The following is a 56,051-nucleotide window of genomic DNA, read 5'->3' as shown; positions in this document are numbered from 1 at the left end:
CGTGCCCTTGTTGAAGCGGCGCACCTCGTCGCGGTAGGCGTCGAACAGGTGGCCGGAGAAGTAGTAGCCAAGCGCCTGCTTCTCTTCCTGCAGCGTGCGCTTGGGGCTCCAGCGCGGCTCGTCGAGCAGCTCGGGGCGGTGCGCTTCGCCGGCATCGCCCATCAGGTCGAACAGCGACACCTGGTTGGCGGACTCCGCCTTCTGCTCGGCGGCCTCCATCGCGATCGGCACCGATGCCAGCAACTGGGCGCGGTTGTCGTTCAGGCTGTCGAACGCGCCGGCGCGGATCAATGCCTCAATAGTGCGGCGGTTGACCTGGCGGCGGTCGACGCGTTCGCAGAAGTCGAACAGATCGGTGAACGGGCGCTCTTCGCGCGCGCGCAGGATGTCTTCAATGGCGCCCTGGCCGCTGCCCTTGATGCCGCCCAGCCCATAGCGGATGGTCTTGGAGTCGGTCGGCGCGAAGCGGTATTCGCTGGCGTTGACGTCGGGCGGAAGCACCGCGAGCTTGTTGAGCTTGCAGTCCTCGTAGAGGATCTTGACCTTGTCGGTGTCATCCATGGCCAGCGACATGTTGGCTGCCATGAATTCGGCCGGATGGTGGGCCTTGAGCCAGGCGGTGTAGTACGCCAGCAGTGCGTACGCGGCCGCGTGCGACTTGTTGAAGCCGTAGCCCGCGAACTTCTCCATCAGGTCGAAGATGTCGTCGGCCTGCTGCGCGGAGAGGCCGTTCTTGTCGGCGCCCTCGCGGAACATCACGCGATGCTGCGCCATCTCCTCGGGCTTCTTCTTGCCCATGGCCCGACGCAGCAGGTCGGCGCCGCCGAGCGAGTAGCCGCCGATGATCTGCGCCATCTGCATCACCTGTTCCTGGTAGACCATGATGCCGTAGGTCTCTTTCAGGACGGGTTCGACGCGCGGATCGGGATACTCCACCTTCTCGCGGCCGTGCTTGCGCGCGCAGAAGCTGGGGATCAGGTCCATCGGGCCCGGGCGGTACAGTGCCACCAGCGCGATGATGTCCTCGAAGCGGTCAGGCTTGGCGTCCTTGAGCATGCCCTGCATGCCGCGGCTTTCCAGCTGGAACACGGCGACCGTGTTGGCCGTCTTGAGGATGTCGAAGGCGGGGCCGTCGGCGAGCGGGATATGGCTGCAGTTCCAGTCGGCCTTGCTCGGGTCGAGGCGGCGGATATAGCGCTCGGCCCAGTCCAGGATGGTCAGCGTGGTCAGGCCCAAGAAGTCGAACTTGACCAGGCCGGCGGCCTCGACGTCGTCCTTGTCATACTGGCTGACGACACCGCTCATGCCGTCGTTCTGCGCGCCCTGCGTGTACAGCGGGCAGAAGTCGGTCAGCCTGCCGGGCGCGATCAGCACGCCGCCGGCGTGCATGCCGACGTTGCGGGTCATGCCTTCGACGCGCTGTGCCAGCTCCAGCAGCTGGCGCACTTCTTCCTCGTTGTTCTCGCGCTCGGTCAGCAGCGGCTCTTCCTTCTTGGCCTCCTCGATGGTGACCAGCTTGCCGGGCTTGAACGGGATCAGCTTGGCGATGCCGTCGACAAAGCCGTAGCCGAGGTCAAGCACGCGGCCCACGTCGCGCACCGCGGCCTTGGCCGCCATGGTGCCGAAGGTGGCGATCTGCGATACCGCGTCCTTGCCGTACTTCTCCTTCACGTAGGTGATCACGCGATCGCGGCCGTGCTGGCAGAAGTCGATGTCGAAGTCGGGCATAGAGACCCGTTCCGGGTTCAGGAAACGCTCGAACAGCAGGGCGTACTTGAGCGGATCCAGGTCGGTAATGCCGAGCGCATAGGCCACCAGCGAACCGGCGCCCGAACCGCGGCCCGGGCCCACCGGCACGCCGTTGTTCTTGGCCCAGTTGATAAAGTCCGCCACGATCAGGAAGTAGCCGGGGAAGCCCATCTTGATGATGGTGCCGGTCTCGAACTCCAGCCGTGCGTAGTATTCCGGGCGCTTCGATTCGCGCACAGCCTCGTCGGGGAACAGCACCGCCAGGCGCTTCTCCAGCCCGTCCTTGGCCATGAAGACCAGGTAGTCGTCCAGCGACATGCCGTCGGGCGTCGGGAACAGCGGCAGGCGCGGCTTGCCCAGCTCCAGCGTCAGGTTGCAGCGGCGCGCGATCTCGACCGCGTTCTCCAGCGCCGAGGGGATGTCCGCGAACAGCGCGCACATCTCGTCCTGGGTCTTGAAGTACTGGTCGGTGGTAAAGCGCCGGGTGCGGCGCGGATTGGCCAGCAGCTCGCCCTCGGCGATGCACACGCGCGCCTCGTGCGCGGTGTAGTCGTCCGGCGTCATGAACTGCACCGGATGCGTGGCCACCACCGGCAGTTGCAGTTCCGCAGCCAGCTGCACGGCCTGCTGCACGTAGGCATCGGTGCCGGCATTGCCGGCACGCTGCAGTTCGATGTAGAAGCGCTGCGCGAATACCGTGGACCAATGCTGTGCCGCGCGGCGCGCACCGTCGGCATTGCCGTTGGCCAGCGCCATGCCGATATCGCCACCCATTGCGCCCGACAGGGCGATCAGGCCGGTGGCCAGCGGCAGGTCGTCCTCGCCGGGTTCCAGGAACCAGGCCGGATCGATCTCGGCGCGGCCGCGGTGCTGGTTGCCCAGCCACGCGCGCGACAGCAGCATGCACAGGTTCAGGTAGCCGCGGCGGTCCTGCACCAGCAGCAGCAGTCGCGACGGCTTGTCGCGGTCCTCGGCGTTGGTGAGCCAGACGTCGGCACCGACCACCGGCTTCACGCCGCCGCCGCGCGCCTCCTTGTAGTAACGGATCAGCCCGAAGGCGTTGGCAAGGTCCGTCAGGGCGAGCGCGCCCATGCCATCGGCGGCGGCGGCCTTGACGGCGTCTTCCAGGCGGACGATGCCGTCCACGATGGAATATTCGGAATGCAGGCGGAGGTGTACGAAGCGGGGTGCGGACATGGGCGACATTGTACCGGCTCAGTCCGCTGGCATGCCTCCGATATTGCGTGCAGGCGGCCTGGCGCGAGGGCCCGGCATAGCTGATCGGAGTGCTTGGGAATGCGCGGCGCCGGCACCCGCACGCGTTATAATTTCGCCTTTCCAATCAGGCAGTTATCGCAAGCCGTCGGCGCCCCTTCCGGACGCGGCCGTGCAGGCGCAGTCTCTCATGCAGATCGTCAATATTTCCGCTTACAAATTCGTCTCGCTGGACGACATCGAGGCCCTGCGCCCGGCCATGCGCGAGCGCTGCGAAGCGGCCGGCCTGAAAGGCACGATCCTGCTCGCGCCCGAGGGCATCAACATGTTCCTGGCGGGCCCGCGCGCAGCCATCGACGGCTTCATGGCCTGGCTGCATGCCGATGCGCGCTTTGCCGATATCGCGCCCAAGGAAAGCCTGTCGGAGCACCAGCCCTTCAAGCGCATGCTGGTGCGTGCCAAGAAGGAAATCATCACCATGAAGATGCCACTGATCCGCCCCGAGGCGGGCCGTGCACCTTCGGTGCGACCGGCCGACCTGAAGCGCTGGCTGGACCAGGGGCACGACGACGAGGGCCGTCCGGTGGTGATGCTTGATACGCGCAATGATTTCGAGGTCGCGGTCGGCACTTTCGAGGCGGCGGTCGAGTACGACATCGCCAAGTTCAGCGAATTTCCCGAGGCGGTGGGGGCGCACAAGGCGGAGCTGGAGGGCAAGACCGTGGTGTCGTTCTGCACCGGCGGCATCCGCTGCGAGAAGGCGGCGATCCATATGCAGGAAGTCGGCGTGGAGCGCGTGTACCAGCTCGAGGGCGGGATCCTGAAGTACTTCGAGGAAGTGGGTGGCAGCCACTATCGCGGCGACTGCTTTGTCTTCGACTACCGCACAGCGCTGAATCCCAATCTGGAGCCGGCCGGGCCCAAGCAGTGCTTTGCCTGCCGCGCTGTGGTCACGCCCGAGCAGCAGCAGAGCCCGCACTATGTGGTGGGCACGAGCTGCCCGCACTGCATCGGCAGCAAGGACCAGGCGGCGGCCTGATCCAGGTCGCGCAACGGCGGCTCAGGCCGCCAGCAGGTGGTAGAGATTGCGCAGCATGCCCGCGGTCGCGCCCCAGATAAAGCGGTGGCCGCCGTCCTCGCGCGGATAGGGCATGGCGTAGAAGATCCGTTCGCCGTCGACCCAGCGGAACAGGCGCCGCTCATGGTGCGAGGGATTCATCAGGAAGGCCAGCGGCACTTCAAAGACATCGGCCACTTCCGACGCGTCCGGGCGCAGCGTAAAGCCGTCGCGCACCAGGCCCACCACCGGGCTCACGTGAAAGCCGGTGCCGGTGATGTAGTCCGGCAACGCACCCAGCACTTCCACGTAATCGCGCGCCAGTCCCACCTCTTCTTCCGTCTCGCGCAGTGCCGTATCGATGCGGTTGGCATCCCACTCCTCCTGGCGTCCGCCCGGGAAGCTGATCTGCCCGGCATGCGCGCTCAGGTTGGCATTGCGCTGCGTCAGCAGCACCGTCAGGCCTTCATGGCGCTCCACCAGCGGCACCAGCACGGCGGCGTCGCGCAGCCCGCGGCTGCGGTCATAGACACGCGATTCATCGGTCAGCTCCGGCGCCCAGGCCGGCGGCACCTGGAAGCGGTGCCGGATAAAGTCCACCTCCAGCCGCGGCGCGCTCAGGGCGCTGTTGCGCAGGTCGGTGTCGATGACGGGAAGGGATTCGGGATCGAAAGCAGGACGCATAACATCGCAAGTATGACAGAAGCGCGCATTCTGGCGCCGCAGCAAAAATGCCCGCCGCTTCCAGCATTTGCGCCGCGCCAATGCAAAAAGGGCACCCTGGGGTGCCCTTCCTGAGGAAACGCTGGCCGGGCTGCCCCGGCCGGCATGCCCAGCTTACTGCGCAGCCTTGGCAGCGACAGCAGCCTTCGACACCAGCTTTTCCTTGATACGTGCGGACTTGCCCGAACGCTGGCGCAGGTAGTACAGCTTCGCGCGACGCACGTCGCCGCGACGCTTCACTTCGATGCCGGCGATCAGCGGCGAGTACAGCTGGAACGTACGTTCCACGCCTTCACCCGACGAGATCTTGCGCACGATGAAGGACGAATTCAGGCCGCGGTTGCGCTTGGCAATCACGACGCCTTCGTAGGCCTGCACGCGCTTGCGCGTACCTTCCACCACGTTCACGTTGACGATCACGGTGTCGCCAGGTGCGAATGCGGGGATGGTCTTGTTCGCGGTCAGACGCGCGATCTCTTCCTTCTCGATCTGCTCGATGATGTTCATCGTTTTTTCTCCGTAACCATCGTGCCGGCGTTGTATGCCCCAGGCATTGCCCGGGCCCCGGCAGAGGATGGGGTTTTACCTGGCGGGAGTTTCCCCCCGCCCTTCCTTCGCCGCCCATTCCGACAAGAATTTCTCGTCGGCGCGGGTCAGCAAACCTTGTTCGCGAGCGGCCTCGATCAGGTCGGGGCGCTTGCTCGCGGTATTGGCCAGCGCCTGCTGGCGCCGCCATTTCTCGATCTCGGCATGATGGCCCCCGAGCAGGATGTCGGGGACCCGCACGCCTTCATATTCTTCCGGCCGCGTGTAGTGCGGACAATCCAGCAGGCCGTTGACGAAGCTGTCCTGCACGGCCGACTGCGCATCGCCCAGCACGCCGGGCAGATGGCGCACCACGGCGTCGATCAGCGCCATCGCCGGCAGCTCGCCGCCCGACAGCACAAAGTCGCCGAGGCTGATTTCCTCGTCCACGCGGCGGTCGATCAGCCGCTGGTCGATGGCCTCATACCTGCCGCACAGCAGGACCAGGCCCGGCCGTTCGGCCAGCTCCATCACCTTGGCATGCGACAGCGTCTTGCCCTGCGGCGACATCAGCACCACATGCGGCTTCGGCACGCCGGCCTGCGCCTGCGCCGCCACCGCGGCATCGATCGCGTCATCCAGCGGCTTGGCCAGCATCACCATGCCGGGACCGCCGCCGTAAGGACGATCATCGATGGTGCGGTAGTTGTCGACCGTGAAATCACGCGGATTCCAGGTGCGCAAGCCATAGCGCTGCTGCTTGGCCGCCCGGCTGGTGATACCCCAGTCGGTCAGCGCGCGAAACATGTCGGGAAACAGCGTGATCACATCGAACTGCATCCGCTCTCTCCCAATCCCAATCCTGCGCCAATCCCGCACCATCGCGGGCACAGGCTCAGTAGTCGAGCCCCCAGTCCACCACGATGCGCCTGCCCGCGGTATCCACCGAGCGTAGGAACGCATCGACAAACGGGATCAGCCGTTCACCGGCCTTGCCGTCAGGCTGCACAAAGGCGACCTGCAGGATCTGGTGGGCACCGTTATCGATCAGCCCGGACACCTCGCCCAGCAACTCGCCTTGCTCGTTGCTGACGGTGCAGCCGATCAGGTCGACCCAGTAGAACTCATCTTCTTCCGGCGCGGGAAAATCCGCACGCCGGATCCACACGCGACGGCCCTTGAGCGCTTCCGCAAGATTGCGGTCGGCCACGCCGGACGCTTGCGCCACGACGGTGCCGCTGTGCTCGCGCGACTGCGCGATCTTTACGCAGACGGGCTGGGCACGCGACGCATCGGCCGCCACCAGCCCCGCCTGCGGCGGTGCCAGCAGCCACCAGCGTCGGGCATGCAGCAGGGCCGAAGCATCATCGGCATGCGGCAAGACCTTGATCCAGCCACGGATGCCGTAGGCAGCGCCAATATAGCCGACCTCTACCAGGTCTTCCGGCAGGGGGTCGGCATACAGGAGCGCCGCGGGCAGCTTGCAAGCCTTTTGCGGCTCGCCCTGGGGCTGAACCAGCGGTCGGTTCAGCGGCCGGGCGGCGCCCTGCTTTCGTTCAGTCACGTGTGCAATAAGAACGCGCCCCGCCGGCCGTAAAAACGGTTCGACGGGGCGCGCTGCAGGCGACTATCAGGCAGCAGCCTTGGCGGCGCCTTGCTTGACCAGGCGGGCAACGGTCGGCGACAGCTGGGCGCCAACGCCTTGCCAGTAGGCCAGGCGGTCTTGCGCCAGGCGCAGGCCTTCTTCACCTTCCGTAGCCAGCGGGTTGTAGAAACCAACGCGCTCGATGAAACGACCATCGCGACGGTTGCGCGAGTCGGTGGCGACGATGTTGAAGAACGGGCGCTTCTTGCTGCCGCCGCGAGCCAGACGGATAACGACCATGGAATGATTCCTCAGAAAACGGGGTGTTCGAAACGGGGTGTTCGAGGACGTTCGAACACGAAACGTAAGAGTATAGCCCAGTTACCGAGGCCAAACAAACACTTAGGTGAACTTAGGTGATTGACGCGCGCCTGCCGTGCAGGCATCGTGGCAAAAACCGCGACAGGAGGCCCGACATGCGCCCGGCTCTGCACTTCATGGCACGCACCGTGCGGCCTGCGGCCCTGCTCGCCATTGTACTGCTGGCAGGCACCGGGTCAGCGCCGGCCGCCCTGCCGCTGGACCAGGTCCGTCTGCCGCCTGGTTTCCGCATCGAGGTGCTGACGCAGGACGTGCCAGGCGCGCGCGCCATGGCGATGTCGCCGTCGGGCACGCTCTTCGTCGGCTCGCGCGGCGAAGGCAAGGTCTACGCGGTGACCGACGCGCTGGGGGCCCGGCCGCGCGTGCGCACGGTCGCCACCGGGCTGCGCATGCCGGCCGGCGTGGCCTTGCACGACGGCAGCCTGTACGCGTCCTCGGTGTCGAAGATCGTGCGGATCGACCATATCGAGGCCAGCCTCGACAAGCCGCCGGCACCAACGGTGGTGAGCGACCGCTTCCCGACGGACGGGCACCACGGCTGGAAATTCATCGCCTTCGGTCCCGACGGCTATCTCTACGTGCCGGTCGGCGCGCCATGCAACATCTGCGCGCCCGACGAGAACCGCTACGCCAACATCATGAAGATGAAGCCCGACGGCAGCGACCTGCAGGTGGTGGCACGCGGCGTGCGCAACACCGTCGGCTTCGACTGGCACCCGGCCACGCGCGAACTGTGGTTCACCGACAACGGCCGCGACCGCATGGGCGACGACCTGCCCGACGATGAACTCAACCGCGCCACCGCTGCCGGCCAGCATTTCGGCTACCCGTACTGCCATGCCGGCAAGGTTGCCGACCCCGAATATGGCAGCCAGCGCCCCTGCGCCGAGTTCGTGCCGCCGGTGGCCCTGCTGGGCGCGCACGTGGCGGCCCTGGGCATGCGCTTCTATACCGGCACGCAATTCCCGGCGGCCTACCGCAACAATGTCTTCATTGCCGAGCACGGCAGCTGGGACCGCAGCGAGCCGTCCGGCTACCGCGTGGTCCGGGTGGTGCTCGACGATGCCGGCAAGGCGGTGCACCAGGAGGTGTTCGCGCAGGGCTGGCTGCGCGGTGGCAGGCCGTGGGGCCGCCCGGTCGACGTCCTGGTTGCACCGGACGGTTCGCTGCTGGTCAGCGACGACCTTGCCGGGGCCATTTACCGCATCCGCTACCGGCCCTGAACCCCGCTGAAAACCCCACGGAAAGGGGGCCCGGGTGGCCGAAACAATCCGTTACACCGGTAACGGGATTGGCATAGGCGCCCCGATGGCCCATGCGTACCATGAACCCATCTTCCAACAGCAACACAGCGCGTCAGGAACCTGGGAATCCGCATGCTCACCCGCTCTCTCCTGCGCGACCTGGTGGCTGGCATCCTGGTGGCCTCGGGCCTGGTCGGCGCGGTTGCCGCCAGCCATGCCCAGGTCGCGTTCTGGCAACAAGTACGGCCTGATGGCCGCTCCGCACGGATGCAGCCGCAGCCCCGCGACGGCTGGCAGATGGCCACCGTGCGCGCCGAGAGCCGCGAGCACGTGCAAGCCCAGATCGACCGCATGGAAGCACGTGCCCGTGCCGACGACCGCCTGAGCGGGCGCCGCGCCGCGCTGGCTGGTGCCCGCGACGATAACCGCGGCCGGGGCCAGGAACGCGACAACCCCAATGAAGCCCGCAACGACTCCCGGCCAGGCAACGTCGGCCCCGGCTGGCAGGCACGTGGCCGCGACAATGGCCGATAACGGTCGCTGCTGACGGCTGTCGGCGCAACCCCGCCCATTGCCGCACGGCCCAACGGTCTTTCGGCTGTTCGCGGAACTCCTCCCCCGCTCCCCCTGTCTCTATTTAAGTGTGTGCCCCGCTTTCCGGGTGCCACGCACAGGCTGCCGCCCGGCGCTGTCCGGGGCTCACAGCGTGCCGTCCAGTGCAGACGGCAATCGAACTGACCTGCCTCTGCCCGACACCTCCTGCCGGACCCGATCAAGACGGCACGGGCGCAGCCTCCAGAAAGACAATAACAATAATTCTGTGAGGTTTATCATGTCATCCCTTCTTAGCGACCTGGCCGAACATGCCGGCCAGTTATCGCTGTCAATTCTGTTCATGGGCATCCTGACCCTGGTCCTCTACGGCGAAACCCATATCAGCGAGCACGCGGTGGCCTTCCTGGACGGCCTGCAGTCAGGCTGGCATTAGCGCCGTCCTGCGCGTCTTCTGACGCACTTCCCTTTCTTGCGCTGACTGCCGGCGTACAATGTGGGCCAGCCGGTACCCGTGTGCCGCCGCTCCTGTGCCGGTGCATTGCCGGCCCGCAACCGCCGGATATCCGACCATGCCTGCAGCCACGCCAGCCCGCCATGCCTCCACGCTCGCCTCGCCGCCCGCGCGCGGCAAATCGAAGCTGCTGACCGTGGCGCTGGCGTTCCTGTTCGGCAGCCTGGGCGCGCATCGCTTCTACCTGGGCGGCCTGCGCGACCCGTATGGCTGGACGCACCTGCTGGCGCTGCTGGCGGGCGCGATCGGCGTGGCCTCGATGGCGGCCGGCGCGGGCACCCCGGCGCTGAACTGGACCTTCGCCGTCGCCGGCGGAGCCTCCGTCATCAGCGCCTTCCTGGCGGCCATCGTCTACGGGCTGCGCCCGGACGACAAATGGGACGCACGCTTCAACCAGCTCGGCAAACCTACGCGCTCCGGCTGGCCGGTGGTGATCCTGGTGATCCTGTCGCTGCTGATCGGCACCGGCCTGCTGATGGCCGGGCTGGCGATCAGCTTCCAGACCTTCTTCGAATCGCAGGTCGAGGCCGCCCGCGCGTTGTCGCAATAGCGGCCGCGGCGGCATTGGCGCCGTGCATTTCGACCTGCTCGACATTGCCGTCTTCGTCCGCGCCGCGGCACTGGGCAACCTGTCGGCCGCCGCGCGCGACCTGGGCTTGTCCACCTCTACCGCCAGCGCCCGCCTGGGCCGGCTGGAACAGTCCCTGGGCAGCCGCCTGCTGCATCGCACCACACGCCGGCTGGCACTCACCGCCGACGGCGAACGCTTCCTGCCGCATGCGGAGCAGTTGCTTGCCACCGCGGATCTGGCCAGCGAATCGGTCGGCACCAGCACCGAGCACCCGCGCGGGCAGTTGCGCGTGACCGCGCCGGCGTCCTTCGGGCGCCAGCATGTCTCGCCGGCGCTGCCGGAATTCCTTGCCGCCTATCCCGACATCACGCTTGACCTGCGCCTGACCGACCAGGTGATCGGACTGGTCGATGCCAGCATCGACGTGGCGCTGCGCATGGGCGTGCTGCCCGATTCCACGCTGGTGGCACGCGCGCTCGCACCCAGCCACCGCGTGATCTGTGCCTCACCCGCCTACCTGCAGCGCCATGGCGTGCCGCGCCACCCGGACGACCTGCGCCAGCACAACTGCCTGGTCCTGGCCGACCAGTCGGCGTGGCGCTTCAATACGCCGCTGGGCGAGGCCGTGGTGAACGTGCGCGGCAACCTGCGCGTGGATAACGGCGAAGTGCTGCGCGACGCGGTGGTGGCCGGCGTCGGCATCTCGCTCAAGTCGACCTGGGATGTGGGCCCGCTGTTGCGCAGCGGTGCGCTGGTGACAGTGCTGGACGAATACCCGGTGGTGCCGGCAGTGTCGATCTGGGCAGTGTTTCCCAGCCGGCACCTGGTACCGCCCAAGACACGCGCCTTCGTGGATTTCTTCGCCGAGCGCTTCGGCAACCCGCCCTATTGGGACCGGCCCGATACCTAGAGCGCACTGCGCGCTTGCGCACGATCAAGGCCGGCGCAAACGGCGGCTCTCCTTTCCGCCAATTCGCCCATACTGGTAGAGCCGTCCGATCCCGGCGGTGTCACGCGCGGCGGGGCCACACCCTGGCGCAAAGGAGCAAGCATCGACATGCCAACCTATGAGGAAGGACGCCTGGCGGCGATCGCTGTCAGGCTGGCGCTGTCCTCGGGACTGCCGCCATCGAGCGCGAAGGCCGCGCTGGAACTCGCCAGCAGCATGATCGGCGACCAGTTGGCCACCGAGCGCGCTCAGAAGACTCAGAACAGCGAACCCTGCGGATCGTCCTTGCCGCGGGGCCCCCTGACTGGCGGGCGGAAACGCGACGTATCCAGCTCGAACCGGTTGTAACGGAACCCTAGCCGTTCGGCGGCCTTGTAGAACCGCTGGCGCAGCAAGTCGGCCCACACGCCCGTACCGCGCATGCGCGAGGCAAAGCTGGCATCGTAGGCTTTGCCCTCGCGCATGTCGCGCACGCGGTTCATCACCCGTTCCGCGCGGTCGGGAAAATGCGCCAGCAGCCATTCCTCGAACAGCGGCCGCACTTCCCAGGGCAGCCGCAGCACGATGTAGTTTGCATAGACGGCGCCCGCTTCGTGCGCCGCTTCCAATACACGCTCCAGGTCGGGTTCGGTGATGAACGGGATCACCGGGGCGATGCTCACACCCACCGGGATGCCCGCGTCGGTCAGCGTGCGGATGGTGCGCAGCCGGCGTGACGGCGTGGCCGCGCGCGGTTCCAGCGTGCGCGCGATGCCGGCGTCCAGCGTGGTGATGGTGACCGCGGCCACCGCCAGCCGCTTCGCCGCCATCGGCGCGAGCAGGTCGATATCGCGCTCGATCAGCGACGACTTGGTAATCAGCGCCACCGGGTGGTCGCACTCGCTCAGAACCTCAAGCAGGCCGCGCGTGATGCGCTGTTCGCGCTCGATCGGCTGGTAGGCGTCGGTGTTGACGCCCAGCGCAATGGTCTCGCAGCGGTACGACGGCCGTGCCAGCGCCTCGCGCAGCCGCTCGGCGGCGTTGGTTTTGGCATAAAGCTGCGTTTCAAAGTCCAGCCCCGGCGACAGGTCCAGGTAGGCGTGCGTCGGCCGGGCGAAGCAGTAGATGCAGCCGTGCTCGCAACCGCGGTAGGGGTTGAGCGAGACATCGAACGGGATGTCGGGCGATGCATTGCGTGTCAGGACCGAACGGGCGCGCTCGATATGGACTTCCGTGCGCAGCGGCGGCAGCGGGGTTCGCTCCGGCGACGGTGCGGCCTCGATGGTATGCGGCGCCTCTTCCGGTGCACTGCCCCAGCCATCGTCGAACGCTTCGCGCAGGTCGCGCTCGAAACGCCCCTGCAGGTTGCTCACGGCGCCCCGGCCCTTGCGCGCCACGGGCGGCCGCGGGCCTGCCTGCGGCGCGAGTGCATCCGGGTCGGCATCGGGCCGCGTCGGTCGGCTGCTGGCGGACTTGGGTTTCTGCGGGGGGCGTTCCATGCTGGCCTTGGTCACACTGCCTGACTCTTCTCCTCGACGGAAATCGCCAGTGTCTCCTTGATCTCTTCCATCACCACATAGCTCTTCGACTGCGCTGCGCCGGGCAGCTGCAGCAGGATATCGCCCAGCAGCCGGCGGTATTCGCCGATTTCGCGGATGCGCGCCTTGATCAGGTAATCGAAATCGCCCGAGACCAGGTGGCATTCCAGCACTTCCGGGATGCGCAGCACCTCGCGCCGGAACTGCTCGAACATATTGCCCGACTTGTTGCCCAGCGAGATCTCGACGAACACCAGCAGCGCGCTGCCCAGCAGTGCCGGGTTCAGCCGTGCGTAGTAGCCCATGATGACACCATCGCGCTCCAGGCGCTTGACGCGCTCGATGCAGGGCGTGATGGTCAGCCCGACCGCTTCGGCGAGGTCCTTCATCGACATCCTGCCGTCGCTTTGCAGCGCCATCAGGATCTTGCGGTCGAGCCGGTCGAGGGTGCGCATGGGCTGGCGACTCGTTCTCATGAGTTTTTCCTGTTTTCCTGAGAAATTCGATAACAATGACTGGATTGGATTCAATAGTATAGAGATAAATCCTTTATCAACTTGTCATTGCAGTTGGAGCTCCCGGACATGCGCGTTCTCGTACTCGGCAGTGGTGTTATTGGCGTCACCAGTGCGTGGTACCTGGCCAAGGCCGGTCACGAAGTGACCGTCGTCGACCGCGAGGCGGGTCCTGCGCTCGGCACCAGCTTTGCCAACGCGGGGCAGATCTCGCCCGGCTATGCGTCGCCATGGGCCGCGCCCGGCGTGCCGCTCAAGGCGATCAAGTGGATGTTCCAGGAACACGCGCCACTCAGCATCCGTCCGGACGGCACCCTGTTCCAGCTGCAATGGATGTGGCAGATGCTGCTGAACTGCAGCGCCGGGCGCTACGCCGTCAACAAGGAACGCATGGTGCGGCTGGCCGAGTACAGCCGCGACTGCATCCGCGCGCTGCGCGCGGAAACCGGCATCGCTTACGAAGGCCGCCAGCAAGGCACGCTGCAGGTGTTCCGCACCGAAGAGCAGCTGCAAGGCGCGGCCAAGGACATCGCCGTGCTGGAAGAAGCCGGGGTGCCCTACCAGTTGCTTTCGCGCGAGGAACTCGCCGCGAGCGAACCGGCGCTGGCCGCCGTCCGCCACAAGCTGGCCGGCGGCCTGCGCCTCCCCAACGATGAAACCGGCGACTGCGCGCTGTTTACGCAACGGCTCGCAGGCATGGCCGAGATGCTGGGCGTGAAATTCCTGTACAACCGCTCGATCGACAGCCTGATGACCCAGGGTGACGCCGTCACCGGCGCCGTGGTCAACGGCGAGCCGATGGCCGCCGACCTGGTGGTGGTGGCGCTGGGCAGCTGGACGACGCAACTGGTCAAGCCGTTCCTGCGTGGCATGTCCAACCTGCCGGTGTACCCGCTCAAGGGCTTCTCGATCACGGTGCCGCTGAACGATCCGTCGCGCAGCCCGGTGTCCACCGTGCTGGACGAAACCTACAAGGTCGCCATCACCCGCTTCGAAGACCGCATCCGCGTGGGCGGCATGGCCCAGATCGTCGGCTATGACCGCAGCCTTGATCCGGCCAAGCGCCGCACGCTCGAACACGTGGTGACCGACCTGTTCCCGGGCGCCGGTGATGTCAGCCGCGCCACCTTCTGGACCGGCCTGCGCCCGATGACCCCGGACGGCACGCCCATCGTCGGCCCGACCCGGGTGCGCGGCCTGTGGCTGAACACCGGCCACGGCACGCTGGGCTGGACCATGGCCTGCGGCTCGGGCAAGCTGCTGTCGGACCTGGTCTCGGGCAAGTCGCCCGCGATCCGCGCCGACGACCTGTCGGTGGGCCGCTACCTGAAGCCCGCGCGCCAGCACCTGGCGCCGCGCCCGGCTGCCGCCTGATCCAGGTACCGTCCCGACCAGCAAAAAGGGCGACCCTTCGGGGTCGCCCTTTTCACGTCTGCGCGCAGCGCTTGCCGGTCAGAACTGCTCGGCGGTCAGCGCATTGACCGGCGCCCCGCCGCTGACGACGGCATCACGCAATGCCGACGCCTGCGACAGGATGTGCTCGGCGAAGAAATGCGCGGTCGCGATCTTGGCATCGTGGAAGGCAGGATCCTCGGCGCGCCTGGCATCGGCAGCCAGCATCGCGCGGCCGAACTGCCAGCCGGAGAACACGATGCCGCACAGCTTCAGGTAAGGCACGCTGCCGGCAAAGACGGCGTTCGGGTCCGACTTGGCATTGGCCACGACAAACGCCACTACATCTTCCAGCGCCGCGCGGCCCTTGGCCAGTTGCGCCTGCATCGCGGTGAACGCAGTGCAGCCATGCTTGCCCAGCGCGGCCTCGGTCTCGGCGATCTGCGCGCAGATCGCGCGTGCCACGGCGCCGCCGTCGCGCACGGTCTTGCGGCCGATCAGGTCGTTGGCCTGGATTGCGGTAGTGCCTTCGTAGATCGGCAGGATGCGCGCATCGCGGTAGTGCTGCGCCGCGCCGGTTTCCTCGATAAAGCCCATGCCGCCGTGCACCTGCACGCCCAGGCTGGTGACATCGATCGACAGCTCGGTGCTCCAGCCCTTCACCACCGGCACCAGGAACTCGTAGAAGGCCTGGTTCTGCTGGCGCACGGCCTCGTCGGGATGCTGGTGCGCCGCGTCGCTGGCGGCCGCAGCCACGTAGGCCACGGCGCGTGCGCCTTCGGTCAGCGCGCGCATGGTCATCAGCATGCGCTTGACGTCCGGGTGGTGGATGATGGTCACCGCCTCACGCGCCGAACCATCGACCGGGCGGCTCTGCACGCGCTCGCGCGCAAAGGCCACCGCCTGCTGGTAGGCGCGTTCGGACACGGCGATGCCCTGCATGCCGACCGAGAAGCGTGCCGAGTTCATCATGATGAACATGTACTCGAGGCCGCGGTTCTCTTCGCCGACCAGCGTGCCGATGGCGCCGCCATGGTCGCCGAACTGCAGCACGGCCGTGGGGCTGGCCTTGATGCCCAGCTTGTGCTCGATCGACACGCAATGCACGTCGTTGCGCTCACCGGTGCTGCCGTCGGCGTTGACCATGAATTTCGGCACGATGAACAGCGAGATGCCCTTGACGCCCTCGGGCGCGGTGGGCGTGCGGGCCAGCACGAGATGGACGATGTTCTTCGCCATGTCGTGCTCGCCGTAGGTGATGAAGATCTTGGTGCCGAACACCTTATAGGTGCCGTCGCCCTGCGGCTCGGCACGGGTGCGCACCGCGGCCAGGTCCGAGCCGGCCTGCGGCTCGGTCAGGTTCATGGTGCCGGTCCACTCGCCCGAGATCAGCTTCGGCAGGAAGGTCGCCTTCTGGTCATCCGTGCCGGCCGTCAGCAGCGCCTCGATGGCACCATCGGTCAGCAGCGGGCACAGCGCAAACGACAGGTTCGCGCTGTTCAGCATCTCGTTGCAGGCGGTGGCGATCAGCTTGGGCAGGCCCTGGCCGCCAAACTCCTGCGGATGCAGCACGCCCTGCCAGCCGCCCTCGCCGAATTGGCGGAACGCTTCCTTGAAGCCGGGCGTGGTGGAGACCACGCCGTCCTTCCAGCTGCTCGGGTCCAGGTCGCCGGCGCGGTTCAGCGGCGCGACCACCTGCTCGTTGAACTTGGCGGCCTCGTCCAGCACGGCCTCGGCCGTTTCCGGCGTGGCTTCTTCGAAGCCCGGCAGTTTGCTGACGGCCTCAAGCCCGGCCAGCTCGTTCATGACGAACAGCATGTCCTTGATCGGCGCACGGTAAGTCATCGATGTCTCCCAACATGTATGAAAAAGCCGTTCGCGGGTCACCCCCGGAACGGCTCGTTACTTGCTACCTGCGGCTACCCGTGCCGGCCGCCGGGCGGCCGGCGAAGCATCAGCCCAGTGCTGCCACCAGCTCCGGCACCACGGTGTTCAGGTCGCCCACCAGGCCGTAGTCAGCCACGGAGAAGATCGGCGCTTCGGCATCCTTGTTGATCGCGACGATCACCTTGGAGTCCTTCATGCCGGCCAGGTGCTGGATCGCGCCGGAGATACCGACGGCGATGTACAGCTGCGGCGCGACGATCTTGCCGGTCTGGCCGACCTGGTAGTCGTTCGGCACGAAGCCGGCGTCCACGGCGGCGCGCGAGGCACCCAGTGCGGCGCCCAGCTTGTCGGCCAGCGGCGTCAGCACCTTGGTGTAGTTCTCACCCGAACCCACGCCACGGCCACCCGAGACGATGATCTTGGCGGCGGTCAATTCCGGACGGTCGCTCTTGGCCACTTCGCGCGAAACAAACTGCGAAACGCCTGCGTCGGCCACGGCCGGCAGGGTTTCAACGGCGGCCGAGCCACCTTCGGCGGCAGCGGCGTCAAAGGCGGTGCCGCGCACGGTGATGACCTTGATCTTGTCTTCCGACTTGACCGTGGCAATGGCGTTGCCGGCGTAGATCGGGCGCTCGAACGTGTCCGGGGCGTCGACCTTGGAGATTTCCGAGATCTGGGCCACGTCCAGCTTGGCAGCCACGCGCGGCAGGATGTTCTTGCCGTATGGGGTGGCCGGAGCCAGGATGTGCGAGTAGTCGTTGGCGATGGCCAGCGCCTGCTCGGCCACGTTCTCGGCCAGGCCGTCACCGAAGTACGGTGCGTCGGCCAGCAGGACCTTGGTCACGCCGGCGATCTTGGCGGCGGCGTCAGCCGCGGCCTTGGCGTTGGAACCAGCCACCAGCACGTGCACGTCGCCGCCGCACTGGGCAGCGGCGGTCACGGTGTTCAGCGTGGCGGCCTTGATGGATTGATTGTCGTGTTCAGCAATGACGAGTGCAGTCATGTTATTTCTCCCCCGCGCTCAGATAACCTTGGCTTCGTTCTTCAGCTTCTGCACCAGCGTCGCGACGTCCGGCACCATCACACCCGCGCTGCGCTTGGCAGGCTCGACCACCTTCAGGGTCGACAGGCGCGGCTTGACGTCGACGCCGAGGTCTTCCGGCTTGACGATATCGAGCTGCTTCTTCTTGGCCTTCATGATGTTCGGCAGCGTGACGTAGCGCGGCTCGTTCAGGCGCAGGTCGGTCGTCACCACGGCCGGCAGCTTGAGCGACAGCGTTTCCAGGCCGCCATCGACTTCACGCGTCACCGAGGCCTTGCCGTCGGCAACCACCACCTTGGAGGCGAACGTGGCTTGCGGCAGGCCAGCCAGCGCGGCCACCATCTGGCCGGTCTGGTTGGAGTCGTCGTCGATGGCCTGCTTGCCCAGGATCACCAGTTGCGGCTGTTCCTTGTCGATCAGCGCCTTCAGCAGCTTGGCCACGGCCAGCGGTTGCAGGTCTTCGTTCGTTTCCACCAGGATGCCGCGGTCGGCACCGATGGCCATCGCGGTGCGCAGGGTTTCCTGGCACTGCGTGACACCGCACGAGACGGCGATCACTTCGGTGACAACGCCGGCTTCCTTCAGGCGCACGGCCTCTTCCACGGCGATTTCGTCGAAGGGGTTCATGCTCATCTTCACGTTGGCCAGATCGACGCCGCTGCCGTCCGCCTTGACGCGGACCTTGACGTTGTAATCCACCACCCGCTTGACTGCGACGAGTACTTTCATGCGCTCACTCCACTGATAGCTGATAGTCAGAAATTTTGTTCGCTCGTCATTATAACCACCGGGTTGGCGGCTCTCCTGTTTTTCGAACGATCGTACTATTTTATCGGCAAAATGATGCCGGGCATAGCCCGGCAGATCCCAGCCGTCCAGCGATTGTGCCGCAAACCGGGGCTTGCGGGCATCGTCTGATTGGATGAAACCCTCAAAGTGACGTCGGCTTACCAGGCGGTAATGACCGAGTCCTTGAAGGTCGATGTGACGTATTGCTTGATTTCCGGCGAGTGATAAGCCTTCACCAGCTTGGCCACCCAGGGCTTGCTCTTGTCAGCCTCGCGGATCGCGATCAGGTTGGCGTACGGACCCTTCGGGCCTTCGATGGCGATGGCGTCCTTGACGGGCGACAGGCCGGCCGATTCCGCGTAGTTGCCGTTGATGGCGGCGGCATCCAGGTCATCCAGCGAGCGCGGCAGCTGCGCGGCGTCCAGCTCGACGATGCGGATCTTCTTCGGGTTCTCGACGATGTCCAGCGGCGTGGCCTTCAGGCCGGCGTTGGGCTTGAGCTTGATCACGCCCTTGCTCTGCAGCAGCAACAGGCCGCGCCCGCCGTTGGTGGGATCGTTGGGCACGCCCACGCGCGCACCCTGCTTGAGCTGGTCGAGCGACTTGATCTTCTTGGAGTACACGCCCATCGGGAACGTCACCGTATAGGCGATATGCGTGAACTTGTAGCCGCGGTCCTTGATCTGGGCCTCCAGGTACGGCAGGTGCTGGTAGCTGTTGGCGTCCAGGTCGCCGGCGGCCAGCGCGGCGTTGGGCTGGATGTAGTCGCTGAACTCGACCACCTGGATGTTCAGGCCGTCCTTGGCGGCGACCTTCTTCACCTGTTCCATGATCTGGGCGTGCGGGCCGCCGGTCACGCCGATCTTGATCGGCTTTTCCTGGGCGACGGCGCCCGTTGCCAGCGTTGCGCCGATCGCGGCGCCGAGAATCCATTGCAGCAGGTTGCGACGTTGCATGATATGCGTTCCTGTTTCAGAAAATAATTGACTTGGCGTTGACGGATTAGCGGTGGCTGATACGGCGGACAAGCCAGTCGCCGAAGCTCTGCACGGCCTGCACGAACACGATCAGGATCACCACCACCGCCACCATGACCTCGGTGATATAGCGCTGGTAGCCGTAGCGGATGCCCAGGTCGCCCAGGCCGCCGCCGCCGATCGCGCCGGCCATGGCCGAATAGCCGACCAGGCTGACAAAGGTGATGGTCAGGCCGGCGACGATGCCGGGCATGGCCTCGGGCAGCAGCACCTTCCACACGATCTGGCGGGTGGTGGCGCCCATCGACTGGGCGGCCTCGACCAGGCCCTTGTCGACCTCGCGCAGCGCGCTTTCCACCAGGCGCGCGATAAACGGGATCGCCGCGATGGTCAGCGGCACGATCGCCGCGGTGGTGCCGATCGACGACCCGACGATAAAGCGCGTGAACGGGATCACCACCACCAGAAGGATGATGAACGGGATCGAGCGCACGGCGTTGACCACCACGCCGATGCTGCGATTGAACAGCGGGTGCGACAGCACGCCGCCGCGGTTGGTCAGGTGCAGCAGCACGCCCAGCGGCACGCCCAGCAGCGAGCCGACCACGCCCGAGATCGCCACCATCAGCAGGGTCTCGTTGAACGAGGTCAGGAACAGGTCAAACATTTCAGACCACATGCTCGAACTCCTCCACCACGACGCCTTGCGCCTGCAGGTATTCCATCGCCGCCTTCACGTCGGCCAGTTCGCCCGTGGCCATGATCGCCAGCGAGCCGAAGGCCTGGCCCTGGATCTCGTCGATATGGCCGTGCAGGATATTGAAGTCCAGCCCGTAGCGGCGGATTGCCTGGGCCAGCACCGGCTGGTCCACGCCCTCGCCGGTGAAGGCCAGGCGGTAGACGTGGTCGCGCCCGTTGCCCAGCCGGCTTTCCACGCGCTTGAGCACGCTGGCCGGCAGCTCCTGCGAGATGACGTCGCCGATCATGGCGCGCGTGACGTCGTGCTGCGGGCGCAGGAATACGTCGATCACGCGCCCGGTTTCCACCACCTGGCCGGCTTCAAGCACGGCCACGCGGTCGCAGACCTGCTTGATGACTTCCATCTGGTGCGTGATCATCACGATGGTCAGGCCCAGGTCGCGGTTGATCTGCTTGAGCAGTTCCAGGATGGAGCGGGTGGTTTCCGGGTCCAGCGCGGAAGTGGCCTCGTCCGACAGCAGCACCTTGGGCTTGCTGGCCAGCGCGCGCGCAATGCCCACGCGCTGCTTCTGCCCGCCGCTGATCTGCGCCGGATAGCGGTCCTTCAGCGCAGACAGGCCCACCAGGTCCAGCAGCGGCAGCACCGTCGCGGCGATCTCGGCCTTGGGCTTGCCGGCCAGTTCCAGCGGCAGCGCCACGTTCTCATACACCGTGCGCGACGACAGCAGGTTGAAGTGCTGGAAGATCATGCCGATCTCGCGGCGTGCCAGGCGCAGCGCGCCCGTGTCCAGCGCTGTCAGTTCCTGGCCCGCGACGATCACGCGGCCGCTCGAGGGCCGGTTCAGCAGGTTGATGGCGCGTACCAGGGTGCTCTTGCCGGCGCCGCTGCGGCCGATAATGCCGAAGACTTCGCCCGCCGCTATCGACAGGCTGACGTCCCGCAATGCATGCACGTCGCCAGACGCGCCCGGGAAGCGCTGCGACAGTCCTTGCAGTTCGATCATGGAAAGGTGACCAAAAGAAAACGGCAACAGGCGAGGGATCTCCAGCGCTGTTGCCGCTCGTTATTTTTCTGAAACGCGTATTTTATGCGATTCGCTTCATACCATAAACGACTTTTTGCCGATGTCTTTATACGTTCCCGGCATATAAGAAGCGAGAAAGTCGATTATGAGCCACGCCAGGACGGCGAACGCTTGTCAATGAAGGCCTGCACCCCCTCCAGCGCCGACTCGTCCATCATGTTGCAGGCCATGGTCTGGCCGGCCAGCTGGTAGGCGGCCTCGATGCCCATTTCCAGCTGGCGGTAGAACAGGCCCTTGCCGGCGGCCACCGCGGCGGCCGGCTTGGCGCAGATGCTGGCGGCCAGGCGCGCCACCTCTTGGTCCAGCTGCCCAGCGGGCACTACCCGGTTCACCAGCCCGCGCTCACGGGCGGTTTCGGCGTCGATCATGTCGCCGGTCAGCAGCATCTCCATTGCCTGCTTGCGGTGCAGGTTGCGCGACAACGCCACCCCGGGCGTCGAGCAGAACAGGCCCAGGTTGACGCCGGATACCGCAAAGCGCGCATCGTCGGCGGCCACCGCCAGGTCGCACATGGCCACCAGCTGGCAGCCCGCCGCCGTGGCGATGCCCTGCACGCGCGCAAGCACCGGCTGCGGCATCTTCTGGATCGCCATCATCATGCGCGTGCAGCGGTCGAACAGGCGCCGGTAGTAGTCGTGCGACGGCGAGGCCCGCATCTCGCGCAGGTCGTGCCCGGCGCAGAAGGCCTTGCCGGCGCCGGCCAGCACCACCACGCGCACGGTGTGGTCCGACGCCAGCCGGCCGAGGGCTTCGGTCAGCGCGTCGAGCAGCCCTTCTGACAGTGCATTGAACGCCTGCGGCCGATTCATGGTCAGTCGCACCACGCCCGCGGCGTCGCGCGCTTCGGTCAGCAGCGGCGCGTCCACGCGCGCATCGTTCTCGGCCATGGCCATGCTCTCCTATCGTTCCAGCAGCACCTTCAGGTGCGCCAGCACGCTGCGGCCCAGCGCGCTCAGGTTGTAGCCCCCCTCCAGGCAGCTGACGATGCGGCCCTGCGCATGGACGCGCGCAAGGTCCACCAGCTGGCCGGTAATCCAGGCGTAGTCCTGCTCCACCAGGCCCATCTGGCCCAGGTCGTCCTCGCGGTGCGCATCAAAGCCGGCGGAGATAAACAGCATCTGCGGGCGGAATTCATTGAGCCGCGGCAGCCAGATGGTCTCGACCACTTCACGCACGGCCATGCCGTTGGTATAGGCCGGCAGCGGGATGTTGACCATATTGGGCGCGAGATGCTCGGTGCCGCTGTACGGATAGAACGGGTGCTGGAAGATGCTGCACATCATCACCTGCTCGTCGCCGCGGAACGCCGCTTCGGTGCCGTTGCCGTGGTGCACGTCGAAATCGATGATGGCCACGCGCTCCAGGCCGTGCGCCCGCAGCGCGTGGCGCGCGGCAATGGCGACGTTGTTGTAGAAGCAGAAGCCCATGGCGCGGTCGGGCTCGGCGTGGTGGCCGGGCGGGCGCACGCAGCAGAACGCGTTCTCGAACTCGCCCGCGATCACCGCATCGGTGGCCGCCACCGCCGCGCCCGCGGCCAGCGTGGCGGCGGCAAGCGTGTGCGAGTTCATCGAGGTATCCGGATCGATCGCGTGATAGCCGCTGGCCGGGCTGGCGCGTTCGAGCGAATCGACATAGTCGGGACGGTGCACGCGCTCAAGCTGCTCGCGCGTGGCGGGCGGGGCTTCGCGGCGCTCCAGCAGCCCGTCCAGGCCGTGCGAAATCAGGTGATCCTCGATCGCCTGCAGGCGTTCCGGGCACTCAGGATGGAAATGCCCCATCTCGTGCCGCTGGAACTCGGGGTGCGTGTAATAGCCTGTCGGCATCTCTTATCGTCGCAATGTTGTCTCCAATCGCTACGTTAGCACACGCCAGCCCATGCCACCCAGCGGCGCCGGCGCGCCATGCCGTGACGGCTTGCCCGTAGTTGCCGCAGTGGCATCCGCTATACTCGGTGCGACTTGCAAAGGACATCATGACCGACACCCAGCGCTCACTGCGACGCCCCCTGCTGGGCGCCGCGCTTTCCGCTGCCGCACTCGGACTCTGCGGCCTCTCCCCCAGCCTGCTCGCCGCGGGCAAGCGCCGCGTCAGCATGCGCGAGGAAGAGATCGAACCCGGCCGCTACCGCGACAATCCGCAGACCCGCGCGTTTATCGACGAGATGGTGGCCCGCCACCGCCTTGACCGCGGGATGCTGCAGGAGTGGTTTAGCCAGGCGGTCTATTCGGCCACCGTGGTGCGCCTGATCATGCCGCCCGCCACCACCGGCCGCAAAAGCTGGCGCACCTACCGCTCGCGCTTTATCGAGCCGATCCGCATCAATGCGGGCGTGCGCTTCTGGCAGGACAACCGCGACACGCTGCGCCGCGCCGAAGCCGAGTTCGGCGTGCCGGCCTCGGTCATCGTCGGCATCATCGGCGTGGAAACCATCTACGGCCGCGACATGGGCACCTTCCGCGTGCTCGATTCGCTGTCCACGCTCGCCTTCGACTACCCGGACACGCCCAACCGCGAAGCCCGCAGCACGCTGTTCCGCAACCAGCTGGCCGACTACCTGCTGTGGTGCCGCGACACCCGCACCGACGTGTACTCGGTGCTGGGCTCCTTCGCGGGCGCGATCGGCATCCCGCAGTTCATGCCGACCAGCCTGCGCGAATACGCCATCGACTACGACAACAACGGCCGCATCGACCTGCGCAACAGCCCCACCGATGCCATCGGCAGTGTCGCGCGCTTCCTGCAGCTGCACGGCTGGGAGCCGGGCCGCCCGGTGGTGTGGCGCATTGCCGGCGACGCCGGCAGCCTGGGTGTCGCCACGGCGGCGGCCGACGGCGAGCCGTGGCCGACGCGCACGCTCAACCAGCTGACCCGCGCCGGCCTGCGCGTGGACGAGCCGATCGACCCCGTGCGCGAAGGCGAGACCGGCGTGCTGGTGGTGGACCTGCCCACCCCCGACCAGCCGACCGAGTACCTGCTCGGCCTGCGCAACTTCTACGTGCTGACGCGCTACAACCGCAGCTTCTTCTATGCGCTGGCGGTGTACCAGCTGGGCGAGGCGGTAAAGGCGGCGATGGGCTGACGCCAGCTGCCCGCAAAAAGCAAAAAGGCCTCGCAATTTGCGAGGCCTTTCTTGTTGGCACCGGTTCAGGTCACGCCGGGAACACGCCGGTCGACAGGTAGCGGTCGCCGCGGTCGCACACCACGAAGACGATGGTGGCATTCTCCACTTCCTCGGCAATGCGCAGCGCAACACAGAGCGCGCCCGCCGCCGAAATGCCGCAGAAGATGCCCTCTTCGGACGCCATGCGCCGCGCCATGTGCTCGGCGTCGCCCTGGCTCACCGGCTCGGTGCGGTCGATGTAGCTGGCATCGTAGATCTTGGGCAGATACGCCTCGGGCCACTTGCGGATGCCCGGGATGCGCGAGCCTTCGGCCGGCTGCGCGCCGATGACCTGGATCTGCGGGTTCTGTTCCTTCAGGTAGCGCGACACGCCGGTAATGGTGCCGGTGGTGCCCATCGCCGAAACGAAGTGGGTGATGCGGCCGTCGGTATCGCGCCAGATCTCCGGCCCGGTGCCCTCGTAGTGCGCCTGCGGGTTGTCCGGGTTGGCGAACTGGTCGAGGATCACGCCCTTGCCGTCGCGCTCCATCGAATCCGCCAGGTCGCGGGCGTACTCCATGCCGCCCTTGACCGGGGTCAGGATGATCTCGGCACCGTAGGCCGCCATGCTCTGGCGGCGCTCCAGGCTCAGGTCCTCGGGCATGATCAGCACCATCTTGTAGCCGCGGATGGCGGCTGCCATGGCCAGCGCGATGCCGGTATTGCCGGAAGTCGCCTCGATCAGGGTGTCGCCCGGCTTGATGCGCCCGCGCGCCTCGGCCCGGGCGATCATCGACACCGCGGGGCGGTCCTTGACCGAACCGGCCGGGTTGTTGCCTTCGAGCTTGCCGAGGATCACATTGCCGCGCGCGTCGTTGGCGGCACCGGGGATGCGCTGCAGTCTGACCAGCGGCGTATTGCCGATGGTGTCTTCAATTGTCTTGTAGGCCATGGGGCGAGGGGTCGCGAAAGGGGTCGCAAACGGGGGATTCCAATTCGCCGGCCATTGTAATCCAGACACCTATCCCTCGCCGGCAGGCGGGATTTACGCTGCCACCCGCCCGCCTGCGCCCATCCTGCCCTGGCTCAGCCTTCTTCGTGGTTGCCTTCGCCCAGCAGGTGGTACAGCAGGATGCAGCCGAAGGTGGCAGTACCGATGCCACCCAGCGTCATGCCGCCCAGCTTCAGCGTCAGGTCGCCGGCGGCCACCGTCAGGGTGGCGCCAACCGTGATCAGGTTGCGCGAGCTGGAGAAGTCCACCTTGTTCTGCACCCAGATCCGGCCCGCCGTCGCCGCGATCAGGCCGAACACGACGATGGTCAGCCCGCCGATCACCGGGCCCGGGATGGTCAGGATCAGCGCACCGAACTTGGGCGAGAAGCCCAGCAGGATGGCCACCGCTGCCGCCACCACGAAGATCAGCGTCGAGTAGATCTTGGTGACCGCCATCACGCCCATGTTCTCGGCATAAGTGGTCACGCCGGTGCCGCCGCCGCTGGCCGACAGCATGGTCGCGATGCCGTCGCCGATAAAGGCACGGCCGATATACGGGTCCAGGTTGCGCCCGGTCATCACGCCGATGGCCTTGATATGGCCCAGGTTCTCCGCCACCAGCACAATCGCCACCGGCGCGATCAGCAGCATGGCGCTGAACTCGAAGGTCGGTGCGGTGAACGCCGGCAGCCCGAACCAGCTGGCCGCCGCCACGCCCGAGAAGTCGATCGGCTTGCCCAGCCCCATCACGTTGGTGCCCAGGTAGTAGGCGAGGTACCCAGCCAGGCCGCCGATCAGCACCGGCAGGCGCCCGATCATGCCGGGCGCGCGCACCGCCACCAGCCCCACGGCCACCACCGTCAGCAGGCCCACCCAGGTATCGAGGACCGCGCCGCTGACCGCCTTGACCGCCACCGGGGCCAGGTTCAGCCCGATCGCCGCGACGATCGCCCCGGTCACCACCGGCGGCATCAGCTTTTCGACCCAGGCGTAGCCCACCGCCTGCACGATCAGGCCGATCACCGTGTACAGCGCGCCGGCGGCGATGATGCCGCCCAGCGCCACCGGGATATTGAGGTTGGGGCCGCTGCCCGCGTAGCCGGTGGCAGCGATCACCACGGCGATGAAGGCGAAGCTGGAGCCAAGGTAGCTCGGCACCCGCCCGCGCACGCACAGAAAGAAGATCAGCGTGCCGATGCCGGAAAACAGGATGGCGATATTCGGGTTGAAACCCATCAGGATCGGTGCAATGGCGGTCGAGCCGAACATCGCCACCACGTGCTGGATGCCGGCCAGCAGCGTCTGCCCGGCGGGCAGCCGCTCATCCGGCCCGATCACGCCTTCGGTCTTGAGCCGCCATTGCGGCAGGAATCCCGCGTCCTCGCCATTCGCCATATTGTTCTGCTCCCTGTGGTCCGGGCTGGCTGCCTGGTCGGCAACCGCCGCGTTTGTGCCTGGTTGTCTGGTAGATGCGTGCCTGTCGGCAGCCGCGCGCGGCAGATCCTGCCGGCGAGGCGTCCGCATGATACTCCGCCGCCACGGGGCGTGCGAAGCGGCAAGGGTCTAGCACAACCCATACCAGCAAGGAGAGCGTCCGGCCGCGCCGCGGCCGGACGCCGGACCGTGACCTGGTCAGCGCGCTGGCTTGGCGGCGCCAGCGGGCGCTGCCTTGGTCGTCTTGGCCGGGGTGGCGGCCGCTGCCGGCGCCGCTGCCGCGGTTCCCTTCGTGCCAATGGCAAGGCCAGCGTCCTGCAGCTTCGCCACGGACTTCGGCCCGATGCCGCGGACGCGCTCGGCCAGGTCCGCGGCGTCCTTGTAGGGCCCACGCTTGTTGCGTTCGTCAATGATGTTGCGGGCGGTGGCGGGCCCCACGCCCTTGACCGAGGTCAGCGCCGCCTCGTCCGCCGTATTGACATCGATGGCGGCATGCGCGGCACCGCCCGCGAACAGGCAGATGGTTGCAGCGAGGGAAACCAGGGAAAAACGCCGGGCAAGTTGCCGGACCCAATGCTTGAACATGAAGGCTCTCCTTTCCTGTGGATGGTCTGAGGTACCACCCCCGCCGGGGCGGCGAGGTCAGGTCAGGATAGGGGCGGGCCGCAGCGGCGGCCCATGCGGCAACAAAAGTTGACACCGGCCGCACGAAAGCGTGTCGGCCGGTTGCGCGCCGGTATCAGCCGGCGCGTTCGATCAGCCAGCGGCAGTAGCGTGCCACGCCTTCCTCGACGGACAGGAAGGGCTCGCTGTAGCCGGCGCTGCGCAGCTTCGACACATCCGACTGCGTAAAGCACTGGTACTTGCCGCGCAGCGCATCGGGGAACTTGACGTACTCGAGCAGGCCTTCCTGCACCAGTTCTTCCAGCGACAGGCGCGGCTTGCCTTCAGCCTCGCGCAGGGTGTTGACCACGGTGGCGGCGATGTCGTTGAACGGCTGCGCGCGGCCGGTGCCGAGGTTGAAGATGCCGGACTTGTCCGGATGGTCAAAGAAGTGCAGGTTGACCTTGACCACGTCCTCGACCGAGATGAAGTCGCGGCTCTGCATGCCGGGAGCATAGCCGCCGTACTCGCCGAACAGCTTCACCGTGCCGTCGGCGCGGAACTGGTTGAAGTTGTGGAAGGCGACCGAGGCCATGCGGCCCTTGTGCGTTTCACGCGGGCCGTACACATTGAAGTAGCGGAAGCCCACAATCTGCGACAGCGCCGACGGCAGCCGGCGCCGCACGATCTGGTCGAACAGGAATTTGGAGTAGCCGTACACGTTCAGCGGGCGCTCGAACTCGCGGTCTTCGCGGAACACCTGCGAGGCGCCGTAGGTGGCCGCCGATGACGCGTACAGGAACTGCGTGCCCTGTTCCAGGCAGCTCTCCATCAGCGACAGCGTGTAACGGTAGTTGTTTTCCATCATGTAGCGGCCGTCGGTCTCCATGGTGTCGGAGCACGCGCCTTCATGGAATACCGCCCGCACCTTGCCGAACTCGCCGCGGGCAAAGCGCGCGAGGAAGTCCTGCTTGTCCAGGTAGTCGGAGATCTCGCAGTCGACCAGGTTGTGGAACTTGTCGGCACGGGTCAGGTTATCGACGGCGATGACGTTGGTCTCGCCGCGGTCGTTCAGGCCCTTGACGAGGTTGCTGCCGATAAAGCCAGCGGCGCCGGTGACGATGATGGTCATGGTCGGATCAGGATGGGGGCGCCACGCCTCACGGGGCGGCGCCGAACAATTCAGAATAGGAGACGACGGCGGTACCAAGCTTGCCCACCACGATGGCGCCGGCACGATTGGCATGCTGCACGGCTTCCTTGAGCGGCACGCCGGCACCCAGCATGGTGGCGAGCGTGGCGATCACGGTATCGCCCGCACCCGATACATCATAGACCTCGCGCGCCTGGGCGGAGACGTGCAGCACTTCGGCCTCGGTGTAGAGCGTCATGCCCTCTTCCGAGCGCGTCAGCAGCAGTGCCTCCAACTGCAGCCCGCGGCGCAGGTTCTGCGCGCGGATGGTCAGGTCGGCCTCGGTCTTCCAGGCGCCGACCACGGCACGCATCTCGGCCCGGTTGGGGGTGATCAGGGTGGCGCCGCGGTAGCGCGAGTAGTCGTCTCCCTTGGGGTCGATCAGCACCTTGCGCCCGGCCGCGCGGCTGGCGTCGATCATGCGCGTGACGTGGGTCAGGCCGCCTTTGCCGTAATCGGAAAGCACCAGCACCTGGTAGTCGTTGATCAGGGCCAGGAAGCGGTCCTGTACCGCGGCAAGCACTTCATGCGCCGGCGCGCTCTCGAAATCCACGCGCAGCAACTGCTGCTGGTGCGCCACCACGCGCAGCTTGATGGTGGTGTTGAGCTTGGGATCGCGGTGCAGGTAGGGCTGCACGTGGCTCTCGCCCAGCAGCGTTTCGAGCGTGCGGGCCGGCTCGTCGTCGCCGACCACGCCCAGCATGCCCACGCGTGCGCCCAGCGCCGCGGCATTGCGGGCCACGTTGGCGGCGCCGCCCAGGCGCTCGTCGCTGCGCTTGACCTGCACCACCGGCACCGGCGCCTCCGGCGAGATCCGTTCCACATCGCCGAACCAGTAGCGGTCCAGCATCATGTCGCCGACCACCAGGATATGGGACTGCCGGATCTGCTCCTGCGGAATGACGGTCTTGTTCATGAAGATCCTTGGCAATATCGCGACGGTCGCAGCCGTCGCGCTAGCTTATCGGTTGATGAGTCCGTTGACCCGCCTGCGCCTCATTCGTTCACGGCTGGCCGGGTCGCGCGGCCGATGGCGTGGTACTCGACGCCGTTCTCGACCATGGCCTCGGGCTCATACAGGTTGCGCCCGTCGAAGATCACCGGGGTCTTCAGGCGCCGCTTGATCTGGCCGAAGTCGGGGCTGCGGAACACCTTCCATTCCGTCACGATCACCAGCGCGTCGGCGCCGTCCAGCGCATCCATCTGGTTCTCGTGGAAACTCACGCGCGCGGCGCCGCCCGGCAGGTCGGCCAGGTCGGCATCCAGCACGCGCCGGGCTTCGGCCATCGACACCGGGTCGTGCATGCGCAGCGACGCGCCGCGCGACACCAGTTCGCGCGCCAGCACCCGCGACGGCGCCTCGCGCATGTCGTCGGTGTTGGGCTTGAAGGCCAGGCCCCACACGGCAAAGGTGCGGCCGGTCAGGTCATCGCCGAAGCGGCGCACGACCTTGTCGCCCAGCACGCGCTTCTGCGCGCCGTTGACCGATTCCACCGCCTCCAGCACGCGCATTGGCTTGCCATGGTCGGCGGCAGTGCGCATCAGCGCCTGCACGTCCTTGGGAAAGCATGAACCGCCATAGCCGGCGCCGGCATACAGGAAGCTGTAGCCGATGCGCGGATCCGAGCCGATGCCCATGCGCACCAGCTCGATGTCGGCGCCGACCTCGTCGGCCAGGTTGGCCAGCTCGTTCATGAACGAGATGCGCGTGGCCAGCATCGAATTGGCCGCGTACTTGGTGAACTCGGCCGAGCGCACGTCCATGTAGAAGGTGCGCTCGTGGTGCCGGTTGAACGGCGCGTAAAGCTGGCGCATGGTGGCCTGCGCGTGGCGGCCGGCGACATCGGCGTTGCACCCCAGCACGATGCGGTCCGGGCGCATGAAGTCCTCGACCGCGGCGCCCTCTTTCAGGAACTCGGGGTTCGACACCACCGAGAACTGCAGGTCTTCCAGGCTGCGCGCGAGCAGCTCCTCACGGATCGTGGCGGCCACGCGGTCGCCGGTGCCCACCGGTACGGTGGACTTGTCGACCACGACCTTGAAGCCGGTCATATGGCGGCCGATATTGCGCGCCGCCGCCAACACGTACTTCAGGTCGGCAGATCCGTCTTCGTCCGGGGGCGTACCCACGGCGATGAACTGCACGTCGGCGTGCTCGACACTGGCCGCCACGTCGGTGGAAAAGGTCAGCCGCCCGGCGGCACGGTTGCGCTGGATCAGCTCCTGCAGGCCCGGCTCATAGATCGGCACGCCGCCTGCGTTAAGCAGCGCGATCTTCTGCTCGTCCAGGTCCAGGCAGAACACGTCATTGCCAAGTTCCGCCAGGCAGGCGCCGGTGACAAGGCCGACATAGCCGCTGCCGATGATGGTGACTTTCATAGCGTTAATTCAATTCTGTTGCACAGGACCGCCCGGGATCAGCCGAGCGTCTCGGAACGCCGCGGGGCGTAGGTTTCCCAACGGTTGCATCCCGGGCATTGCCAATAGAAAAGCCGGGCGCGGAAGCCGCACTCGCGGCAGGTGTAGCGCGCGAGGTTGCGCGTGCGCAGCTGCAGCAGGTCACGGATGGCCGTGGTTTCCTGCGCTTGCTCGTCGTTGCCGTCGGCGCCCTCGGCACCCTCTGCCGGGGCATCGGCACCCGCCGGCTGCGCGGACGGGGCGCCGGCCGCGGCCACCGCCGCCTGCGCCTCGAAATACTTGGTCAGCGCCAGCAGCGTAGGCTGGCGGCGCAGCTGCTCGCGCATCAGGCGCGCGGCGGCTTCCGGGCCGTTCACGTCCAGTTCTGCCTGGTAGGCGGTATCGAGCACCTCAGGCGCCAGCTTGCCCTTGAGCAGGCCGCGCAGCCATTCCAGCGCGGCGCCCTCCTCCTGCAGGCTGGCGTAGGCCTTGACCACGCGGTCCGCCACCAGCGGCAGGAAGGATGCATCCTGCCGTTCGATGCCAAGCCAGTGGCCAAGCGCCGCGCGGGCGTCGCCCGCGGCCGCGGCCACGTCGCCCAGCAGGATCGGGGCGCGCACGTTGGCAGGATTCTCGGCAACGGCCTGGTTCAGCCACTTCACCGCATCTTCGGGGCGCTTGCGCTGCAGCGCGTCCTGCGCCAGCTCACAGCAGAACTGGGCAATCTGCAGGCTGTAGCTCGTCTGCTCCAGCGTCTGCAGCTCGCGCGCGGCCTCGATCGCCTTCTGCCACTCCTTTTCCACTTCATAGAGCTCAAGCAGCACGCGCTTGGCCGACGCCGCGTACGGGCCCGACATCAGCCGGCGCAGCGATTCCTCGGCACGGTCCAGCAGGCCGGCGCGCAGGAAGTCCTCGCCCAGTTCAAACAAGGCATGCTCGCGCTCGGGCTCGGGCAGGTCGGGGCGGGTCGCCAGGTTCTGATGCACGCGGATGGCGCGCTCGGTTTCGCCGCGGCGGCGGAACAGCGCGCCCAGCGCAAAATGCAGCTCGGTGGTTTCCGGGTCCAGCCGGGCCACCTCGATAAAGGCATCGATGGCCTGGTCGGGTTGCTCGTTGAGCAGGAAATTGAGGCCCTTGAAGTACGAGCGCGGCAAGGCGCCCTGTTCGCTGATGAGCTGGCGCACGTCGAAACGCGCCGCCATCCAGCCAAGGCCAAAGACAAGTGGCAGCGCCAGCAGCCACCAGGTTTCAAACATCATGGATCAGACTTTCGGGCCGACTACGTTATAGGGAACAGGCTTGCCGTCACGCGGCGCGGATGCGGCCGCCGACGACGCCGCGGCTGCGGCGGACGCCGGTGCCTGCGCCTCCGCGGCCGCGCGGCGCAGTTTCGCCACCTCCATGCGCTGGCGCATCAGCCCGGGCGCGACCGATGCCAGTGCGGCCACCGCGCCCAGCACGAAGGCGGCGAACAGGATCAGGATCAGCGGCGCATGCCAGACGGCATTGAAGAACAGCTGCAGCGAGGCTTCGGCGGTATTGCGCAGCGCCAGCACGAACAGCAGCACGAATACGACGATACGGACGATCCAGGCGAACAGTTTCATGCAGGTAGGCAGCGAGTCAGCGTGACATTGGGACGGGGCAAGCGACAGGCGACGCGTACTGGCGCAAGGCCCGGCAAGGACCCCGGCATTGTAACGGAATCACTTCCCGGATTCGGTAACGTGGCGGTAACGGGGTGCGAACCCGCTGCGGCGATCGACTCCTGGCATCGACTTGCGCACGATGCAGCACCTGGCATGGCGTCATCTCAGAAGCATCAAACGAAAAAAAGCGCCCCAACGGGGCGCTTTCTTATCAACAACACAGCAGCAGGCAAAGCCCGGGCAATCAGGAGCGGACAAAATTCAGCCCGCTCTCATGCAATCCCGCCGGTGCGGCGGGAGCCGCACCCTGGCCAGCCTTGCCCGGCGCGGCTTGCACCGCGCCGCCGGAATGGCCGTTGCCATTGACGCCCGCAGGCACCGGCTGGCTACGGTCAACCCGTTCGCGCAATTCCTTGCCCGCCTTGAAGTGCGGCACCCGTTTCTCGGGCACCAGCACACGCTCGCCGGACTTGGGATTGCGCCCCACGCGAGGCGGACGCTTGTTCAGACCAAAACTGCCGAATCCGCGGATCTCGATGCGATGGCCGTCGGCCAGCGCCTCGGACATCGCGTCGAGTATCGTTTTGACCGAGATGTCCGCGTCCCGCAGCAACAGCTGGGGGAAGCGGGCAGCCAGTTTTTCGACGAGCTCCGACTTGGTCATGGGCATACGCGCAAGCGCGGGGGCCTGCGATTACTGGTTGTCCTGGCCGAGCTTGGCCTTCAGCAGCGCGCCGAGGTTGGTCGTGCCAGCCGTGCCGGTGTCAGCCTGGAACTTTTGCATCGCTTCTTGCTGCTCTGCGCTGTCCTTGGCCTTGATCGACAGGTTGATGTTGCGCGACTTGCGGTCGACGTTCACCACCAGGGCGGTGATCTGCTCGCCTTCCTTCAGCACGTTGCGGGCGTCTTCCACGCGGTCAGCGGAGATTTCCGATGCACGCAGGTAGCCTTCCACATCGTCAGCCAGCTGGACCACGGCGCCCTTGGCGTCAACGGCCTTGATGGTGCCCTGAACCAGCGAGCCCTTGTCGTTGGCCGAGATGAAGTTGTTGAACGGATCGCCCGACAGCTGCTTGATGCCCAGCGAGATGCGTTCCTTGTCGACGTCGATGCCCAGGACCACGGCTTCGACTTCGTCGCCCTTCTTGTACTTGCGCACGGCTTCTTCGCCAGTCTCTTGCCACGACAGGTCGGACAGGTGCACCAGGCCGTCGATGCCGCCCGGCAGGCCGATGAACACGCCGAAGTCGGTGATCGACTTGATCTGGCCGGCCAGCTTGTCGCCCTTCTTGTGGTTACGCGAGAAATCGTCCCACGGATTGGCCTTGCACTGCTTCATGCCCAGGCTGATACGACGCTTGTCTTCGTCGATATCCAGCACCATGACTTCGACTTCGTCGCCCAGCTGGACAACCTTGGACGGCGCAACGTTCTTGTTGGTCCAGTCCATTTCCGACACGTGCACCAGGCCTTCGATGCCGGCTTCGATCTCGACGAACGCGCCGTAGTCGGTCAGGTTGGTCACCTTGCCGAACAGGCGGGTGCCTTGCGGGTAGCGGCGCGAGATGCCGACCCACGGATCTTCGCCCAACTGCTTCACGCCGAGCGAGACGCGGTTCTTTTCCTGGTCGAACTTGAGGATCTTGGCGGTGATTTCCTGGCCAACCGACAGCACTTCGCTCGGGTGGCGGACACGGCGCCAGGCCAGGTCGGTGATGTGCAGCAGGCCGTCAATGCCACCCAGGTCCACGAACGCGCCGTAGTCGGTGATGTTCTTGACGATACCGTTGACGATGGCGCCTTCCTTCAGGGTTTCCATCAGCTTCTGGCGCTCTTCGCCCAGGGTCGCTTCGACCACGGCGCGGCGCGACAGCACCACGTTGTTGCGCTTGCGATCCAGCTTGATGACCTTGAATTCCAGGGTCTTGCCTTCGTACGGGGTGGTGTCCTTGATCGGGCGCACGTCAACCAGCGAACCCGGCAGGAACGCACGGATGCCGTTGACCATCACCGTCAGGCCGCCCTTGACCTTGCCGGTCACGGTACCCGAGATGATTTCGCCGTCTTCCAGCGCCTTCTCGAGGTTCAGCCACGATGCCAGGCGCTTGGCCTTGTCGCGGGAGAGGATGGTGTCGCCATAGCCGTTCTCGAGCGCATCGATGGCCACGGAGACGTAGTCGCCGGCCTGCACTTCGAGTTCGCCCTGGTCGTTCAGGAACTCCTCCACCGGCACGAATGCCTCGGACTTGAGGCCGGCATTGACGACCACGAAATTGTGGTCGATGCGCACGACTTCAGCGGAGATCACTTCGCCAGCCTTCATATTGGAGCGGGCGACGGATTCCTCGAACAGTGCGGCAAAGGATTCGTTAGTTTGCAGGTCGGACATAAACGTAAGGTGAAATCCGCAATACGCTGGCCGGCGCGACTATCGCGCTCAGTCTGCCAGGGCAGCGGGGTCAGGTTTGACACAAGCCAGCCACAAGTCTTGCCCGGGCTGGCGCCATCTGGTGCCGTCGGGGTACGCCGCTTCTACTGATGCGCCCGCATGCATCTCATGCACCGGGCCGCACAGCGGCAAACCACTCCAGCACCTGCGCCACTGCCTGGTCCACCGTCATATCGGAGGTATCCAGCAGCTTTGCATCCTCGGCGGGACGAAGCGGCGCGGCGGTGCGGGTGCGATCCCGTACATCGCGCGCTTCAAGGTCACGCAAAAGGTCTTCAATATTAGCAGAAATTCCCTTATCAATCAATTGTTTATAGCGCCTGCGAGCGCGCGCCTCAACACTTGCGGTCAGGAACACCTTGAGCGGCGCATCCGGGAAGATCACGGTGCCCATGTCGCGGCCGTCCGCCACCAGCCCCGGCAGCTTGCGGAAGCTGCGCTGCAGCTGGGTCAGCGCGTCGCGCACCGGCTGGTGCACGGCAATGGCCGAGGCCCGGTTGCCGATCGCCTCGGCGCGGATTGCCAAGCTGACTTCCTCGCCTTGCAGCCAGACGCGGTCAGGGCCGAACTTCACATCGAGGCGGGAAGCGATCTTTGCAAGGGCGTCCACGTCCGCCAGGTCAATCCCGGCGCGGTCGCTGGCCAGCGCCACGAGCCGGTACAGGGCGCCGCTGTCGAGCAGGTGAAAGCCCACGGCATCCGCGACCTTGTGCGCGACAGTACCCTTGCCCGAGGCAGTCGGCCCGTCAATGGCGATGACGTTGACGATAGTCATTATTTATAAAACCAAGAGAAACGATTGATTGTGAATTCAATTGAGAATCATTATCATTTGATTCATGGCACTTCGCCGCAGCCGCGGCATGGTGCCCTTTCCGTCCAGTCGCGAGGCAATCTACCATGGCAAAAACCCTGACGTTCGGCATCATGCACCTTGGCATCGCGTTCAGCGTGACGTATGCGCTGACCGGCAGCCTCGCCATCAGCGGCGCCATCACCTTCATCGAACCGGCCGTCAATACCGTGGCCCACTACTTCTTCGACCGCTACTGGGAGAAGCGCGAGCGCCGCCAGGCCGGGGCTGCCCGCGACCACGCCAACCTGGCCAGCGCTTAGCCGGTCACGCCCGCAAACACGCTGAAGTAATCCGGGAACGTCTTCGCCACACAGCCCGGATCATTGATCCGCACCGGCAGCGGCCCGAAGGCCGCCAGCGAGAAGCACATCGCCATGCGATGGTCATCATAGGTGCCAATGCCTTCGGCCGGAGTCTGCCAGGGCTGCGGCGGCGTCACACGCAGGTAGTCCGCCCCTTCTTCCACGACTGCGCCGAGCTTGCGCAGTTCCGTCGCCATCGCCGCGATACGGTCCGTCTCCTTGACGCGCCAGCTGGCGATATTGGTCAGCGTGGTCGTGCCTTCGGCAAACAGCGCCGCCACCGCCAGCGTCATCGCCGCATCGGGGATATGGTTGCAGTCCAGTTCGATGCCGTGCAGGCGCCCGTCGTCGCGTTCCGTGCCGCGCACTTCGATCCAGTTGTCGCCGGCCATCACATTGGCGCCCATGCGGTTGAGCGCCTCGGCGAAGCGCACATCACCCTGGATGCTGGCCATGCCCACGCCTTCCACCCGGACCGGGCCGCCGCCGATGGCACCGGCCGCCAGGAAATAGGAAGCGGACGACGCATCGCCCTCGACAAAGATTTCGCCCGGCGAGCGGTAAGCCGCGCCCGCCGGCAGCACGAAGCGTTCCCAGCCCTGGCGCTCGACCCCGATGCCGAAGCGCGCCAGCAGATTCAGCGTGATCTCGATATACGGCTTGGAGATCAGCTCGCCCACCACCTCGATCTCGATGCGGCCGCTGTCGGATTGCGCCATCGGCAGGCTCATCAGCAGCGCGGTCAGGAACTGGCTCGACACATCGCCGCGCACGCGGATCGGCGCATCGATGCGAATGCCGGCCGGCTGGATATGCAGCGGAGGAAAGCCTTCATTGCCCAGGTAGCCGATCACAGCGCCCACCTGGCGCAGGCCGTCGACCAGGTCGCCGATCGGCCGCTCATGCATGCGCGGCACGCCCGACAGCTTGTAGCTTCCGCCCTGCAGCGCCAGCGCGGCGGTCAGCGGGCGGATCGCGGTGCCGGCATTGCCCATGAAGAGCTCGGCCGACTTGTTCGGGAAATTGCCGCCGGCGCCGGTGACAATGTAGTCGTCGCCTTCCTGCCGCCACGCCACGCCGAGCGTGCGCAACGCCTGCAGCATCACGCGGGTGTCGTCGGAATCGAGCAGATCGCGCACGCGGGTCTCGCCCGTGGCCAGTGCGGCCAGCAGCAGCACGCGGTTGGAGATGCTCTTCGAGCCCGGCAGCCGGACGGTGCCGTTGGCGCGGGTCAGGGGGCCTAGCGTCAGGTGTTCCATGGTTCTCGTGGGCGCCGGGGCGCCGCGGTCAGGCGATTGGTTCAGGGTTCGGTATGGTTGCCCGCGGCACGCTCTGCGCCCCAGGCCAGCCGGGTCTTGCTGGCGCGCGCGAAGATGCGTTCGAGCGCGTCGCCGTCGCCCTTCTCGATCTGCGCCTTCAGGTGCGCCAGCACCGACTGGTAGGTATTCAGCTCACGCAGCAGCGCGTCGCGGTTGGCCACGCAGATATCGCGCCACATCTCCGGCGACGAGGCCGCGATGCGCGTGAAATCGCGGAAGCCGCCGCCGGCGAAGCCCAGCTTCAGCGCCGCATCTTCCGCATTGGCGACCTGCTCCACCAGCGCGTAGGACAGCACGTGCGGCAGGTGGCTGACCGCGGCAAACACCGCGTCGTGCTGCACCGCCGACATCACATGGCATTCTGCCCCGGCGCTTTCCCACATGGCGCGCACCGCGGCAACATCGGCGCGCGAATTTTCCTGCAGCGGGCACAGCACGGTCTTCTTGCCAACGTACAGGTCCGGCAGCGCCGCCTCCACGCCGTTGAGCTCGCGCCCGGCGATCGGGTGTGCCGGCACGAACTGCGCGACCTTGTCGCCCAGCGCCGTCTTGGCCGCCATGATCACGTCAGACTTGGTGCTGCCGGCATCGGTGACGATGGTGCCCGGCTGCAGGTGCGGCTCCAGCGCGTGCAGCAGCGCAAAGTTCTGCGCCACCGGGGCACACAGCACGATCACGCTGGCGCCGCGCGCGGCATCCGCCAGCGTCGCGGCCTCGTCGATCACCCCAAGATCCAGCGCCTTCTGCAGCGACGCCGGCGAGCGCCCCACCCCGACCACCGTGCCCACCACGCCAGCGCGCTTGAGCGCCAGCGCGAGCGAGCCGCCGATTAGGCCGACACCGACAATGACAACACGGGAAAAATGCAATGCACTCACAATCTCAGGCCGCTAGGGGCAGTGGCTCGGACCAGGCCGAGGTAAATCGATGATTGGCAAAGCGGCGGGCTGCTTGCCTGCCGCTACACGCTGCAAAACGCCGCGATTGTAGCCGGGCTCACGCCAGCGCCCGCTCCAGCGCCGCGATGAAGGCCGCGTTCTCCTCGGCCAGGCCGATGGTGACGCGCAGCCAGCGCGGCAGGTTGTAGTTGCCCACCGGCCGCACGATCACGCCCTGCTTCAGCAACGCCAGGTTGACGCGCGCGCCGGCGTCGTCGTCATCGCCCACGCGCACCATCACGAAGTTGCCGGACGACGGCACGTAGTCCAGCCCAAGCCGGTTGAAGGCATCGGTCAGCTGGCGCTTGCCGGCACGGTTCAGCTCGGCGCTGCGGCGCAGGAAATCGGCATCGCCCAGCGCGGCGATGGCCGCCGCCTGCGCCACGCTGTTGACGTTGAACGGCTGGCGGATGCGGTTCAGCAGGTCCGAAAGCTCCGGTTGCGCCACCGCGTAGCCGATGCGCAGGCCCGCCAGGCCATAGGCCTTGGAGAACGTGCGCGACACCATCAGGTTCGGGTAGCGGCGCACCCAGGCGAGCGAATCGTATTGCTGGTCGGCATCCAGGTATTCGTTGTACGCCTCATCCAGCACCACCACCACGCTGGCCGGTACCCGCTGCAGGAAGGCTTCGATCTGCGCGGCCGGCACGAAGGTGCCGGTCGGGTTGTTCGGGTTGGCGATAAAGACCAGGCGCGTATCCGGCGCGATCGCCGCGGCCATCGCCTCCAGGTCATGGCCGTAGTCGCGCGCGGGCACTTCGATGGCGCGTGCGCCGATCTCCTGCGTGGCCAGCGCGTAGACCGCGAACGAGTACTCGGCATAGACGATCGACTGGCCCGGCTCCACCAGCGCATGCGCGGCCAGCTCCAGGATGTCGTTGCTGCCGTTGCCCAGCGTCAGCCAGTCGGCGGGCACGCCGAAGCGCGCCGACAGCGCGCCCTTCAGTGCAAAGCCGTTGGAATCCGGATAGCGGCCGAGTTCAGCCACCGCATCGGCCACCGCGCGGCGGGCCGACTCGGGCATGCCGAGCGGATTCTCATTGGAGGCGAGCTTGACGATGCCGGCCTCGTCCAGGCCGAACTCGCGCGCGACCTCCGAAATCGGCTTGCCGGCCACGTACGGCGAAATCGCCCGCACATAGCCGGGTCCGAACACGGTGCCGCCTTGCTTACCCTGCTCTGCCATCTCGTCTCCTTGTTCTTGCCTGGCTGCCTTACTTGCTCGACGGATACGAGCCCAGCACCTTCAGGTAGGCCGCATTGCGGCGCAGCTCTTCGATGGCGCGCGCCACTGCCGGCTCATGCTGGTGCCCTTCCACGTCGACGTAGAAGTAGTACTCCCACGCGCCGCTGCGCGCCGGGCGCGACTCGAAGCGGCACATCGACACGCCGTTCTCCGCCAGCGGCGCCAGCAACTGGTACACCGCGCCCGCCTTGTTGGGCACCGACAGGATCATCGAGGTCTGGTCGCTGCCCGACGGCTCGGTCTCATAGCGGCCGATCACGGCAAAGCGCGTGCGGTTGTGCGGATCGTCCTGGATGTGCGTGCGCACGATATGCAGGTGATAGCGGTTGGCGGCGGACTCGCCGGCAATCGCGGCCACGGTCGGGTCTTCGCTGGCCATGCGCGCGGCCTCGGCATTGCTGGACACTGCCTGGCGCTCCAGGTGCGGGTAGTTGGCGGTCAGCCAGTGCTGGCACTGCGCCAGTGCCTGCGCATGCGCGCGCACCACCGTGACGCCCTGCATGTCGGGCGTGGATGCCATCAGGTTGTGGTGCACCTTGAGCGCAATCTCGCCGCTGATCTTCAGCGAAGTCTGCAGGAACAGGTCGAGCGTGCGCGACACCGCGCCTTCGGTGGAATTCTCGACCGGCACCACGCCGTACTCGACCGTGCCAGCCTCGACGGCACGGAACACCTCGTCGATGCTCGGGCAGGGCACGCCCGACACCTCATGGCCGAAGTGCGCATACAGCGCCTGCTCGGAGAACGTGCCGGCGGGGCCGAGGAAAGCCACTTCCAGCGGCTTTTCCAGCCCGCGGCAGGCGGACATCACCTCGCGCCAGATCGCCGCCACGCTTTCACCCAGCAGCGGGCCGGGGTTGGCGCCCTGCACCTTGCGGATCACCTGCAGCTCGCGCTCCGGGCGGAACACCGGCGCGCCGTACTTCTTCTTGACCTCGCCGACCTCGAGCGCCAGTTTGGCGCGGCGGTTCAGCATCGCCAGCAGTTCGCGGTCAACGGTGTCGATCTGCTCGCGCAGCGGGCTCAGCTCGACCGACAGCTTGCGCTCGGCTTCGCTCAGGTGGCTGTCGTTCTGCTGCTCGTTGGGCGGCGTCTCCTCGCGCGCGGGGGTGCGGTCTTGGCTTGTCATTTTGTATGAATCCGGTGGGCCGCCGGGGCGCGGCGGCCGGAGAAAAACTGACCGCTGCCTGCCGGCGCACTGTGCCTGACGTGCGCGGGCAGCCAGCGGGAATGCGCGTCAGGCGGACGTACGCTCGAACTCGCGCATGAAATCGACCAGCGCCATCACGCCTTCCAGCGACATCGCGTTATAGATGCTGGCGCGCATGCCGCCCACGGTCTTGTGTCCCTTGAGCTGCACCAGGCCGTTGGCCCGCGCCTGCTGCAGGAACGCCTCATTGCGCGATTCGTCGCCCAGGAAGAACGGCACGTTCATGCGCGAGCGGCAGCTCGGATGGATCTCGTTGCGATAGAAATCGCTCTGGTCCAGGTAGTTGTACAGCGCCGACGCCTTGGCGATATTGCGCTGCTCGATCGCGGGCACGCCGCCCTGGCGCTTGAGCCATTTGAAGACCAGGCCGGCGATATAGATCGCATAGGTCGGCGGCGTGTTGTACATCGAGTTGTGCTCGGCCACCAGGCGCCAGTTGAATGCCGACGGGCACAGCGGGTGGGCATGGCCGATCAGGTCGTCGCGCACGATCACGATGGTGACGCCGGCCGGGCCGATATTCTTCTGCGCGCCGCCGTAGACCACCTGCACGCGCGACCAATCGATCGGGCGCGACAGGATATGGCTGGATGCGTCCGCCACCACGATGCGGTCGCCCTTGACCTGGCCGATATCGGGAATGTCCTGGAACTCCACGCCGACGATGGTCTCGTTGGTGCACAGGTGCACGTAGCCGGCATCGTCCGACAGCTTCCAGTCCGCGACGTCGGGGATGCGGTGGAATTTCTGCGCCTCGCTGGTGGCCGCGATATTGACCGCGCCATAGCGGCGGGCTTCCTGCTCGGTCTTGACCGACCAGGTGCCGGTAACGACGAAATCGGCCTTGGGCTGCTCGGCGCTGCGCAGCCGCATCAGATTCAGCGGCACGATGGCGTTTTCGCCGATGGCGCCGCCTTGCAGGAACAGCACCTTGAAATTGGCGGGAATGTGCAGCAGCTCGCGCAGGTCAGCGATCGCTTCGTTATGGATGCTTTCGAATTCGCGGCTGCGGTGGCTCATCTCCATCACCGAAACCCCGGTCCCGTGCCATGACAGCATCTCCTCGGCAGCCTGTTGCAGCACTTCGGCGGGTAGCGCCGCCGGGCCTGGGGAGAAGTTGTAGACACGTTCGGCCAATGCACGCTGCATCATGCCGGCAAGAGCGGGATTCTGGGGATCGTTCATGAGACGGAGAATGGAAAAATGGCTGCCGGTGTTACCCAAGCAGCCATTATCCCTCAAAACCCGCGCCCCGTTGGGCACCCGGGGCCTGGCCCCGGTGCCGCACCGGCCTGCAAGGCTGCAGGCGGGCGGCGGTCTGATTCAGTCGCGAATCACGCCAGCATCACTTCGAGGCGGCGGTGATTTCCTTCTCGGCGGCGTCGCGCATCGACTTGCCGACCTGCGGGCCGTACTTCTGCATCATCGAGCCCCAGATCTCCTGGGTCGCCTTGCCCTGGTTGGCCATGAACTTCTGGCCGGTCGGCGACTTCAGGAAGGTGGTCAGGTCCTTGAGTTCCGCCGTCGAGTAGTACTTGCCAAAGGCATCGTAGTGCGCCTGGATCGCGTCCTTGCGGAAGCCATCGGTGCTGAACGCCGAACCGGCGCCATCAACCATGCGCTGGACCGCGCCGTTCTTCTTCAGCTTTTCGACAGCGGCCTGCTTCTGCTTGTCGTTCAGGGTCTTGTTCTCGACCAGCACTTGTTCCAGCACCAACGGAGCTTCCTGCTTGGCGCCTTGCTGCCAGTTTTCGGCCTGGCCCTTGACGGCCTGGTCTGCCTGCATGACGGAAAGCAGTTCCTTGATGGCTGCTGTCTTTTCCGCATCCTGCGCATGGGCATGCTGCGCCATCATGAAGGTCGGAACGAAAGCAGCCAGAATTGCGATACGTCGATAGGTTTTGAGCATTGTGACTCCCTGGTAAATACGTCCGTTTTAGTCCGGACAGCCGCGAGGCGAGTTCCGGCTGGCGTCCTATTGTTGCAACAATTTACGATTTGTCTTACGGATTGGCGTCCGCGTCGGCCCCGGCAGCACCTTCTGCGCCGTCGGCATCTTCAGCCTCTTCGCCACCGGCGCCGTTGTCGGCATCACTTTCGACGATGCGCTGCAGCCCGGACAACTTGGTGCCTTCGTCAACGTTGATCAGCGTGACACCCTGCGTGGCGCGGCCCATTTCGCGGATTTCGGCCACGCGGGTACGGATCAGTACGCCACCGGTGGTGATCAGCATGATCTCGTCCTCGGGCGAAACCAGTGCTGCCGCCACCACACGGCCATTGCGCTCGCTCGTCTGGATCGCAATCATGCCCTTGGTGCCGCGGCCGTGTCGAGTGTACTCAGCAATGGGGGTACGCTTGCCGTAGCCGTTCTCGGTCGCGGTCAGCACGCTGCCGCGCACGCCCGCCTCAGCCTCTTCGGCGGTCTCGGCCGGCGCCACCAGCATGGCGATCACGGTCTGGCCGTCTTCAAGGTTCATGCCACGCACGCCGCGCGCCTGGCGGCCCATCGGACGCACGTCGTTCTCGTCGAAGCGCACCGCCTTGCCGGCGTCGGAGAACAGCATCACATCGTGCTGGCCATCGGTCACGGCCGCGCCGATCAGGTAGTCGCCCTCGTCCAGGTCGACCGCGATGATGCCGGCCTTGCGCGGGTTGGAGAACTCCGTCAGCGCGGTCTTCTTGACCGTGCCGCGGGCGGTGGCCATGAAGATAAAGTGCTCGGCGTCAAACTGCTTGACCGGCAGGATCACATTGATCTTCTCGCCCTCGGACAGCGGGAACATGTTGACGATCGGGCGCCCGCGCGAGTTGCGCGAACCCTGCGGCACCTCGTACACCTTCAGCCAGTAGAGCCGGCCGCGGTTGGAGAAGCACAGGATGTAGTCGTGGGTATTGGCCACGAACAGCGTGTCGATCCAGTCGTCTTCCTTGGTCGCTGCCGCCTGCTTGCCGCGTCCGCCACGCTTTTGCGCGCGGTACTCGGAGATCGGCTGGCTCTTCATATAGCCGCTGTGCGACAGCGTGACCACCATATCCTGCGGGGTGATCAGGTCTTCGGTGTCCAGTTCGGTCGCGTTCAACTCGATCTGCGAACGGCGCTCATCGCCAAATTCGGCGCGGATCGCGGTGAGTTCGTCGACGATGATGGTAGTAATACGCTCCGGACGCGCCAGGATATCCAGCAGGTCGGCAATTACCGCCATGATGTCGCGATATTCCTGGACGATCTTGTCCTGTTCCAGCCCGGTGAGGCGTTGCAGGCGCATTTGCAGGATTTCCTGCGCCTGGCCATCGGAAAGCCGGTACAGACCGTCCGCCTGCATGCCGAACACGGGCGGCAGCCCGTCCGGACGATAGGAGGCGCGCCCGCCCGGCGTCTCGCCTTCGGCGCGTGCAAGCATGTCGCGGACCAGGGCCGAATCCCATGCCTTCGCCATCAGTTCCTGCTTGGCGATCGGCGGAGTCGGTGCGGCCTTGATGATGGCAATGAATTCGTCGATGTTCGCCAGCGCCACGGCCAGGCCTTCCAGCACATGGCCGCGCTCGCGCGCCTTGCGCAGCTCGAACACGGTGCGGCGGGTGACGACTTCGCGGCGGTGCGCCAGAAAGTACTCCAGCATCTGGCGCAGGTTCAGCAGGCGCGGCTGGCGATCGACCAGCGCCACCATGTTCATGCCGAAGGTGTCCTGCAGCTGGGTGTTCTTATATAGGTTGTTGAGGACAACCTCAGGCACCTCGTTGCGCTTGAGTTCGATCACCACGCGCATGCCGGACTTGTCCGACTCGTCGCGGATGTCAGAGATGCCCTCGACCTTCTTTTCAGTGACCAGTTCGGCGATGCGCTCAAGCAAGGTGCGCTTGTTGACCTGGTAGGGCAGCTCGTCGACGATGATGGCCTGGCGCTGGCCACGGTCGATGTCCTCGAAGTGCGTCTTGGCCCGCATCACCACGCGGCCGCGGCCGGTGCGGTAGCCTTCGCGAACGCCCTGGATGCCATAGATAATCCCGGCGGTCGGAAAATCCGGCGCCGGAATCAATTCAATCAGTTCATCCACCGTGGCCTGCGGGTTGCGCAACAGGTGCAGGCAGCCGTCAACGATTTCATTCAGGTTATGCGGCGGGATATTGGTGGCCATGCCCACCGCAATACCGGACGAACCGTTGATTAGCAGATTGGGAATACGCGCCGGCAGAATCGAAGGCTCTTTTTCAGAGCCGTCGTAGTTGCTGTCGAAATCGACGGTTTCCTTGTCGATGTCGAACAGCATCTCGTGGGCGATTTTCGCCAGGCGGATTTCGGTATATCGCATGGCCGCGGCGTTATCGCCGTCGACCGAACCGAAATTGCCCTGGCCGTCGACCAGCATGTAGCGCAGCGAGAAATTCTGCGCCATGCGGACGATGGTGTCGTAGACTGCGGTATCGCCGTGCGGGTGATACTTACCGATCACATCACCGACGATACGGGCCGACTTCTTGTAGGCCCGGTTCCAGTCGTTGTTGAGCTCGTGCATCGCAAACAGCACGCGCCGGTGCACCGGTTTCAGGCCGTCCCGCACATCAGGAAGCGCCCGGCCCACGATCACGCTCATGGCGTAATCAAGATAGGAGCGGCGCATTTCCTCTTCGAGGGAGACCGGAAGGGTTTCTTTTGCGAATGGATCCATTGCGGCGTGGTTTATGCGGCAGGTTTAAGCGAATGACAGGCCCTTTAGCGCGCGGCACAGTGGGCGCCTGACGGCTGGGCAACGTGCCATTCTAACATGCCGCCACCCCCCGCCTCCCGCTCTCCGGACAGCCCTTGCGCACACCTCCCGAGGCCCTGACTGAAACCCGGAATCCCTGATGCCACAAGGCTTTGCGGGCGACACAAGACCCGTGTTGCACAAACACCACAGGCCCAAAACCCATGCGGCGAATCGAATATATTTACTTCTTAGGAAACGACCCTTGTGGCACAATTCCCCAGCGAAGAGCCAGACATTGTTCGAAGTGGAGCATCCACCACATCGAGAATGTTATACTCCGAAGAATGTATGACTTGTTTTCGTCCATTTGCTCGCAGTAACCCTGCGGTGATCTCATCCTGAGAGGAGAAATATGAAAAAATTTGCCAAGCTCGCGCTCGTTGCAGCTACCGCAGTAATGGCTGCATCCGCTCAAGCTCAGTCCGTCCCTTATGAAAAGAAGGCAGTGAACGACAACTGGGGCAACGGTACGAGCGAGTACGTGTGGAAGAATGGCACGAACGAGCTCTGCTGGCGCGACAGCTCCTGGACCCCGGCCACGGCCAACGCGCTGTGCGACGGCGCCCTGGCCCCGGCCGTAGCGGCACCGGCACCGGCTCCGGTGGCCCCGCCGGTCGTCTCGAGCGAGAAGGTCACTTTCGCTGCTGACACCCTGTTCGACTTCGACAAGGCTGTCCTGAAGCCGGAAGGCAAGGCCAAGCTGGACGACCTGGTCTCGAAGCTGCAAGGCATCACCCTGGAAGTCATCATCGCCGTTGGCCACACCGACTCGTTCGGTTCGGACAAGTACAACGATCGCCTGTCGATCCGTCGTGCTGAATCGGTCAAGGCTTACCTGGTGAGCAAGGGCGTTGAAGCCAACCGTGTCTACACCGAAGGCAAGGGCAAGCGCCAGCTGAAGGTCGATCCGAAGTCGTGCAAGGGCAACCGCAAGTCCCAGATCGCCTGCCAGCAGCCGAACCGCCGCGTGGAAGTCGAAGTGGTCGGCACCCGCAGCGCACGTTAATCGGATCCCCTCCGATGAAAAAAAGCCCAGCGCAAGCTGGGCTTTTTTTTTGGTACAGTTGCCCGGACTGTCCCCTCTTCTCTTCCCTTCACACCGCCGGCGCGGCTAGTGCGCCGGCCCCGCATACGATGACGTTGCAATCGCAAACCCTTTCCGCAGCCGACGCCGCCAATCAGGACCTGCCGCGCCGCAATGCCGATCCGAAGGAAATCGACAAGTTCAGCGAACTGGCCCACCGCTGGTGGGACCCGGAAAGCGAGTTCAAGCCGCTGCATGAGCTGAACCCGCTGCGCCTGGGCTGGATCGACGGCATCGCCGGCCTGGCCGGCAAGCGCGTGGTCGACGTTGGTTGCGGCGGCGGCATCCTGTCCGAAAGCATGGCGCGCCTGGGCGCCACGGTGCGCGGCATCGATCTCTCGACCAAGGCACTGAAGGTGGCGGACCTGCACAGCCTGGAGTCCGGCGTTGCCGTGACCTATGAGGAGATCGCCGCAGAAGCGCTGGCCGCGCGTGAACCGGCCAGCGTGGATGTGGTGACTTGCATGGAGATGCTGGAACATGTGCCTGATCCGGCGTCGATCGTGCAGGCCTGTGCCACGCTGGTGAAGCCCGGCGGCTATGTGTTCTTCTCGACCATCAACCGCAACCTGAAGGCCTACCTGCTGGCCATCGTCGGCGCGGAATATGTGCTCAACATGCTGCCGCGAGGCACGCACGACTACGACAAGTTCATCACGCCGTCCGAGCTGGCGCGCTTTGCCCGCCAAGCCAGGCTGGACCTGGTGGAAATGCGCGGCATGACCTACAACCCGCTGTCGCAGGTATATGCGCTGGGCCGCGACACCGATGTGAACTACATGATGGCGTTCCGCCGGGTGGCAGCATGACGGCCGGCATCGCTGGGGTCTTCTTCGACCTGGACGGTACGCTGGCAGATACCGCGCCAGACCTGGCGGCTGCCGCCAACCGGCTGGTCGTCGAACGCGGCCAGGCGCCGGTGGCCTACGAAAAACTGCGTCCCGTCGCCTCGCACGGCGCGCGTGGACTGCTGGGTGCGGCCTTCGGCCTGCGCCCGGAGGATGCAGAGTTCCCGGCGCTGCGCGATGTCTTCCTGGACTACTACGAGGCCGATATCGCGGTGCACACGCGCCTGTTCGACGGCATGCCGCAAGTGCTGGCCGCGCTCGAGGCAGCGGGCATCCCGTGGGGCATCGTCACCAACAAGATCGCACGCTTCACCGTGCCGCTGATCGCCGCGATCGGCCTGGCCCCGCGCGCCAGCGCGGTGGTCAGCGGCGACACCACGCCCCACTCCAAGCCGCACCCCGCCCCGCTGCTGCATGCCGCGGCAAGCGCCGGCGTCGACCCGCGCCACTGCGTCTACGTGGGCGATGACCTGCGCGACATTCAGGCCGGCAAGGCCGCCGGCATGATCACCGTCACCGCCGCCTACGGCTATTGCGGCGACGGCGAGCCGCCCGAGACCTGGGGCGCCGACCACCTGATCCGCCACCCGGCCGAGCTGATCCCGCTGCTGGTGCCCGCCGCGGTCGCCTGATTGTGTCGCAGGGGTATCCTGGCCGCGCCAGGAACTCCCCGCGACAGCTTGCGTCCAACCGGGTACAATCAGCTTCCTCACTGGGGCCGACCTGGTTTCGACGTGGGTTACAAAGCAGTGGAGGGCATACCGAGGACCCGTCACCTCGTTAATCAATGGGAATGCAATAACTGCTAACGACGAACGTTACGCACTGGCCGCTTAATTGCGGCCGTCCTCGCACTGGCTCGCTGACGGGCTAGGGTCGCAAGACCACGCGAGGTCATTTACGTCAGATAAGCTCCGGAAGGGTCACGAAGCCGGGGACGAAAATTTAGTGACTCGCCGTCGTAGAGCGTGTTCGTCCGCGATGCGCCGGTTAAATCAAATGACAGAACTAAGTATGTAGAACTCTCTGTGGAGGGCTTACGGACGCGGGTTCGATTCCCGCCGGCTCCACCAGTATTCTGTCCGATGCAGTACCTGTAGGTCTAGAAACCCGCGATAGCCCCAAGGCTTCGCGGGTTTTTCTTTTTGGCAGCCGGATCCCCCGCCATCTGTTTTCCAGGACGGCATCCGCATTGCCGCCTTTGCAGTTGTTTGCAGTCATACCCCCAACCCTGGCCTACGCTGGAATCGCTGCAAGCCGGGCCACGCACGGCATCAGCATCACAGTGCTCCACAGGCGGGCTGGCCTGGCACCGGTTCCCCGTTGCCAGGCCCTTTCTCCACGCCCGCGCGACCGCACATCGTCCACAAGAAACGGAGTTGGCGATGCCAATCAAGTCCATCGAGATCCTCCTCACGCGAGACGCGCAGTGGGCCCTGGAATACGACCCCGATAACCCGGGACCGGTCTACCCGTCCCGCGATGCCGCGATTGCCGCAGGCCTGCAGCTGGCGATGACCCACGATGCCGTCCTGACGATTCATGGCATCAATGACAAATCTGACGCGTTCGATTTCAGGGAATTGCACGTCCCTTTGCTCCATTGATGGTTGGTGCCAGCAGCGCGCAGTGGAAAGCAACATCCCCAGAATTGGGGATGCCCGGATCGCGTAGCGGCACCATCATGGCATGCGGGCGTACTGCGACTCGCCCGCTACCACTTGTGGCCCTCGTCCGCCCTGGCCGAGGGCTTTTTCTTGGATGACGCTCCGGCACAGCGCAGCGTCACCGGGAAGCGCCGCCGGCGCTGGGCGTTATACCCCCAGCGCCCGGCCATCGCTGCGCGGGTCGTGCGCGCCGCTGAGCTGCCCGCCGGCATCGATCCGGATCGCGCCCGGATGGCCGGCCAGCTGGCTTTGCGCAGGGATCGGGCTTAGCTGATGGCCGCGCGCGGCAAGCTCGCTGAACACCGGCAGGCCGGCATCCTGTTCCAGCTTGAGGCTGTCGCGGCTGTCCGAGAAGGTCTTGCCCAGCAGGAAGCGCGGGCGGCGCAGTGCCGTCAGCGGATCCATGCCGTAGTCGATCATCCGTGTCAGCACCGCGGCCAGTGTCTGCGGCTGGCCGTCGGCGCCTTGCGTGCCGTACAGCAGGTGCGGCCGGCCCTGCTTCAGGTAGATGCCGGGGTTGAGGGTATGGAATGGCCGCTTGCCGCCGCGCAGCACGTTGGGGCTGGCGGGATCGAGGCTGAACGATGCGCCGCGGTTGTGCCAGAGCACCCCCGTGTCGCCGACGACAAGGCCGCTGCCCCAGTCGAAATAGACGGTCTGCAGCATGCTCACGCAGCGGCCCTCGCGGTCGGCGGCGCCGATGTAGACCGTGTCGCCGAGCTTGAACACATGCGGCCACGCCATGGCGCGGTCCATGCGGATGCGGCGCGCGTGGGCGTCGAGATTGGACTTCGACAACAGCCGGTCCAGCGGCACGTCGACAAAATCGGGATCGGCGACGTAGCGGTTGCGGTCCAGGAACGCCAGCTTCACGGCCTCGACCAGCAGGTGGTAATAGTCTGCGCTGCCTTCCGGGATACCTGACAGATCGAACCGGTCGAGGATGCCCATGATCTCCAGCGTGGTCACGCCTTGCGTGGGCGGACGCAGGCCGAGCAGTTCGCCGTCGCGGTAGGCGACGCGCAGCGGCACTTCTTCGCGCGCCTGGCATCGCGCCAGGTCACGTTCGCGCAATGGCGAGCCGGCCTTGGCCAGCCCGGCGGCAAGGCGACCTGCGAGGTCGCCCTCATAGAATTCGCGCCCGCCCTGTGTCGCCACCCGGTCCAGGGTGCGGGCCAGCTCAGGCTGGCGGAACATTTCGCCGGGCCTGGGCATGCGCCCGTCTGGCATGAAGACCTGTCCGAAGCCATCCCAGCCTGACAGCTCCGCCGAGCGAAACTCCTGCCAGAAGCACTGCGACGGCGTGACCGGGAATCCGTTGGCGGCGTACTCGGTGGCCCGCGCCAGCAACGCCGACCACGACTGCGTGCCGCCCCACTGGTCCCGGCTGAAGGCAAAGGCGCGGTCCCAGATCGCAACGGTGGCGGCGGCAGTGAGTGCCGCTGCCGGGCCCCGCAGCGGAATCGTGCCGGCATAGCCCGAAGTCTCGGACGCGGCCTGGCCGATGCCGGAGAACGTGCGCACATTGCCGCCGCGGTCGCTGACCACCAGGAAGGCGTCGCCCCCCAGCCCGGTAAAGTGCGGGTATGTCACGCTCAGCACCGCGCCGATGGCAATCGCCGCCTCGATCGCGTTGCCCCCGGCCTTCAATACCTCCAGCCCCGCCTGGCTGGCCAGTCCATGCGGGCTCGTGACCATGCCCGTGGACGAATGCGCCAGCCCCGCACGCCCGGATTGCGCCGGCTCCTGCGCCAGTTCCTGCCCGACGGCAGGCAATACCGTGCTGCCCGCCAGCGCGGCCGACCCGGCCAGGAATGCCCGGCGCGACGTGCCGGTGCCGCAAGGATCCACTTCACCCAGAAATTCCATACCCACTTCCCCCCGGATACGCGGCGGCCGGCCCACGCTCGCAGCCGCGATAACGATTCGATGATGGCGCCGGGTCACGCTGCGCCTGGCATGCAAACCCGGCAGGACGCGTTGGCTCAGGCCTCGGTCTTCCAGCCCTGCCATGGGCGTTCGGCAACCGATTCCGGCGCGGCGTAGTGATGCTTGATCCAGGCATAGGCCGGTCCGAGCGCATTCATCGCGATCACCGCGCCGAGCGCGGCAACGGGATCGCCCGGCACCGGGCCGAAGCCGCCGAACAGCGTTGCAAAATACGAGGCAAAGCCGAAGAACATGCCGGGGATGAAGCGCAGCGCGACGAACACGCGTGCGAGGTACATCATCGAAGCGTTGAGCGTGAACAGGATCACCATCTCCGCCACGATCAGCGCAGGGCCGGAGAACTGCTCGGCTGCCTGGCGGAAGCAAAGCACGATGACAAAGGCAAAGAGCGAGCCCACCGGCAGCGTCGGCCAGATTTTCTTCAGGTTCTCCGGCGTGGGGCCGCCCATGGCAAAGGTCGCGGCCCAGCTGATGAAGATGGCCCATGGCGGCAGGTGCGAGGCATGCGCGGCGATGGGAACGGTGGTGATGGCAAGCAATGAGGCCACGACTTCGGCAGGCAGCTTTCTCATGATCGACTCCTTGATGGACGGGGAACGGGCAATGCTGTCAGCGCGGGCAGCACCGGTGCCGATGGATCTCGCAGCGATGCTGCGTGACGACGGTGATCCTGCCGCGCTTGACCACCCACAGCCGCGGCGGGATGTCGATCAGCGCATCGGCCACCTGGAAGGTATCGAGCACGACCAGGTCAGCCTGGCGCCCGACCTTGAGGCCATAGGTGTCGTGCAGGCCGATCGCGCGCGCGGCGTTGTGCGTGCCCATGTCGAGCACCGCGAGCTGGTGCTCGGGCACGCCGAACTGGGCCACGTGCGCCAGCATGTTGCCGATCTGCAGCATGTCGGCCTTGCCGAACGGCGTGAAGGCATTGCGGATATTGTTCGAGGAATACGCCACGTTGACCCCGCCGCTGTGCAGGGCCTTCACGGGCGCCAGCCCGCGGCGCTGGTTTTGGACGTCCTTGCGGCCGCCGAGATAGAGATCGGTGGCGGGCAGCGTGACGATGCTGATGCCGGCCTCGCGGATCTGCTCGATCAGCGGCTGCAGCTGCCCCGCGTCAAGCGCGCCCAGGCTCGTGACATGGCCCAGCGACACGCGCCCCTGGTAACCGGCTTCGATGGTCTTCTGCGCGATATATGACACCGCGGCAAAGCGCTGATCGCCGGTGTCGTCGGCAAAATCGGCATGCATGTCGACCGGTGCGTCATAGCGTTGCGCCAGTTCGAAGACCATGTCGATATGGCGCATGGTGTCGGCCCAGCTCAGCTCGTTGTACGGGCAGCCGCCGACCACATCGGCGCCCATGTCCATGGCCTCTGTCATCAGCTCGCGGGTGCCCTGCGACTTCAGGATGCCCTCTTGCGGGAAGGCCACGATCTGCAGGTCGAGCAGATCGTGGTACTCCGACTTCAGTTCAAGCAGCGTCTCCACCCCGATCAGCCCCTGGATCAGGTCGACATCGGGATGCGCGCGGATCGCCACCGTGCCGTTCCTGACCGCCATGTCCAGCACCTGGCGCGAGCGGTCCAGCACATCCTGGCGCTGCTGCTTGCTTTTCAGGATGCCGGTGACGCGGATGGCTTCGTCCAGCGTGCCGAAGCGCGCCGGCAGGCGGCGGTGCAGCAGGGCCTTGTCCAGGTGCAGATGCGCTTCGACCAGCCCCGGGATGACCGCGCGGCCGCCGGCCTCGATCACTTCATGCGCCGGCGCGTCGATGCCGGGCTCGATGGCAGCGATGCGGCCGTCGCGGATGGCGATATCGGTCAGGGGCGCGTCGTCGCGAACGCAGGCGTCCCGGACCAGCAGATCCAGCTGCATGGTTTGTCTCCTCAGGTCTTGTTATGCAGGCGAAGTCAGGGCTTCGTTACCTGAAGCGTAGGTGCCGGGACGGCATCACTGCATCAGGATTGGCTGAATTCGACCTAAGGATTTTCCTAGACGCACCGCAGCAGATTCGCGGCAGGCTAGGCGGCGTCCCCGGCTTCGGCGAGCAGGCCGTGGCGGAGTAATGCACCAGCCCGGCAGTCGATGCGATATCCATCTTGCCGAGGATGTTGGCCTTATGGGTGCTCACCGTCTTGGCGCTAAGCGACAGCGCCGCGGCGATCTCGTTGATGCCCTGCCCCTCGGCCAGCATCTGGAACACCTGCAGTTCACGCGCCGTCAGGCGTGCATGCGGCAACATGGCCTCGGGCTGCCGGGCCTGGCTGACAAGCTTGTCGGCAATCGCCGGCGAGACCGCGGTCCCGCCGCGCGCCACCTTGCGGATGGCACCGAGCAGCTGGTCGGACTCGACATTCTTGGTCAGGTAGCCCGCCGCGCCGGCGCGGATAGCCTGCACCGCATATTGCGACTCGCGGTACATGCTCAGCACCAGGATCGGCAGCGCCGGATGGCTGGCCCGTATCTGCTGGATCAGCAGGATGCCGCTGCGCCCCGGCATCGACATGTCCAGCAGCAGCACGTCCGGCGCCTGCGCGCGCAGCAGCGCCAACACTTCGCAGCCGTCGGCGGCTTCGGCCACCACCTGCATGTCGGGCACGGTGGAGAAGATCTTCTTGAGCCCGTCGCGGATGATGGTGTGGTCGTCGGCAAGCATCAGGCGGATCATCTTGCGCCTCCGTTGCCGGCAGCGCCGGCATTGGGAATCTGCGCCTCGACCCGGGTGCCGCCGCCCTTCTCGCTGGTTACCGCCAGCTTGCCGCCCAGCATCAGCGCACGCTCGCGCATCCCCAGCAATCCCAGGCTGCGGCGATGCCCGGCCCTGGACGCATCGATGCCGCGGCCGTTGTCGGCAACCACCAGCCGCAAGGTCCCACCGGCCTCGCTCAGCTCCACCCGCACGCGATCGGCGCGGCCATGGCGGCAGGCATTGGTCAGCGCTTCCTGCGCGATGCGAAAGACCGCGGTGCTGAGTTCGGCGCTGAGCTCGCCGACGGGCTGCAGCGCCAGCTCGCAGGCGATGCTGTCGCGCTCGGAAAAAGACTCGGCCAGCCACTCGATCGCAGCGGTCAGCCCCAGCTCATCCAGCAGCGGCGGGCGCAGGTCTGCGGCGATGCGCTGCACCGCGTCCACCGTCGAATCCGCGATCTGCTTGAGCATCTGCAAATGCTTGCGGCACGCGTCGTCGGCATCGGGGCCCTGCTGCGCTTCGATAAAGCTGAGGCCCAGGCGCAATGCCGTCAGGGACTGGCCCAGCTCATCGTGCAACTCGCGCGAGATCCGGGTGCGCTCTGCCTCGCGCACGGACTGCAGGTAGGCGGACAGCTCACGCAGCTGCGCGCGCGAATCCAGCAACTCCTGCTCGGAGCGCTTGCGGTCGGTAATGTCGCGCGAGATGCCAACCGTGCCGACGACCGCGCCGTCCTGGCCCCGAATCGGCATCTTGATGGTATCGAACCAGCGCAGGCTGCCGTCCTGGCCGTGACGGCATTCCTCATAGCGCCGGCGGATGCCGCTGGCCACCACGGCCTTGTCGGTGCCCAGGTAGACCCGCCCCCATTCCTCCGACCACACCTTGTCCGGCGTGCTGCCCAGGATCTCGGCCTCGGACCGCCCGCATGCGGCCATGAAGGCGTCATTGACCAGCACGTAGCGGGAGCCGGCGTCCTTCAGCCAGGCCTGGTCGGGTATGTTGTTCAGGATGGCCCGCTGCAGGTCGACATACGTATCCATGACTTCTCCTTGTCGGGCCTGTGCCTTGCCGGCAGGTGCCCGATTCATGACAGACAAGAATCGATTCATGCCTTGCCCGCATCAGACGGCATGGCCTGCCTGCAGCCCCTCGCAGACTATAGCCAGCAACCGGCGGCAATGCGCTTGTCGTTTTCCTCAATGGCTCGACGAAAGCGAACGGAGGTCCGGATCACAGCGCCTTGCGGCATGGTGTGGATCAAGGAGCAGTTAGGCAGCCCTTCGTTCCGGTGACATGAAATCTCTGACCCAGGTTTAAGGCAAGCCTTATGGTTGCCGGAATGCGCCAAACCTATCGTAGTAGGCGTAACTTCAACCGGCATGCCGGAAAGCCGGAGGGCCGGCCCACAACCTGGCCGTTTGTGCACGCTGCGCATGCCATCACGGCGATCCCTGCCATGAACGGAAAACAACTAATCAGCGCCCTGCGCCACTGGCTGGCGGTACTTGCTCTTCTTACGGTCCCGCATTTCGCTCAAGCGGCCTGCACTTCCACGCCGGCGATGCCATATCTGCAGGCACTCAGCAACATGGCAGTTGCCGCCAACCTTGCCGTTGGCAGCACCATTCCCGGAACGGTGCATTACTACTCATTCAACGGCACCTGTGCCTACGTGCCGCCGTACGTGGTGGCCGGCGCTCCGATCATCTCCTGCTACTACGGCAGCGGCACTGAAGTCATGCCCGGCGTCTACTCCACCGGCGTCGCCGGCATCGGCATCCGGCTGCGCAATGCGTCGGGCCAGCCCATGACGAACGCTGCCGGCATCTGGTGCGATACCCGCAGCGCAAATCTTGGCTACCTGGACGCCAGCCTGAACTATTCGGTGTCGGTATCGGTGGAATTCGTGAAAACCGGACCGATCACCTCGGGCAATCTTGATCCCACCCAGACTCGCTTCGGCTTCGGCGTCTACAAGGGCAGCACGGCAGGGGGACTGGGTGGCGTCAACAACTACATCGGCTTCAGCGGCAACGTGACACCGCGGGAAATTGCCTGCAACACCAACTACCCCCCCGTGGTCAACCTGCCTGCTATCAGCGCCAAAACGCTCGCAAACCAGGGCGCGGGCGGCAATACGCCCTTCGCCATCCAGCTGACCTGCAGTGGCGCGGCGATTGTTGGCATGACACTGGACGGGGCCATAGGCACGCCGGTAGCCTCGGCCGCGAATGGCATCCTTGGTATCGTCAATGCCGGGACGGGCGGCATGGCCAGCGGCGCAGGCGTGCAGATCGTCAATGCGAGCGGCACCGCGCCCGTACCGTTCCGTCAGACTTGCTCATTCCTGCTCAAGCAGGAACAAAGCTGACTTCCTGTTTCGCCGAGGCCGGTTTCACT

54 protein-coding genes and 1 other RNA gene (1 of these 55 running past the window's edge) are annotated in these 56,051 nt (G+C 65.9%); 15 read left to right on the top strand and 40 right to left on the bottom strand.

What is annotated here, in order from left to right; genetic code table 11:
- Positions 1-2,946 carry the 5' portion of a DNA polymerase III subunit alpha gene (gene dnaE / locus AC07UK_RS19420; RefSeq protein ID WP_494686233.1) on the bottom strand. The gene continues 567 nt to the left of window position 1, outside the view, so 2,946 of the gene's 3,513 nt are visible here — the first part of the coding sequence; the start codon lies at positions 2,944-2,946; the stop codon falls past the left edge of the window.
- 208 nt (positions 2,947-3,154) lie between these two features.
- Between dnaE and AC07UK_RS19415 the strand changes: the two genes are divergently transcribed.
- Positions 3,155-4,003, top strand: coding sequence for a sulfurtransferase (locus tag AC07UK_RS19415; protein ID WP_436221058.1), 849 nt, complete (start codon positions 3,155-3,157; stop codon positions 4,001-4,003).
- A gap of 21 nt (positions 4,004-4,024) precedes the next feature.
- Here AC07UK_RS19415 and AC07UK_RS19410 read toward each other — a convergent pair whose 3' ends face one another.
- The 5 genes from AC07UK_RS19410 to rpsP form a co-directional block, all read right to left on the bottom strand.
- Entirely contained in the window at positions 4,025-4,705 is a 681-nt protein-coding gene (locus tag AC07UK_RS19410) for a CoA pyrophosphatase (protein WP_436221057.1), read from the bottom strand.
- Between the two features lie 153 nt (positions 4,706-4,858).
- On the bottom strand, positions 4,859-5,251 hold the full coding sequence (rplS, locus tag AC07UK_RS19405; RefSeq protein ID WP_013955882.1) for a 50S ribosomal protein L19: 393 nt from the start codon (positions 5,249-5,251) through the stop codon (positions 4,859-4,861).
- Positions 5,252-5,326: 75 nt separating this feature from the next.
- The gene (gene trmD, locus AC07UK_RS19400; protein ID WP_436221056.1) at positions 5,327-6,109 is read right to left on the bottom strand and encodes a tRNA (guanosine(37)-N1)-methyltransferase TrmD; all 783 of its coding nucleotides are present in this window, start codon (positions 6,107-6,109) and stop codon (positions 5,327-5,329) included.
- 55 nt (positions 6,110-6,164) lie between these two features.
- Positions 6,165-6,788: a ribosome maturation factor RimM gene (gene rimM / locus AC07UK_RS19395; RefSeq protein ID WP_436223044.1), complete on the bottom strand. Its 624-nt coding sequence runs from the start codon at positions 6,786-6,788 to the stop codon at positions 6,165-6,167.
- A 111-nt stretch (positions 6,789-6,899) separates the two neighbouring features.
- Entirely contained in the window at positions 6,900-7,154 is a 255-nt protein-coding gene (gene rpsP, locus AC07UK_RS19390; RefSeq protein ID WP_010812927.1) for a 30S ribosomal protein S16, read from the bottom strand.
- 176 nt (positions 7,155-7,330) lie between these two features.
- Between rpsP and AC07UK_RS19385 the strand changes: the two genes are divergently transcribed.
- The 5 genes from AC07UK_RS19385 (at position 7,331) to AC07UK_RS19365 (ending at position 11,026) form a co-directional block, all read left to right on the top strand.
- Positions 7,331-8,458 carry a PQQ-dependent sugar dehydrogenase gene (locus tag AC07UK_RS19385; protein WP_436221055.1) on the top strand — a complete coding sequence of 376 codons (1,128 nt, stop codon included), beginning with the start codon at positions 7,331-7,333 and terminating at the stop codon, positions 8,456-8,458.
- A gap of 153 nt (positions 8,459-8,611) precedes the next feature.
- On the top strand, positions 8,612-9,013 hold the full coding sequence (locus tag AC07UK_RS19380; protein ID WP_436221054.1) for a hypothetical protein: 402 nt from the start codon (positions 8,612-8,614) through the stop codon (positions 9,011-9,013).
- A 298-nt stretch (positions 9,014-9,311) separates the two neighbouring features.
- Entirely contained in the window at positions 9,312-9,467 is a 156-nt protein-coding gene (locus tag AC07UK_RS19375) for a hypothetical protein (RefSeq protein ID WP_013955876.1), read from the top strand.
- Between the two features lie 136 nt (positions 9,468-9,603).
- Positions 9,604-10,095, top strand: a complete 492-nt coding sequence (locus tag AC07UK_RS19370) for an NINE protein (RefSeq protein WP_436221053.1) — start codon at positions 9,604-9,606, stop codon at positions 10,093-10,095.
- A gap of 22 nt (positions 10,096-10,117) precedes the next feature.
- Entirely contained in the window at positions 10,118-11,026 is a 909-nt protein-coding gene (locus AC07UK_RS19365) for a LysR family transcriptional regulator (RefSeq protein WP_494686234.1), read from the top strand.
- A gap of 155 nt (positions 11,027-11,181) precedes the next feature.
- Here AC07UK_RS19365 and AC07UK_RS19360 read toward each other — a convergent pair whose 3' ends face one another.
- The 3 genes from AC07UK_RS19360 to AC07UK_RS19350 are packed head-to-tail and all read right to left on the bottom strand — an operon-like array spanning position 11,182 to position 13,058.
- Complete coding sequence (locus AC07UK_RS19360) at positions 11,182-11,304, bottom strand: hypothetical protein (protein ID WP_436221051.1); 123 nt, start codon at positions 11,302-11,304, stop codon at positions 11,182-11,184.
- An 18-nt stretch (positions 11,305-11,322) separates the two neighbouring features.
- Complete coding sequence (locus AC07UK_RS19355) at positions 11,323-12,543, bottom strand: PA0069 family radical SAM protein (RefSeq protein WP_494686235.1); 1,221 nt, start codon at positions 12,541-12,543, stop codon at positions 11,323-11,325.
- Between the two features lie 11 nt (positions 12,544-12,554).
- Positions 12,555-13,058: an Lrp/AsnC ligand binding domain-containing protein gene (locus AC07UK_RS19350; RefSeq protein ID WP_013955869.1), complete on the bottom strand. Its 504-nt coding sequence runs from the start codon at positions 13,056-13,058 to the stop codon at positions 12,555-12,557.
- A gap of 108 nt (positions 13,059-13,166) precedes the next feature.
- Between AC07UK_RS19350 and AC07UK_RS19345 the strand changes: the two genes are divergently transcribed.
- Positions 13,167-14,471, top strand: coding sequence for a D-amino acid dehydrogenase (locus AC07UK_RS19345; RefSeq protein ID WP_494686236.1), 1,305 nt, complete (start codon positions 13,167-13,169; stop codon positions 14,469-14,471).
- Positions 14,472-14,549: 78 nt separating this feature from the next.
- On the opposite strand, the gene AC07UK_RS19340 is transcribed toward AC07UK_RS19345, so the two are convergent.
- From AC07UK_RS19340 to AC07UK_RS19305, 8 genes are all read right to left on the bottom strand, one after another.
- Positions 14,550-16,334, bottom strand: coding sequence for an acyl-CoA dehydrogenase (locus AC07UK_RS19340; RefSeq protein ID WP_494686237.1), 1,785 nt, complete (start codon positions 16,332-16,334; stop codon positions 14,550-14,552).
- A 109-nt stretch (positions 16,335-16,443) separates the two neighbouring features.
- Entirely contained in the window at positions 16,444-17,379 is a 936-nt protein-coding gene (locus AC07UK_RS19335) for an electron transfer flavoprotein subunit alpha/FixB family protein (RefSeq protein ID WP_013955866.1), read from the bottom strand.
- Positions 17,380-17,397: 18 nt separating this feature from the next.
- Positions 17,398-18,147 (bottom strand): electron transfer flavoprotein subunit beta/FixA family protein, encoded by a 750-nt coding sequence (locus AC07UK_RS19330; RefSeq protein WP_494686238.1) that lies wholly within the window; start codon positions 18,145-18,147, stop codon positions 17,398-17,400.
- Between the two features lie 218 nt (positions 18,148-18,365).
- Positions 18,366-19,163: a MetQ/NlpA family ABC transporter substrate-binding protein gene (locus tag AC07UK_RS19325; RefSeq protein ID WP_010812939.1), complete on the bottom strand. Its 798-nt coding sequence runs from the start codon at positions 19,161-19,163 to the stop codon at positions 18,366-18,368.
- 46 nt (positions 19,164-19,209) lie between these two features.
- Positions 19,210-19,863: a methionine ABC transporter permease gene (locus AC07UK_RS19320; protein ID WP_010812940.1), complete on the bottom strand. Its 654-nt coding sequence runs from the start codon at positions 19,861-19,863 to the stop codon at positions 19,210-19,212.
- Positions 19,853-20,887, bottom strand: coding sequence for a methionine ABC transporter ATP-binding protein (locus tag AC07UK_RS19315; RefSeq protein WP_114132306.1), 1,035 nt, complete (start codon positions 20,885-20,887; stop codon positions 19,853-19,855). The genes AC07UK_RS19320 and AC07UK_RS19315 overlap by 11 nt, the downstream gene beginning before the upstream one ends.
- A 164-nt stretch (positions 20,888-21,051) precedes the next feature.
- Positions 21,052-21,855 (bottom strand): enoyl-CoA hydratase, encoded by an 804-nt coding sequence (locus AC07UK_RS19310; RefSeq protein ID WP_436221047.1) that lies wholly within the window; start codon positions 21,853-21,855, stop codon positions 21,052-21,054.
- A gap of 12 nt (positions 21,856-21,867) precedes the next feature.
- The gene (locus tag AC07UK_RS19305; protein ID WP_436221046.1) at positions 21,868-22,791 is read right to left on the bottom strand and encodes a histone deacetylase family protein; all 924 of its coding nucleotides are present in this window, start codon (positions 22,789-22,791) and stop codon (positions 21,868-21,870) included.
- Positions 22,792-22,940: 149 nt separating this feature from the next.
- Between AC07UK_RS19305 and mltB the strand changes: the two genes are divergently transcribed.
- A complete protein-coding gene (mltB, locus tag AC07UK_RS19300; protein ID WP_013955859.1) occupies positions 22,941-24,047 on the top strand; it encodes a lytic murein transglycosylase B in 1,107 nt (368 codons plus the stop codon).
- A gap of 70 nt (positions 24,048-24,117) precedes the next feature.
- On the opposite strand, the gene cysM is transcribed toward mltB, so the two are convergent.
- From cysM to cmk, 11 genes are all read right to left on the bottom strand, one after another.
- A complete protein-coding gene (cysM, locus tag AC07UK_RS19295) occupies positions 24,118-25,020 on the bottom strand; it encodes a cysteine synthase CysM (RefSeq protein WP_494686239.1) in 903 nt (300 codons plus the stop codon).
- A gap of 134 nt (positions 25,021-25,154) precedes the next feature.
- Positions 25,155-26,456: a solute carrier family 23 protein gene (locus AC07UK_RS19290; RefSeq protein WP_494686240.1), complete on the bottom strand. Its 1,302-nt coding sequence runs from the start codon at positions 26,454-26,456 to the stop codon at positions 25,155-25,157.
- Positions 26,457-26,693: 237 nt separating this feature from the next.
- Positions 26,694-27,080, bottom strand: a complete 387-nt coding sequence (locus tag AC07UK_RS19285; RefSeq protein WP_494686241.1) for a ComEA family DNA-binding protein — start codon at positions 27,078-27,080, stop codon at positions 26,694-26,696.
- A 154-nt stretch (positions 27,081-27,234) separates the two neighbouring features.
- The gene (rfaD, locus tag AC07UK_RS19280) at positions 27,235-28,230 is read right to left on the bottom strand and encodes an ADP-glyceromanno-heptose 6-epimerase (protein WP_436221043.1); all 996 of its coding nucleotides are present in this window, start codon (positions 28,228-28,230) and stop codon (positions 27,235-27,237) included.
- 28 nt (positions 28,231-28,258) lie between these two features.
- On the bottom strand, positions 28,259-29,206 hold the full coding sequence (rfaE1, locus tag AC07UK_RS19275; RefSeq protein ID WP_081623962.1) for a D-glycero-beta-D-manno-heptose-7-phosphate kinase: 948 nt from the start codon (positions 29,204-29,206) through the stop codon (positions 28,259-28,261).
- Between the two features lie 80 nt (positions 29,207-29,286).
- On the bottom strand, positions 29,287-30,669 hold the full coding sequence (locus AC07UK_RS19270; protein WP_436221042.1) for a UDP-glucose dehydrogenase family protein: 1,383 nt from the start codon (positions 30,667-30,669) through the stop codon (positions 29,287-29,289).
- Between the two features lie 38 nt (positions 30,670-30,707).
- Complete coding sequence (gene lapB, locus AC07UK_RS19265; RefSeq protein ID WP_494686242.1) at positions 30,708-31,946, bottom strand: lipopolysaccharide assembly protein LapB; 1,239 nt, start codon at positions 31,944-31,946, stop codon at positions 30,708-30,710.
- Between the two features lie 3 nt (positions 31,947-31,949).
- Positions 31,950-32,294, bottom strand: a complete 345-nt coding sequence (locus tag AC07UK_RS19260; RefSeq protein ID WP_114132315.1) for a LapA family protein — start codon at positions 32,292-32,294, stop codon at positions 31,950-31,952.
- 286 nt (positions 32,295-32,580) lie between these two features.
- Positions 32,581-33,000, bottom strand: coding sequence for an integration host factor subunit beta (locus AC07UK_RS19255; RefSeq protein WP_436221040.1), 420 nt, complete (start codon positions 32,998-33,000; stop codon positions 32,581-32,583).
- A gap of 30 nt (positions 33,001-33,030) precedes the next feature.
- The gene (gene rpsA / locus AC07UK_RS19250; protein ID WP_010812954.1) at positions 33,031-34,725 is read right to left on the bottom strand and encodes a 30S ribosomal protein S1; all 1,695 of its coding nucleotides are present in this window, start codon (positions 34,723-34,725) and stop codon (positions 33,031-33,033) included.
- Positions 34,726-34,891: 166 nt separating this feature from the next.
- Positions 34,892-35,560, bottom strand: coding sequence for a (d)CMP kinase (cmk, locus tag AC07UK_RS19245; RefSeq protein ID WP_013955848.1), 669 nt, complete (start codon positions 35,558-35,560; stop codon positions 34,892-34,894).
- Between the two features lie 125 nt (positions 35,561-35,685).
- Between cmk and AC07UK_RS19240 the strand changes: the two genes are divergently transcribed.
- Complete coding sequence (locus AC07UK_RS19240) at positions 35,686-35,901, top strand: DUF2061 domain-containing protein (RefSeq protein ID WP_013955847.1); 216 nt, start codon at positions 35,686-35,688, stop codon at positions 35,899-35,901.
- Here AC07UK_RS19240 and aroA read toward each other — a convergent pair.
- From aroA to gyrA, 7 genes are all read right to left on the bottom strand, one after another.
- Positions 35,898-37,202: a 3-phosphoshikimate 1-carboxyvinyltransferase gene (aroA, locus tag AC07UK_RS19235; RefSeq protein WP_494686243.1), complete on the bottom strand. Its 1,305-nt coding sequence runs from the start codon at positions 37,200-37,202 to the stop codon at positions 35,898-35,900. The genes AC07UK_RS19240 and aroA overlap by 4 nt on opposite strands.
- A 41-nt stretch (positions 37,203-37,243) precedes the next feature.
- The gene (locus AC07UK_RS19230; protein WP_494686244.1) at positions 37,244-38,140 is read right to left on the bottom strand and encodes a prephenate dehydrogenase; all 897 of its coding nucleotides are present in this window, start codon (positions 38,138-38,140) and stop codon (positions 37,244-37,246) included.
- 118 nt (positions 38,141-38,258) lie between these two features.
- Complete coding sequence (gene hisC / locus AC07UK_RS19225) at positions 38,259-39,386, bottom strand: histidinol-phosphate transaminase (RefSeq protein ID WP_494686245.1); 1,128 nt, start codon at positions 39,384-39,386, stop codon at positions 38,259-38,261.
- Between the two features lie 28 nt (positions 39,387-39,414).
- Positions 39,415-40,575 (bottom strand): prephenate dehydratase, encoded by a 1,161-nt coding sequence (gene pheA / locus AC07UK_RS19220; protein WP_010812960.1) that lies wholly within the window; start codon positions 40,573-40,575, stop codon positions 39,415-39,417.
- A 108-nt stretch (positions 40,576-40,683) separates the two neighbouring features.
- A complete protein-coding gene (gene serC / locus AC07UK_RS19215) occupies positions 40,684-41,841 on the bottom strand; it encodes a 3-phosphoserine/phosphohydroxythreonine transaminase (RefSeq protein WP_436221036.1) in 1,158 nt (385 codons plus the stop codon).
- 160 nt (positions 41,842-42,001) lie between these two features.
- On the bottom strand, positions 42,002-42,565 hold the full coding sequence (locus tag AC07UK_RS19210; RefSeq protein WP_114132322.1) for a DUF2059 domain-containing protein: 564 nt from the start codon (positions 42,563-42,565) through the stop codon (positions 42,002-42,004).
- Between the two features lie 94 nt (positions 42,566-42,659).
- Positions 42,660-45,326 carry a DNA gyrase subunit A gene (gene gyrA, locus AC07UK_RS19205; protein ID WP_436221035.1) on the bottom strand — a complete coding sequence of 889 codons (2,667 nt, stop codon included), beginning with the start codon at positions 45,324-45,326 and terminating at the stop codon, positions 42,660-42,662.
- A gap of 433 nt (positions 45,327-45,759) precedes the next feature.
- On the opposite strand from gyrA, the gene ompA reads away from it, so the two are divergent.
- From ompA to AC07UK_RS19180, 5 genes are all read left to right on the top strand, one after another.
- A complete protein-coding gene (ompA, locus tag AC07UK_RS19200) occupies positions 45,760-46,413 on the top strand; it encodes an outer membrane protein OmpA (RefSeq protein WP_012352078.1) in 654 nt (217 codons plus the stop codon).
- Positions 46,414-46,541: 128 nt separating this feature from the next.
- Positions 46,542-47,300, top strand: a complete 759-nt coding sequence (ubiG, locus tag AC07UK_RS19195; protein WP_114132336.1) for a bifunctional 2-polyprenyl-6-hydroxyphenol methylase/3-demethylubiquinol 3-O-methyltransferase UbiG — start codon at positions 46,542-46,544, stop codon at positions 47,298-47,300.
- On the top strand, positions 47,297-47,971 hold the full coding sequence (gene gph / locus AC07UK_RS19190) for a phosphoglycolate phosphatase (RefSeq protein ID WP_436221034.1): 675 nt from the start codon (positions 47,297-47,299) through the stop codon (positions 47,969-47,971). The genes ubiG and gph overlap by 4 nt, the downstream gene beginning before the upstream one ends.
- 82 nt (positions 47,972-48,053) lie before the next feature.
- Positions 48,054-48,412: a transfer-messenger RNA gene (gene ssrA / locus AC07UK_RS19185) on the top strand.
- 312 nt (positions 48,413-48,724) lie between these two features.
- The gene (locus tag AC07UK_RS19180) at positions 48,725-48,946 is read left to right on the top strand and encodes a DUF2188 domain-containing protein (RefSeq protein WP_436221033.1); all 222 of its coding nucleotides are present in this window, start codon (positions 48,725-48,727) and stop codon (positions 48,944-48,946) included.
- A gap of 207 nt (positions 48,947-49,153) precedes the next feature.
- Here AC07UK_RS19180 and AC07UK_RS19175 read toward each other — a convergent pair whose 3' ends face one another.
- From AC07UK_RS19175 to AC07UK_RS19155, 5 genes are all read right to left on the bottom strand, one after another.
- Complete coding sequence (locus tag AC07UK_RS19175) at positions 49,154-50,875, bottom strand: gamma-glutamyltransferase family protein (protein ID WP_494686246.1); 1,722 nt, start codon at positions 50,873-50,875, stop codon at positions 49,154-49,156.
- Positions 50,876-50,991: 116 nt separating this feature from the next.
- Positions 50,992-51,528, bottom strand: coding sequence for a DUF1097 domain-containing protein (locus AC07UK_RS19170; RefSeq protein WP_494686247.1), 537 nt, complete (start codon positions 51,526-51,528; stop codon positions 50,992-50,994).
- A gap of 37 nt (positions 51,529-51,565) precedes the next feature.
- The gene (locus AC07UK_RS19165; RefSeq protein ID WP_436221030.1) at positions 51,566-52,834 is read right to left on the bottom strand and encodes an amidohydrolase family protein; all 1,269 of its coding nucleotides are present in this window, start codon (positions 52,832-52,834) and stop codon (positions 51,566-51,568) included.
- Between the two features lie 46 nt (positions 52,835-52,880).
- Entirely contained in the window at positions 52,881-53,627 is a 747-nt protein-coding gene (locus tag AC07UK_RS19160; RefSeq protein ID WP_494686248.1) for a response regulator, read from the bottom strand.
- Positions 53,624-54,691, bottom strand: coding sequence for a sensor histidine kinase (locus AC07UK_RS19155; RefSeq protein WP_494686249.1), 1,068 nt, complete (start codon positions 54,689-54,691; stop codon positions 53,624-53,626). The genes AC07UK_RS19160 and AC07UK_RS19155 overlap by 4 nt, the downstream gene beginning before the upstream one ends.
- Before the next feature lie 287 nt (positions 54,692-54,978).
- Between AC07UK_RS19155 and AC07UK_RS19150 the strand changes: the two genes are divergently transcribed.
- Positions 54,979-56,022 (top strand): fimbrial protein, encoded by a 1,044-nt coding sequence (locus tag AC07UK_RS19150; RefSeq protein WP_494686250.1) that lies wholly within the window; start codon positions 54,979-54,981, stop codon positions 56,020-56,022.
- Positions 56,023-56,051: the final 29 nt, after the last annotated feature.

The sequence above is a fragment of the Cupriavidus sp. GW821-FHT07C08 genome, assembly GCF_059419025.1.
Note: the sequence above shows the minus strand (reverse complement) of the source record. Positions and strands in the feature narration are given on the sequence as shown.

Bases quoted from the DNA above. Each gene is read 5' to 3' on its own strand.
- AC07UK_RS19415 (WP_436221058.1), top strand. From the start codon at position 3,155: ATGCAGATCGTCAATATTTCCGCTTACAAATTCGTCTCGCTGGACGAC.
- AC07UK_RS19410 (WP_436221057.1), bottom strand. From the start codon at position 4,705: ATGCGTCCTGCTTTCGATCCCGAATCCCTTCCCGTCATCGACACCGAC.
- rplS (WP_013955882.1), bottom strand. From the start codon at position 5,251: ATGAACATCATCGAGCAGATCGAGAAGGAAGAGATCGCGCGTCTGACC.
- trmD (WP_436221056.1), bottom strand. From the start codon at position 6,109: ATGCAGTTCGATGTGATCACGCTGTTTCCCGACATGTTTCGCGCGCTG.
- rpsP (WP_010812927.1), bottom strand. From the start codon at position 7,154: ATGGTCGTTATCCGTCTGGCTCGCGGCGGCAGCAAGAAGCGCCCGTTC.
- AC07UK_RS19385 (WP_436221055.1), top strand. From the start codon at position 7,331: ATGCGCCCGGCTCTGCACTTCATGGCACGCACCGTGCGGCCTGCGGCC.
- AC07UK_RS19380 (WP_436221054.1), top strand. From the start codon at position 8,612: ATGCTCACCCGCTCTCTCCTGCGCGACCTGGTGGCTGGCATCCTGGTG.
- AC07UK_RS19375 (WP_013955876.1), top strand. From the start codon at position 9,312: ATGTCATCCCTTCTTAGCGACCTGGCCGAACATGCCGGCCAGTTATCG.
- AC07UK_RS19370 (WP_436221053.1), top strand. From the start codon at position 9,604: ATGCCTGCAGCCACGCCAGCCCGCCATGCCTCCACGCTCGCCTCGCCG.
- AC07UK_RS19355 (WP_494686235.1), bottom strand. From the start codon at position 12,543: ATGGAACGCCCCCCGCAGAAACCCAAGTCCGCCAGCAGCCGACCGACG.
- AC07UK_RS19350 (WP_013955869.1), bottom strand. From the start codon at position 13,058: ATGAGAACGAGTCGCCAGCCCATGCGCACCCTCGACCGGCTCGACCGC.
- AC07UK_RS19345 (WP_494686236.1), top strand. From the start codon at position 13,167: ATGCGCGTTCTCGTACTCGGCAGTGGTGTTATTGGCGTCACCAGTGCG.
- AC07UK_RS19340 (WP_494686237.1), bottom strand. From the start codon at position 16,334: ATGACTTACCGTGCGCCGATCAAGGACATGCTGTTCGTCATGAACGAG.
- AC07UK_RS19335 (WP_013955866.1), bottom strand. From the start codon at position 17,379: ATGACTGCACTCGTCATTGCTGAACACGACAATCAATCCATCAAGGCC.
- AC07UK_RS19330 (WP_494686238.1), bottom strand. From the start codon at position 18,147: ATGAAAGTACTCGTCGCAGTCAAGCGGGTGGTGGATTACAACGTCAAG.
- AC07UK_RS19325 (WP_010812939.1), bottom strand. From the start codon at position 19,163: ATGCAACGTCGCAACCTGCTGCAATGGATTCTCGGCGCCGCGATCGGC.
- AC07UK_RS19320 (WP_010812940.1), bottom strand. From the start codon at position 19,863: ATGTGGTCTGAAATGTTTGACCTGTTCCTGACCTCGTTCAACGAGACC.
- AC07UK_RS19315 (WP_114132306.1), bottom strand. From the start codon at position 20,887: ATGATCGAACTGCAAGGACTGTCGCAGCGCTTCCCGGGCGCGTCTGGC.
- AC07UK_RS19310 (WP_436221047.1), bottom strand. From the start codon at position 21,855: ATGGCCGAGAACGATGCGCGCGTGGACGCGCCGCTGCTGACCGAAGCG.
- AC07UK_RS19305 (WP_436221046.1), bottom strand. From the start codon at position 22,791: ATGCCGACAGGCTATTACACGCACCCCGAGTTCCAGCGGCACGAGATG.
- mltB (WP_013955859.1), top strand. From the start codon at position 22,941: ATGACCGACACCCAGCGCTCACTGCGACGCCCCCTGCTGGGCGCCGCG.
- cysM (WP_494686239.1), bottom strand. From the start codon at position 25,020: ATGGCCTACAAGACAATTGAAGACACCATCGGCAATACGCCGCTGGTC.
- AC07UK_RS19290 (WP_494686240.1), bottom strand. From the start codon at position 26,456: ATGGCGAATGGCGAGGACGCGGGATTCCTGCCGCAATGGCGGCTCAAG.
- AC07UK_RS19285 (WP_494686241.1), bottom strand. From the start codon at position 27,080: ATGTTCAAGCATTGGGTCCGGCAACTTGCCCGGCGTTTTTCCCTGGTT.
- rfaD (WP_436221043.1), bottom strand. From the start codon at position 28,230: ATGACCATCATCGTCACCGGCGCCGCTGGCTTTATCGGCAGCAACCTC.
- rfaE1 (WP_081623962.1), bottom strand. From the start codon at position 29,206: ATGAACAAGACCGTCATTCCGCAGGAGCAGATCCGGCAGTCCCATATC.
- AC07UK_RS19270 (WP_436221042.1), bottom strand. From the start codon at position 30,669: ATGAAAGTCACCATCATCGGCAGCGGCTATGTCGGCCTTGTCACCGGC.
- lapB (WP_494686242.1), bottom strand. From the start codon at position 31,946: ATGATGTTTGAAACCTGGTGGCTGCTGGCGCTGCCACTTGTCTTTGGC.
- AC07UK_RS19260 (WP_114132315.1), bottom strand. From the start codon at position 32,294: ATGAAACTGTTCGCCTGGATCGTCCGTATCGTCGTATTCGTGCTGCTG.
- AC07UK_RS19255 (WP_436221040.1), bottom strand. From the start codon at position 33,000: ATGACCAAGTCGGAGCTCGTCGAAAAACTGGCTGCCCGCTTCCCCCAG.
- rpsA (WP_010812954.1), bottom strand. From the start codon at position 34,725: ATGTCCGACCTGCAAACTAACGAATCCTTTGCCGCACTGTTCGAGGAA.
- cmk (WP_013955848.1), bottom strand. From the start codon at position 35,560: ATGACTATCGTCAACGTCATCGCCATTGACGGGCCGACTGCCTCGGGC.
- AC07UK_RS19240 (WP_013955847.1), top strand. From the start codon at position 35,686: ATGGCAAAAACCCTGACGTTCGGCATCATGCACCTTGGCATCGCGTTC.
- aroA (WP_494686243.1), bottom strand. From the start codon at position 37,202: ATGGAACACCTGACGCTAGGCCCCCTGACCCGCGCCAACGGCACCGTC.
- hisC (WP_494686245.1), bottom strand. From the start codon at position 39,386: ATGGCAGAGCAGGGTAAGCAAGGCGGCACCGTGTTCGGACCCGGCTAT.
- pheA (WP_010812960.1), bottom strand. From the start codon at position 40,575: ATGACAAGCCAAGACCGCACCCCCGCGCGCGAGGAGACGCCGCCCAAC.
- serC (WP_436221036.1), bottom strand. From the start codon at position 41,841: ATGAACGATCCCCAGAATCCCGCTCTTGCCGGCATGATGCAGCGTGCA.
- AC07UK_RS19210 (WP_114132322.1), bottom strand. From the start codon at position 42,565: ATGCTCAAAACCTATCGACGTATCGCAATTCTGGCTGCTTTCGTTCCG.
- gyrA (WP_436221035.1), bottom strand. From the start codon at position 45,326: ATGGATCCATTCGCAAAAGAAACCCTTCCGGTCTCCCTCGAAGAGGAA.
- ompA (WP_012352078.1), top strand. From the start codon at position 45,760: ATGAAAAAATTTGCCAAGCTCGCGCTCGTTGCAGCTACCGCAGTAATG.
- ubiG (WP_114132336.1), top strand. From the start codon at position 46,542: ATGACGTTGCAATCGCAAACCCTTTCCGCAGCCGACGCCGCCAATCAG.
- gph (WP_436221034.1), top strand. From the start codon at position 47,297: ATGACGGCCGGCATCGCTGGGGTCTTCTTCGACCTGGACGGTACGCTG.
- AC07UK_RS19180 (WP_436221033.1), top strand. From the start codon at position 48,725: ATGCCAATCAAGTCCATCGAGATCCTCCTCACGCGAGACGCGCAGTGG.
- AC07UK_RS19175 (WP_494686246.1), bottom strand. From the start codon at position 50,875: ATGGAATTTCTGGGTGAAGTGGATCCTTGCGGCACCGGCACGTCGCGC.
- AC07UK_RS19170 (WP_494686247.1), bottom strand. From the start codon at position 51,528: ATGAGAAAGCTGCCTGCCGAAGTCGTGGCCTCATTGCTTGCCATCACC.
- AC07UK_RS19165 (WP_436221030.1), bottom strand. From the start codon at position 52,834: ATGCAGCTGGATCTGCTGGTCCGGGACGCCTGCGTTCGCGACGACGCG.
- AC07UK_RS19160 (WP_494686248.1), bottom strand. From the start codon at position 53,627: ATGATCCGCCTGATGCTTGCCGACGACCACACCATCATCCGCGACGGG.
- AC07UK_RS19155 (WP_494686249.1), bottom strand. From the start codon at position 54,691: ATGGATACGTATGTCGACCTGCAGCGGGCCATCCTGAACAACATACCC.
- AC07UK_RS19150 (WP_494686250.1), top strand. From the start codon at position 54,979: ATGGTTGCCGGAATGCGCCAAACCTATCGTAGTAGGCGTAACTTCAAC.